The 55,227-nt window shown below is 68.3% G+C and carries 56 protein-coding genes and 1 tRNA gene (1 of these 57 running past the window's edge); 25 read left to right on the top strand and 32 right to left on the bottom strand.

The features are described 5' to 3' along the window. The 3 genes in view from ACFP3H_RS05620 to ACFP3H_RS05610 are tightly spaced (at most 45 nt apart) and all read left to right on the top strand, a layout consistent with a single transcriptional unit that may run on beyond the window. Positions 1-194 carry the end of a fatty acid desaturase gene (locus ACFP3H_RS05620; RefSeq protein WP_378600550.1) on the top strand. 1,273 nt of this gene lie to the left of the window's left edge, so 194 of the gene's 1,467 nt are visible here — the last part of the coding sequence; its start codon lies beyond the left edge, outside the window; it ends in the stop codon at positions 192-194. 45 nt (positions 195-239) lie between these two features. Next, complete coding sequence (locus ACFP3H_RS05615) at positions 240-1,409, top strand: type III polyketide synthase (RefSeq protein WP_378600548.1); 1,170 nt, start codon at positions 240-242, stop codon at positions 1,407-1,409. A 12-nt stretch (positions 1,410-1,421) separates the two neighbouring features. After that, the gene (locus tag ACFP3H_RS05610; protein ID WP_378600546.1) at positions 1,422-3,260 is read left to right on the top strand and encodes an ATP-binding cassette domain-containing protein; all 1,839 of its coding nucleotides are present in this window, start codon (positions 1,422-1,424) and stop codon (positions 3,258-3,260) included. A 35-nt stretch (positions 3,261-3,295) separates the two neighbouring features. Here ACFP3H_RS05610 and ACFP3H_RS05605 read toward each other — a convergent pair whose 3' ends face one another. Next, the gene (locus tag ACFP3H_RS05605; protein WP_378600544.1) at positions 3,296-4,144 is read right to left on the bottom strand and encodes a glucosyl-3-phosphoglycerate synthase; all 849 of its coding nucleotides are present in this window, start codon (positions 4,142-4,144) and stop codon (positions 3,296-3,298) included. A gap of 186 nt (positions 4,145-4,330) precedes the next feature. Between ACFP3H_RS05605 and ACFP3H_RS05600 the strand changes: the two genes are divergently transcribed. Next, positions 4,331-5,635, top strand: a complete 1,305-nt coding sequence (locus ACFP3H_RS05600; protein WP_378600542.1) for a TerD family protein — start codon at positions 4,331-4,333, stop codon at positions 5,633-5,635. Between the two features lie 4 nt (positions 5,636-5,639). Here ACFP3H_RS05600 and ACFP3H_RS05595 read toward each other — a convergent pair whose 3' ends face one another. Further along, entirely contained in the window at positions 5,640-6,011 is a 372-nt protein-coding gene (locus tag ACFP3H_RS05595; protein WP_378600540.1) for a VOC family protein, read from the bottom strand. A 210-nt stretch (positions 6,012-6,221) separates the two neighbouring features. On the opposite strand from ACFP3H_RS05595, the gene ACFP3H_RS05590 reads away from it, so the two are divergent. Together ACFP3H_RS05590 and ACFP3H_RS05585 are read left to right on the top strand one after the other, a co-directional pair. Next, positions 6,222-7,019 (top strand): alpha/beta fold hydrolase, encoded by a 798-nt coding sequence (locus ACFP3H_RS05590; RefSeq protein ID WP_378600538.1) that lies wholly within the window; start codon positions 6,222-6,224, stop codon positions 7,017-7,019. A gap of 141 nt (positions 7,020-7,160) precedes the next feature. Next, positions 7,161-8,951 (top strand): TerD family protein, encoded by a 1,791-nt coding sequence (locus tag ACFP3H_RS05585; RefSeq protein WP_378600536.1) that lies wholly within the window; start codon positions 7,161-7,163, stop codon positions 8,949-8,951. Between the two features lie 178 nt (positions 8,952-9,129). On the opposite strand, the gene ACFP3H_RS05580 is transcribed toward ACFP3H_RS05585, so the two are convergent. The 6 genes from ACFP3H_RS05580 to cysD all read right to left on the bottom strand — a co-directional run bounded on the left by ACFP3H_RS05580 (position 9,130) and on the right by cysD (position 15,634). Beyond that, complete coding sequence (locus tag ACFP3H_RS05580) at positions 9,130-9,714, bottom strand: Uma2 family endonuclease (protein ID WP_378600533.1); 585 nt, start codon at positions 9,712-9,714, stop codon at positions 9,130-9,132. A gap of 64 nt (positions 9,715-9,778) precedes the next feature. Further along, the gene (locus ACFP3H_RS05575; protein ID WP_378600530.1) at positions 9,779-10,912 is read right to left on the bottom strand and encodes a sulfotransferase family protein; all 1,134 of its coding nucleotides are present in this window, start codon (positions 10,910-10,912) and stop codon (positions 9,779-9,781) included. A 15-nt stretch (positions 10,913-10,927) separates the two neighbouring features. Beyond that, the gene (locus ACFP3H_RS05570; RefSeq protein WP_378600527.1) at positions 10,928-11,707 is read right to left on the bottom strand and encodes an SDR family oxidoreductase; all 780 of its coding nucleotides are present in this window, start codon (positions 11,705-11,707) and stop codon (positions 10,928-10,930) included. After that, entirely contained in the window at positions 11,704-12,894 is a 1,191-nt protein-coding gene (locus ACFP3H_RS05565; protein WP_378600525.1) for a hypothetical protein, read from the bottom strand. Before ACFP3H_RS05565 ends, ACFP3H_RS05570 begins: the two co-directional genes overlap by 4 nt. Beyond that, a complete protein-coding gene (gene cysC, locus ACFP3H_RS05560; RefSeq protein ID WP_378600522.1) occupies positions 12,891-14,729 on the bottom strand; it encodes an adenylyl-sulfate kinase in 1,839 nt (612 codons plus the stop codon). Before cysC ends, ACFP3H_RS05565 begins: the two co-directional genes overlap by 4 nt. Next, complete coding sequence (cysD, locus tag ACFP3H_RS05555) at positions 14,729-15,634, bottom strand: sulfate adenylyltransferase subunit CysD (protein WP_378600519.1); 906 nt, start codon at positions 15,632-15,634, stop codon at positions 14,729-14,731. Before cysD ends, cysC begins: the two co-directional genes overlap by 1 nt. An 85-nt stretch (positions 15,635-15,719) precedes the next feature. On the opposite strand from cysD, the gene ACFP3H_RS05550 reads away from it, so the two are divergent. Next, positions 15,720-16,628, top strand: coding sequence for an IclR family transcriptional regulator (locus tag ACFP3H_RS05550; RefSeq protein WP_378600516.1), 909 nt, complete (start codon positions 15,720-15,722; stop codon positions 16,626-16,628). 295 nt (positions 16,629-16,923) lie between these two features. On the opposite strand, the gene ACFP3H_RS05545 is transcribed toward ACFP3H_RS05550, so the two are convergent. After that, positions 16,924-17,316 (bottom strand): hypothetical protein, encoded by a 393-nt coding sequence (locus tag ACFP3H_RS05545; protein ID WP_378600513.1) that lies wholly within the window; start codon positions 17,314-17,316, stop codon positions 16,924-16,926. 144 nt (positions 17,317-17,460) lie between these two features. Between ACFP3H_RS05545 and ACFP3H_RS05540 the strand changes: the two genes are divergently transcribed. Genes ACFP3H_RS05540 through ACFP3H_RS05530 form a run of 3 tightly spaced genes read left to right on the top strand, consistent with a single transcriptional unit; the run spans position 17,461 to position 21,063 of the window. Continuing rightward, complete coding sequence (locus ACFP3H_RS05540; protein ID WP_378600510.1) at positions 17,461-18,573, top strand: polyprenyl synthetase family protein; 1,113 nt, start codon at positions 17,461-17,463, stop codon at positions 18,571-18,573. Between the two features lie 16 nt (positions 18,574-18,589). Next, positions 18,590-20,107 (top strand): phytoene desaturase family protein, encoded by a 1,518-nt coding sequence (crtI, locus tag ACFP3H_RS05535; protein WP_378600507.1) that lies wholly within the window; start codon positions 18,590-18,592, stop codon positions 20,105-20,107. After that, on the top strand, positions 20,104-21,063 hold the full coding sequence (locus ACFP3H_RS05530) for a phytoene/squalene synthase family protein (RefSeq protein ID WP_378600504.1): 960 nt from the start codon (positions 20,104-20,106) through the stop codon (positions 21,061-21,063). Before crtI ends, ACFP3H_RS05530 begins: the two co-directional genes overlap by 4 nt. Here the strand turns inward: ACFP3H_RS05530 and ACFP3H_RS05525 are convergent. Beyond that, on the bottom strand, positions 21,060-22,922 hold the full coding sequence (locus ACFP3H_RS05525) for a glycoside hydrolase family 15 protein (RefSeq protein ID WP_378600501.1): 1,863 nt from the start codon (positions 22,920-22,922) through the stop codon (positions 21,060-21,062). The genes ACFP3H_RS05530 and ACFP3H_RS05525 overlap by 4 nt on opposite strands. Before the next feature lie 173 nt (positions 22,923-23,095). Between ACFP3H_RS05525 and fdxA the strand changes: the two genes are divergently transcribed. Further along, positions 23,096-23,431: a ferredoxin gene (fdxA, locus tag ACFP3H_RS05520; RefSeq protein WP_378600499.1), complete on the top strand. Its 336-nt coding sequence runs from the start codon at positions 23,096-23,098 to the stop codon at positions 23,429-23,431. A gap of 61 nt (positions 23,432-23,492) precedes the next feature. Here the strand turns inward: fdxA and ACFP3H_RS05515 are convergent, their stop codons facing one another. The 3 genes from ACFP3H_RS05515 to ACFP3H_RS05505 form a co-directional block, all read right to left on the bottom strand. Further along, positions 23,493-23,840, bottom strand: coding sequence for a hypothetical protein (locus ACFP3H_RS05515; RefSeq protein ID WP_378600496.1), 348 nt, complete (start codon positions 23,838-23,840; stop codon positions 23,493-23,495). A 12-nt stretch (positions 23,841-23,852) separates the two neighbouring features. After that, positions 23,853-24,812, bottom strand: a complete 960-nt coding sequence (locus tag ACFP3H_RS05510; RefSeq protein ID WP_378600494.1) for a YihY/virulence factor BrkB family protein — start codon at positions 24,810-24,812, stop codon at positions 23,853-23,855. Positions 24,813-24,984: 172 nt separating this feature from the next. Further along, a complete protein-coding gene (locus ACFP3H_RS05505) occupies positions 24,985-25,272 on the bottom strand; it encodes a three-helix bundle dimerization domain-containing protein (RefSeq protein WP_378600491.1) in 288 nt (95 codons plus the stop codon). A gap of 641 nt (positions 25,273-25,913) precedes the next feature. Between ACFP3H_RS05505 and ACFP3H_RS05500 the strand changes: the two genes are divergently transcribed. The 3 genes from ACFP3H_RS05500 to ACFP3H_RS05490 all read left to right on the top strand — a co-directional run bounded on the left by ACFP3H_RS05500 (position 25,914) and on the right by ACFP3H_RS05490 (position 28,479). Beyond that, the gene (locus tag ACFP3H_RS05500) at positions 25,914-26,624 is read left to right on the top strand and encodes a hypothetical protein (RefSeq protein WP_378600489.1); all 711 of its coding nucleotides are present in this window, start codon (positions 25,914-25,916) and stop codon (positions 26,622-26,624) included. A 173-nt stretch (positions 26,625-26,797) separates the two neighbouring features. Continuing rightward, positions 26,798-27,196 (top strand): hypothetical protein, encoded by a 399-nt coding sequence (locus tag ACFP3H_RS05495; RefSeq protein WP_378600486.1) that lies wholly within the window; start codon positions 26,798-26,800, stop codon positions 27,194-27,196. A gap of 98 nt (positions 27,197-27,294) precedes the next feature. After that, positions 27,295-28,479, top strand: a complete 1,185-nt coding sequence (locus ACFP3H_RS05490) for a hypothetical protein (protein ID WP_378600484.1) — start codon at positions 27,295-27,297, stop codon at positions 28,477-28,479. A 33-nt stretch (positions 28,480-28,512) separates the two neighbouring features. On the opposite strand, the gene ACFP3H_RS05485 is transcribed toward ACFP3H_RS05490, so the two are convergent. The 4 genes from ACFP3H_RS05485 to ACFP3H_RS05470 form a co-directional block, all read right to left on the bottom strand. Beyond that, entirely contained in the window at positions 28,513-29,589 is a 1,077-nt protein-coding gene (locus ACFP3H_RS05485) for an alkaline phosphatase family protein (RefSeq protein ID WP_378600481.1), read from the bottom strand. A gap of 93 nt (positions 29,590-29,682) precedes the next feature. Then, the gene (locus ACFP3H_RS05480) at positions 29,683-31,602 is read right to left on the bottom strand and encodes a serine/threonine-protein kinase (protein ID WP_378600479.1); all 1,920 of its coding nucleotides are present in this window, start codon (positions 31,600-31,602) and stop codon (positions 29,683-29,685) included. After that, on the bottom strand, positions 31,599-33,452 hold the full coding sequence (locus ACFP3H_RS05475) for a serine/threonine-protein kinase (protein WP_378600476.1): 1,854 nt from the start codon (positions 33,450-33,452) through the stop codon (positions 31,599-31,601). The genes ACFP3H_RS05480 and ACFP3H_RS05475 overlap by 4 nt, the downstream gene beginning before the upstream one ends. 74 nt (positions 33,453-33,526) lie before the next feature. Further along, a complete protein-coding gene (locus tag ACFP3H_RS05470; RefSeq protein WP_378600474.1) occupies positions 33,527-35,293 on the bottom strand; it encodes a GNAT family N-acetyltransferase in 1,767 nt (588 codons plus the stop codon). A gap of 55 nt (positions 35,294-35,348) precedes the next feature. Between ACFP3H_RS05470 and ACFP3H_RS05465 the strand changes: the two genes are divergently transcribed. Then, complete coding sequence (locus ACFP3H_RS05465; protein ID WP_378600471.1) at positions 35,349-36,128, top strand: alpha/beta fold hydrolase; 780 nt, start codon at positions 35,349-35,351, stop codon at positions 36,126-36,128. 39 nt (positions 36,129-36,167) lie between these two features. Here ACFP3H_RS05465 and ACFP3H_RS05460 read toward each other — a convergent pair whose 3' ends face one another. Further along, positions 36,168-36,539, bottom strand: a complete 372-nt coding sequence (locus tag ACFP3H_RS05460; RefSeq protein WP_378600469.1) for a DoxX family protein — start codon at positions 36,537-36,539, stop codon at positions 36,168-36,170. Between the two features lie 33 nt (positions 36,540-36,572). Then, positions 36,573-37,178 (bottom strand): LUD domain-containing protein, encoded by a 606-nt coding sequence (locus ACFP3H_RS05455; protein WP_378600466.1) that lies wholly within the window; start codon positions 37,176-37,178, stop codon positions 36,573-36,575. Between the two features lie 106 nt (positions 37,179-37,284). Here ACFP3H_RS05455 and ACFP3H_RS05450 point away from each other — a divergent pair, with 106 nt between their 5' ends. Next, a complete protein-coding gene (locus ACFP3H_RS05450) occupies positions 37,285-37,869 on the top strand; it encodes a TetR/AcrR family transcriptional regulator (protein WP_378600464.1) in 585 nt (194 codons plus the stop codon). Here the strand turns inward: ACFP3H_RS05450 and ACFP3H_RS05445 are convergent. Together ACFP3H_RS05445 and ACFP3H_RS05440 are read right to left on the bottom strand one after the other, a co-directional pair. Next, a complete protein-coding gene (locus tag ACFP3H_RS05445; protein ID WP_378600461.1) occupies positions 37,847-38,221 on the bottom strand; it encodes an HNH endonuclease in 375 nt (124 codons plus the stop codon). The genes ACFP3H_RS05450 and ACFP3H_RS05445 overlap by 23 nt on opposite strands. A gap of 52 nt (positions 38,222-38,273) precedes the next feature. Further along, a complete protein-coding gene (locus ACFP3H_RS05440; protein WP_378600459.1) occupies positions 38,274-38,981 on the bottom strand; it encodes a hypothetical protein in 708 nt (235 codons plus the stop codon). Positions 38,982-39,176: 195 nt separating this feature from the next. Between ACFP3H_RS05440 and ACFP3H_RS05435 the strand changes: the two genes are divergently transcribed. After that, positions 39,177-39,461 carry a hypothetical protein gene (locus tag ACFP3H_RS05435; RefSeq protein WP_378600457.1) on the top strand — a complete coding sequence of 95 codons (285 nt, stop codon included), beginning with the start codon at positions 39,177-39,179 and terminating at the stop codon, positions 39,459-39,461. Continuing rightward, positions 39,458-39,913, top strand: a complete 456-nt coding sequence (locus tag ACFP3H_RS05430; RefSeq protein WP_378600454.1) for a MerR family transcriptional regulator — start codon at positions 39,458-39,460, stop codon at positions 39,911-39,913. The genes ACFP3H_RS05435 and ACFP3H_RS05430 overlap by 4 nt, the downstream gene beginning before the upstream one ends. 320 nt (positions 39,914-40,233) lie before the next feature. Here the strand turns inward: ACFP3H_RS05430 and ACFP3H_RS05425 are convergent, their stop codons facing one another. Beyond that, the gene (locus ACFP3H_RS05425) at positions 40,234-40,590 is read right to left on the bottom strand and encodes a GNAT family N-acetyltransferase (RefSeq protein WP_378600451.1); all 357 of its coding nucleotides are present in this window, start codon (positions 40,588-40,590) and stop codon (positions 40,234-40,236) included. Between the two features lie 217 nt (positions 40,591-40,807). On the opposite strand from ACFP3H_RS05425, the gene ACFP3H_RS05420 reads away from it, so the two are divergent. Beyond that, positions 40,808-41,515 (top strand): hypothetical protein, encoded by a 708-nt coding sequence (locus tag ACFP3H_RS05420; RefSeq protein ID WP_378600449.1) that lies wholly within the window; start codon positions 40,808-40,810, stop codon positions 41,513-41,515. A 62-nt stretch (positions 41,516-41,577) separates the two neighbouring features. On the opposite strand, the gene ACFP3H_RS05415 is transcribed toward ACFP3H_RS05420, so the two are convergent. Then, entirely contained in the window at positions 41,578-42,507 is a 930-nt protein-coding gene (locus ACFP3H_RS05415; RefSeq protein ID WP_378600446.1) for an oxidoreductase, read from the bottom strand. A gap of 101 nt (positions 42,508-42,608) precedes the next feature. On the opposite strand from ACFP3H_RS05415, the gene ACFP3H_RS05410 reads away from it, so the two are divergent. Next, positions 42,609-43,523: a helix-turn-helix transcriptional regulator gene (locus ACFP3H_RS05410; RefSeq protein ID WP_378600444.1), complete on the top strand. Its 915-nt coding sequence runs from the start codon at positions 42,609-42,611 to the stop codon at positions 43,521-43,523. A gap of 78 nt (positions 43,524-43,601) precedes the next feature. Here ACFP3H_RS05410 and ACFP3H_RS05405 read toward each other — a convergent pair whose 3' ends face one another. The 3 genes from ACFP3H_RS05405 to ACFP3H_RS05395 form a co-directional block, all read right to left on the bottom strand. Beyond that, positions 43,602-44,495 (bottom strand): aldo/keto reductase, encoded by an 894-nt coding sequence (locus ACFP3H_RS05405; RefSeq protein WP_378601603.1) that lies wholly within the window; start codon positions 44,493-44,495, stop codon positions 43,602-43,604. A gap of 119 nt (positions 44,496-44,614) precedes the next feature. Beyond that, on the bottom strand, positions 44,615-44,962 hold the full coding sequence (locus ACFP3H_RS05400) for a DoxX family protein (protein ID WP_378600441.1): 348 nt from the start codon (positions 44,960-44,962) through the stop codon (positions 44,615-44,617). Positions 44,963-45,147: 185 nt separating this feature from the next. Beyond that, positions 45,148-46,230, bottom strand: a complete 1,083-nt coding sequence (locus ACFP3H_RS05395; protein WP_378601600.1) for an LLM class flavin-dependent oxidoreductase — start codon at positions 46,228-46,230, stop codon at positions 45,148-45,150. Positions 46,231-46,415: 185 nt separating this feature from the next. Between ACFP3H_RS05395 and ACFP3H_RS05390 the strand changes: the two genes are divergently transcribed. Continuing rightward, positions 46,416-46,769 carry a hypothetical protein gene (locus tag ACFP3H_RS05390; protein ID WP_378600439.1) on the top strand — a complete coding sequence of 118 codons (354 nt, stop codon included), beginning with the start codon at positions 46,416-46,418 and terminating at the stop codon, positions 46,767-46,769. A 781-nt stretch (positions 46,770-47,550) separates the two neighbouring features. On the opposite strand, the gene ACFP3H_RS05385 is transcribed toward ACFP3H_RS05390, so the two are convergent. Further along, the gene (locus ACFP3H_RS05385; protein WP_378600436.1) at positions 47,551-47,907 is read right to left on the bottom strand and encodes a hypothetical protein; all 357 of its coding nucleotides are present in this window, start codon (positions 47,905-47,907) and stop codon (positions 47,551-47,553) included. Positions 47,908-48,086: 179 nt separating this feature from the next. Here ACFP3H_RS05385 and ACFP3H_RS05380 point away from each other — a divergent pair. Together ACFP3H_RS05380 and ACFP3H_RS05375 are read left to right on the top strand one after the other, a co-directional pair. Continuing rightward, positions 48,087-48,171: transfer RNA gene (locus ACFP3H_RS05380), tRNA-Leu, on the top strand. 408 nt (positions 48,172-48,579) lie between these two features. Continuing rightward, positions 48,580-48,753, top strand: a complete 174-nt coding sequence (locus ACFP3H_RS05375; protein ID WP_378600434.1) for a hypothetical protein — start codon at positions 48,580-48,582, stop codon at positions 48,751-48,753. Positions 48,754-48,762: 9 nt separating this feature from the next. On the opposite strand, the gene ACFP3H_RS05370 is transcribed toward ACFP3H_RS05375, so the two are convergent. The 4 genes from ACFP3H_RS05370 to ACFP3H_RS05355 all read right to left on the bottom strand — a co-directional run bounded on the left by ACFP3H_RS05370 (position 48,763) and on the right by ACFP3H_RS05355 (position 53,272). Beyond that, complete coding sequence (locus tag ACFP3H_RS05370) at positions 48,763-49,965, bottom strand: diguanylate cyclase domain-containing protein (RefSeq protein ID WP_378600431.1); 1,203 nt, start codon at positions 49,963-49,965, stop codon at positions 48,763-48,765. Between the two features lie 136 nt (positions 49,966-50,101). Continuing rightward, the gene (locus ACFP3H_RS05365; protein ID WP_378600429.1) at positions 50,102-50,872 is read right to left on the bottom strand and encodes an ABC transporter ATP-binding protein; all 771 of its coding nucleotides are present in this window, start codon (positions 50,870-50,872) and stop codon (positions 50,102-50,104) included. Between the two features lie 32 nt (positions 50,873-50,904). After that, positions 50,905-51,753 (bottom strand): ABC transporter permease, encoded by an 849-nt coding sequence (locus tag ACFP3H_RS05360; protein WP_378601597.1) that lies wholly within the window; start codon positions 51,751-51,753, stop codon positions 50,905-50,907. Between the two features lie 67 nt (positions 51,754-51,820). Continuing rightward, positions 51,821-53,272, bottom strand: a complete 1,452-nt coding sequence (locus ACFP3H_RS05355) for an ABC transporter substrate-binding protein (RefSeq protein ID WP_378600426.1) — start codon at positions 53,270-53,272, stop codon at positions 51,821-51,823. Positions 53,273-53,538: 266 nt separating this feature from the next. On the opposite strand from ACFP3H_RS05355, the gene ACFP3H_RS05350 reads away from it, so the two are divergent. Both ACFP3H_RS05350 and ACFP3H_RS05345 read left to right on the top strand, forming a co-directional pair. Continuing rightward, positions 53,539-53,880 (top strand): YidH family protein, encoded by a 342-nt coding sequence (locus ACFP3H_RS05350; RefSeq protein WP_378601594.1) that lies wholly within the window; start codon positions 53,539-53,541, stop codon positions 53,878-53,880. After that, positions 53,877-54,209: a DUF202 domain-containing protein gene (locus ACFP3H_RS05345; protein ID WP_378600423.1), complete on the top strand. Its 333-nt coding sequence runs from the start codon at positions 53,877-53,879 to the stop codon at positions 54,207-54,209. The genes ACFP3H_RS05350 and ACFP3H_RS05345 overlap by 4 nt, the downstream gene beginning before the upstream one ends. A 51-nt stretch (positions 54,210-54,260) precedes the next feature. Here ACFP3H_RS05345 and ACFP3H_RS05340 read toward each other — a convergent pair. Beyond that, the coding region (locus ACFP3H_RS05340; protein ID WP_378600421.1) for a SulP family inorganic anion transporter at positions 54,261-55,227 on the bottom strand (967 nt) is incomplete at its 5' end.

Here is a 55,227-nt window from a genome sequence, read left to right as displayed (position 1 = left end):
GCGTGGAGTGGTTGCCCGCCAAGAGCTTCTTCGGAGATCGTTTCCCCAAGCTGATCCGGACCTACCTGCTCGCGCCCTCGCGCGATGCCGAGGAGAACCGGTGGGGATTCGTGCGCGAACATTGCGCACCCTCAGCGCTGAAGACCTGTGTCACCTACACCGCGCAGGGCTTCTCCGGCATCGGGACCGTCTGAACCACCCCCGCTGCCCTCTCCCTCCGTTCGAAAGGAACTGTGCCCGTGTCTCTCGATTTCGACCTGCTCCGCACGCCCGAGCACGAGCGTGGACGCGACCTGCTACCCCCCACGCCGCCGTCGACGGTCGGTGTGATCGAAGCGGTCGCCACCGGCTCGCCCGCGCTGGTCGTCGATCAGGCGATCAACGCCGGACGCGTCGCCGAGATGTTCTCCGATCCCGTTCAGCGCCAGCGCATTCCGCGCATCTACGCCAAGACCCGCATCGCTACCCGCCACCTCGCGATCGACCCGCTCGATCCCGAGTTCCTCGAGTTCAGCCGCAAGCCCGGCACCATCCGGGACCGGATGAACCTGTTTCTCGAGCACGCGGCCCCGCTGGCGGTCGACGTGGCGCGGCGCGCGGTCGCCGGCTTGGACAACCCCGCCGAGGACATCGGCCAGCTGATCTTCGTGACCAGCACCGGTTTCATCGCCCCCGGTGTCGATGTCGCGGTCGTCAAGCAGCTGGGTCTGTCGCCGACCGTCGGCCGGATGGTCATCAACTTCATGGGCTGCGCCGCGGCCATGAACGGCATCCGCGCCGCCGTGGACTACGTGCGGGCCCACCCGGACAAGAAGGCCATGGTGCTGTGCATCGAATTGTCTTCGGTGAACGCGGTGTTCGACGACGACGTCAACGACGTGATCACCCACAGCCTCTTCGGTGACGGCTGCGGCGCGGTCGTGATCGGCGCCAACCAGGTGCACCAGCCGCTGGCCCCGGGCAGCGTCGTGATCCGCGACAGCTTCAGCTACCTGTTCGACGAGGCCGAGGACGGCATCGTGCTCGGGGTGAAGGACGCGGGCATCACCTGCGAGCTGGCCACCAGCCTGCCCGACTACATCTACCGCGGCGTCGACCCGGTGGTGTCGGAGGTGTTGGCGCGCAACGGACTCGGCAAGTCCGACGTCGAGCTGTGGGCGATCCACCCCGGTGGTCCGCGCATCATCGAGGAGTCCGCCCGTTCGCTCGGCATCACCGAGGACGCGGCCGCGCCGAGCTGGGAGGTGCTCGCCGAGCACGGCAACATGCTCAGCGTCTCGCTGATCTTCGTGCTGGAGCGGATGATCCGCGACGCTCGGTCCACGGCCGAGATCTCGACCGGTGTGGCGTTCTCGTTCGCACCCGGTGTCACCCTCGAGGGCATCGTGTTCGATGTCATCCGCAGCTGAAAGCCGCACGTCATGCATTTGCTCCGTTTTCTCGCGGCGTTGTCGCCGAGCAGGATCGCGGCCGTCGTCGCCGCGGGTCTGATCTGCGGCGCCGCCAACACCTACCTGGTGACGCTGATCAACGCGGTCGTCTCACCGCGTCCGCAGCCCGACCACCTGCTGCTCCGGTTCGGGGCGGCCGGCCTGGTGATCCTGATCAGCGGTGTCGTGTCACAGGTGCTGCTGATCCGGTTGTCACAGGACGCGATCTACCGGTTGCGCAGTGACCTGAGCTCCGGAATCGTCTCCGCCCCACTGGAACACCTCGAACGGCTCGGGATGCACCGCCTGATGGCGACGCTCACCGAGGACGTGCGCTCGCTGTCGCAGGCGGTCACCGCCATCCCGTCGATCTGCGTGGATGTGGCGACCATCGTCGGCTGCTTCGTGTTCCTGGCCGTGGTGTCGGGACCGATCTTCGCGGTCACCGTCGCGGGCACGCTGGTCGGCATCGCGTGTGTCGAACTGGTGCTCAAGCGGGTGCGCGCGATCTATCGCGAGGCCAGGGAGAACGAGGACGCGCTGCTGCGATCGTTCCAGGCCGTCACCCTCGGCATCAAGGAACTGAAGCTGCACCGTGGCCGTCGCCGCGACTTCATGGACCGGCACCTGCTCGGTTCGGCGGGCACGCTGCGCGATCAGAACACCGACGCGGGCTCGAAGTTCTCCTACGCGCAGGGCTTCGGTCAGGCGTTGCAGCTGGCCACGATGGCGTTGATCCTGTTCGTCATCGCCGCGGCGCTGAACCTGCCGCGCGAGACCATGGTCGGCTACGTGCTGGTCACCACCTTCCTGGCGATGCCGATGCAGAATTTCATGCACCGCATCCCCGACCTGCTGCGTGGTGACGTGGCGCTGGCCAAGATTCGCGCGATGAACCTGTCGATGGCCACACTGCACGACGAGGATTCACTGCCCTACACCGAACGTCCAGCGGCAGGGGAGGCCAAGCTGGAACTGACCGATGTCAGCTACGTGTATCGCAGTGAGGCGCCCTCGTCGGTGCCGCCGCCGCCCGGCTCGCATCCGGGTCCCGGTGGTCCGCCGCCGCGTCCGGGACGGCCGCCGCGCAACGGCAAAGCCGGTCCGGGGCATCCGCATCCGGCGCATCCGGGCGCGCATCCCGGTGGTGTCCAGGTCGATGTGAACGGCAAGAACTGGGTCGATCACGGTGGCGTGGACGTGCGTCCGATGGCTCCGCCGCCCGGACTCGACGCGTCCGAGGACGCCGGTTTCCGGCTCGGTCCGATCAACCTGGTCTTCGAACCGGGCCAGATCACGTTCATCGTCGGTGGCAACGGCAGCGGCAAGTCGACGCTGGCCAAGCTGATCACCGGTCTGTATGTGCCCCGCTCGGGGTCGTTGTCGCTCAACGGGGAGAGGATCGACCACGACAACATCGAGTGGTACCGGCAGAATTCGTCGGCGGTGTTCACCGATTTCCATCTGTTCGAGGACTATCTGGGCTTCGACCGCCCGGGGATCGACGAGCAGGTGCGCCGCTATCTCGACGAGTTGCAGATCTCGCACAAGGTGACCGTGCGCGACGGCCGCCTGTCGACGGTGGATCTGTCGCAGGGGCAGCGCAAGCGCTTGGCCCTGCTCACCGCCCTGCTCGAGGACCGACAGATCTACGTCTTCGACGAGTGGGCCGCCGATCAGGAGCCGCGCTTCCGTGACGTGTTCTATCACGAGATCCTCACCGAGCTGAAGCGTCGCGGCAAGACCGTCATCGTGATCACCCACGACGACCGGTATTTCGGGTGCGCGGATCAGTTGGTGAAGCTCGACTTCGGGCTGGTCGCGGCCTAGCCGAGCCGACGCCGGTCCCCACCCGGGGGCCGGCGTCACGCGAGGGCGAGGTGGTGGCGCATCGGCGGGCGGTCGGCGAGGCTGACCTCCGACGGTGTTCGCCGCCAGCCGGTGTCGTCGGCGAAGAACTGGACGAGGCCGATGCCGGAGTCGCGGATGCCGAGCCGGTCGAGCAGGGTGGCCACGACCTGACGGCTCATCACCGCCGGCTCGTGGGTGGGCCCGGCGCGTCGGGTCCGGGTGCCGAGGTCGACCTGCGCGATGGCCGACAGTCCCCGCCGCTGCCAGCAATCGAGCAGAATCCCGATCTCCGCGCCGTACCCACTGGCGATGGAGACCTGTTCGACGAACCCACGCGTGGTGGCACATTCACCGCTCAGCGGTGCGATGATCTCCGCCAGCGCCGGCGCCAACGCGGTGAGCAGTGGCCGCGCGAGCAGTTGGGTCACCCGAGCACCGTCGTCGTCGGCCGGTTCCCGGTAGTAGCCCTTCACCAGGGCGATGCTCGCGTCGTCGAGCAGCGGTGCGAGCAGCGCGGGCACGATCATCGGGTCGGGGTCGACCAGGTCGGCGTCGAGGAACACGATCACCTCACCGGTGCACACCGCCAGCGATCGCCACAGCACCTCGCCCTTGCCCGGCCTCGGCGCCACCCCCGGCAGCGCCTCCTCCCGGGTATAGACCGTGGCTCCGGCACCGCGGGCGCGCTCGATGGTGCGATCGCTGGACCCGGCGTCGAGCACGATCACTTCGTCGACCAGCCCGCCCAGCAGCGGGCGAACCGCGCCGACCACACCGGCGACGGTGTCCTCGGCGTCGAGGGCGGGCACCACCACCGAGACCCGTCGACCGAGCTTGCGGTCGGTCAGTGCGCGGACGTTCATCCGGCCAGTCAACGACACCGTCCGCACCGCCGCCACCGGTGCGCGCGATCTGTGTGAACGTGTCCAATCGAACCCGGTTTCGCGCTGGTCGAACCCACAGCGTCCGAGCCCGCGCCCTCGGCCCTCACCGGCGGTGATGTGCGGGGTAGCCTGGGTTTTCAGGCGAACCGGCGGAGGGCGGAGTTCATGAGCGGGAATGCGGCAACGACGGTCGAGGTGGGCAAGGGCTCCAAGACCGATCTCGTCGACGGGCGCTACACGGTGCGCCTGGACCTGGACAGCCCGGCCGGTGCGGTGGATGTGGCCGCGGTGCTGTTGAACGCCGACGGCATCGTGCGCTCCGACGCCGACTTCGTGTTCTTCAACAACCCGGCGGGTCCGGGCGTGCGACTCGAGTCCGATGCCGTTGTCTCGGTGGATCTCTCGGCGTTGCCCGCCGACATCCACCGGGTGCTGATCACCGGAAGTACCGAGGCGCAGGGGATTCGGTTCGGTGCCGTCGCGGGCTTGCGGGTCTCGGTGCTCGGCGCGAGCCAGACGCTGAGTTTCGTGCCGCCCGGCCTCGACTCCGAGACCGTGCTGCAAGCGGTCGCGCTGTATCGGCGCGGCAGCGGGTGGCGCCTGGACGCGATCGGCCAGGGATACAGCGCCGGGCTGGCCGCCTTCGCCACCGATCACGGCATCGTCGTCGACGCCGAGGAGGCCGTCGCGGAAGTGCCCGCGCCCCCACCGGTTACGCCCGCGCCGTCGGTCGACCTGCGCAAGGTCGACGTCGTCCTGACCAAGGATTCCCCCGACCGCCGCGCCACCATCGACCTGCGCAAGGGCGACCCCGGCTATGTGCTGACTGTGGGCCTGGAATGGGACGGTCGCGGCGCGAAATACGACCAGCTCGGCCGCTGCACCGAATTCGGCACCGGCGACCTGGACGTCTACTTCTTCTGCCGCAACGAGATCACCGGCGACTACGTGGTGCTCAGCGGCGAGAAAGGCCACCAGGGCGACCTCGCCACCTGGCCCTTCATCCACCACCAGGGCGACTCCCGCGGCCCCGGCGCGAACAACCGGCCCGCCACCGAACAGGTCGTCGTGCGCCCCACCGAGAACGGCGACCTGCTGCTCAACGTCTACCAATCCGTGGACAACGGCGCGGGCGCCATCGACACCTTCGGCCGCCCCCGCGTCCGCGTTCGCTACGGCCGCCCCGGCCCCGACGGCCTGCCGGACAAGGACGCCGACCAGATCACCGTCCTCATCGGCAACGGCAAGAGCTCCTTCTGGGCCACCGTCGCCCACATCGACGTCCAGGGCGGCATCCTCACCGTCGACGGCACCATCCACTACAGCCGCGCCTTCAGCGAACGCATGCCCGTCCTCGACACCGAGGGCACCTGGGTCCGCTCGGCCAAGAACGGCCCGGTCGGCCGCAGCAAGAAGGCCAACGGATTGGGCCTGAGCCGCTACGAAGGACAGTGCCCGACCCCGCGCTGAGCCCTCAGCCGTGGGCGGAGACGACGCAGAACTCGTTGCCGTGCGGGTCCGCCAGCACCGTCCAATCCAGTCCCGGCACCTGGTGCTCGGCCACCGTCGTCGCCCCGAGCGCGATCAGGCGCGCGACTTCGGTTGCGCGCGTGGTGGTTTGGAAGTCCAGGTGTACCCGGTTCTTGACCACCTTGGCCTCGGGCACCAGCTGGAACGCGAGGTAGCGCCCCTGCCCGAAGCCGACCCCCGGCGGCACGATCATGATGAACGTTCCGTCGGTATTGACCAATTCGTCATAGCCCAACGCGGACTTCCAGAACTCGGCGAGTTCGGTGGGATCGTTGCTGTCGATGGTGACGCCACCGAGCGTGATGGTTTCAGACACGCGCGTCACCGTAGAGCAGCCCACCGACACGTTTCGCGCGCGCGTAGCTCGACACGCGATCCCGAACCGGCCCGCTGCCGCGCCTTCGCGCCCCGGCGAATCTAGTGTTGCGGACGTGACCGCCGCGGTGTTCGACCACCCGCGTGGTCGGTCCACCCTCACCGCCCCCGGTCCGCACGGGCGCGGTTCGCGCGAATCGAGAGGAACACGATGATCAGGATCCGATCGAGTGTGGCGGCGGCAGTGGCCCTCGGGCTCGGGCTCGGGCTGGCGTCCGCCCCCGCGACGGCCGCCGACACCCCCACGATCGTGCTGGTGCACGGCGCCTTCGCCGACACCACCAGTTGGGACGGCGTCGCCGCGGCCCTGCGCGCCGACGGCTATCGCGTTGTGGTGCCGGACAATCCGCTGCGCGGGCCCGCCAACGACGCCGCCGCCGTCGAACGGGCCATCGCCGACATCGACGGCCCGATCGTGCTGGTCGGCCACTCCTACGGCGGCGCCGTGATCACCAATGTCGACGACCCCGACGTGACCGCCCTGGTCTACATCGCCGCCTTCGCCCCCGTGCCGGGCGAACCCGCACAGCTGCTGCTCGACCCCCTCCGCTTCCCCGGCAGCCGCCTGCTACCTCCCGTCCTGCGACTGGCCGTGGTCGACGACACCCACGGCATCGCGGGCAAGAACGTCGACGGCTACGTCGACCCCGCCGCCTTCCACGAGGTCTTCGCCCCCGACGTCAGCGCCGCCACCGCCGCCGACATGATCGCCCACCAGCGCTCCATCGCCCTGGCCGCCAACCTCGAACCCTCCGGCCCCGCCGCCTGGACCCACCTGCCCAGCTGGTACCTCGTCTCCGGCGCCGACCAGGTCATTCCCCCCGCCTCCCAACGATTCATGGCCGACCGCATCGGCGCCACCACCTCGGAGATCCCCGCCTCCCACGCCTCCCTGGTCTCCCGACCCGACGCCGTCGCCACCGTGATCGAGGCCGCCGCGACCCACTGACCACTCTCGCTCGCGAAGACGACACCTGCAATCGGCACCACCTGAACCAGCGCCGCGTGGTGGCGGGCTCGGTCCGGCACCCGATGGATGAGAATCGACATCGCCTGCAACACTGTGGATGTCGACTACGATTCGATCTTCATGCGAGGGATGACGGAGGTCGAGGAGCAGCAGCGGGCGGCCGAGTTCGCGACGTTCACCGTGGTGGATGTGGAGACGTCGGGGTTGCGGCCGCACCAGCATCGGGTGTTGTCGGTCGCGGCGGTGACGTTGGACGGTGCCGGGCGGGTGGCGGGGGAGTTCCACACGCTGGTCGATCCCGGGTGTGACCCGGGGCCCGTGCACATCCATGGGCTCACCGCCGAGGTGTTGCGTGGGTCGCCGGGGTTCGAGCAGGTTCGCGAACCACTGTCGGCCATGTTGGACGGGCGGGTGATGGTGGCGCACAACGCACTGTTCGACTACGGGTTCCTGCGGCAGGAGTTCGCGCGGACCGGTGGGGTGCTGCCGGTGCGGCACCGCCTGTGCACATTGGCTCTCGCGCGCCGCATCGCCCTGCCCACCCCCGACTACAAACTGGGCACGCTGGCGTCGTATTACGGTGTGCCGCAGTACAAGGCGCACGACGCGCTCGACGATACCCGCGTGCTCGCGAAGGTGCTGTTGTCGCTGGTGGCCGACGCGGCCCACCTGGGGATCGCGCCGCCGCTGCTGGACTGCTCGGGCGAATCGGCGCGGCCGAAGCAGTCGTCGTGGGCGGTCGACCGTCGTGGCCCCAAGCAGCCGTGCGCCTTCGCCTACCCGGGCAGGCTGGCGGTGCACGGGCGCCTGCGGCAGGGGATGAAGGTCGCGGTGACCGGCGCGACGCGCGTCGAACGCGAAGAGCTCGTCGCCCGTGCCGAAGCGGCGGGACTCGACGTCACGAGCGCGGTGAGCCGCCGGACCAGTGTGCTGGTGGCCAACAGTCCCGACGCGGGAACGAGCAAGGCGCGCAAGGCCGTCGAGTGCGGCACGCCCGTGATCGACGAGGCCCGGTTCCTGGACCTGCTCGAGAAGGTGGAACCGGGACAACCGAAAGCGACAGCGGGACTGCGGGTTCCGCCGCACCAACCGGAACCCGCGCGGGAGCCGTCGGGCCCGTTGACCGGTCGGCGAATCCTGGTACTGGGCGGCACCTACGGGCAAGCCGCAGCAGCTCGAGCGAGGATCGCCCAACTCGGCGGTTCCGCGGCGGTCAACCTCTCGGCGACCGTGACCGACCTGCTCGTTCTCGCCGGCGGTGAATCCGACCGGCGGACAAGGAAAGCCGAAGAGCTCGCACTTCCCGTCCACGGGCCGGAGCTACTCGAACACGGCCCGTCCAGCCCCGTCGCGAGCGACCTGCCCGACCGGCCGACGAGTCACCCCACGGTGCTCGCCCGGGGCCAGGTGATCGACCTACCGATCGCGCAGGGCGGCACCACCTGGATCCTGCGCGCGACCTGGAACCAACTCGGCACCCCCACGGTCGATCTCGTCGCGTTTTTCGTCGACCACGAGGAAAAGGTCGCCGACTCCGACGATTTCGTCTTCTACAACCAGCCCGAAGCCCCCGGCGCGAAACTGTCCGAGGACGGCCCGAACGAACAATCCGTCACCGTGGTCCTCGACGACCTCCCCGAGCACTGCACCCGTATCGTCCTCGCCGCCGCACTCGACGGCGAGAATCTCACGTTCGGCGATGTCGGCGCGATCGAACTCGACATCGCCTCCGGCACGGAATCCCACACCACCGTGCGCGCCACCCTCGACGCCGCAACCGTGGAACGCACCCTGATCCTGGCCGAACTGTATGTGCGCGGATCCGTCTGGCGCCTGCGCTCCGTCGGCCAGGGCTACGAAAGCGACCTCACCGCGCTGGTCGAAAGATTCGGTGTCGAGGTCGACGGGTAGTCCGGCAGCGGCCCGTTCACCGAGCCGAGAGACGAGAAGGCGGGCCGGTTCGGGGGAGTGAATGGGTACCGTGTAGTAGGAGTACCACTCCGGCCCGCCTACCACTCATTCGTCGTCCTCGCCGGTATGGATCGGTCCGCGTCACCAGAAATCTGTCGACGATCTCGACCGGTGTTCCTCAACCGCCGGTGGTGCGCCTGCCCGCCAGCGCGACCAGATCGATGGTCAGCGGAAACGGCTCGACGAGCGATACCGTGCCGGTGGCCCGTGGCGTGATCCGATACCCGTCGGTGTCATCGAGGGTGTAGATCGTGAGGCCGACCGATTCGACGTCGATGAGGTCGATCACCCAGTAGTGAGCGATGCGGTTGGCGGCGTACTCGCCGGCCTTGATCGAGTAATCGCGCACGGCGGATTCACCGGACGAGGCGACTTCGACGGCAAGGGCGATCTGATCAGCGCGTATGCGGGATTGTTGGTCGATGTCGACCGGTCCGACCACCACGTCGGGTACGCGCCGAGGGGATCGGCCACCGAGTTCGGCTTCGATTTCGGCGAATGCCTCCCAGCCGTCCGGAAGTTGAGCGTTCACTTGGGCGAGCAATCGCTGGATCGCACGGCTGTGCGGCGGCGCCGGGCGAGCGGTTCGGAGCAGGAGTCCGTTCTCGATCTCCCAGCGATAGTTCGTGTCGGTCGGCAGAGCGTCGAACTCCGCGACGGTGATCGGTCGCCCGGACGGGCTCAGCACCATCTCGACTGCCATCCTCGGCCTCCGCCTGATCGTCCACTGTGCTCCTGTCCCATCGTCGCACGTCACACCGGGTAGGTCAGCCGCGGAAGCGTTCGGTGACCATGTCCTCGGTCAGGCCGTAGTCGGTGAGGGAGTAGTGGTGGGTGGGTTTGCGTGGGCCGGTGCGGGATTCGTGGTCGAGGGCGGTGATGGCGGTGCGGGCGGTGGGGGACAGGGGGGTAGTGGTGTGGGTGTAGATGTGGTCGACGACGGCGAGGGGGTCGGTGCGGAGGTCGTCGAAGTCCACGTCGATGAAGGTGGCCTCGGGGTGGCGGGCGCGGGCCGCGGTGAATTCGGTCAGGCCGCGCGCCCACAGGTCGAGTTGGGTGCGGCCGATGGTGGGGCCGGTGAAGACGGTGGACCAGCCGCGGGTGGCGTGTTCGGCCAGGCTGCACATCGACCCGATGATGGTGGCGGGGTCGCGGTGGGTGTGGATGACGATGGCGTCGGGGTAGGTGGCGAGCAGCGCGTCGAGGCAGAACAGGTGGCTGGGGTTCTTCAGGACCCACCGGCGCGGGTCGTTCATACCGATGAGCTGGAGGTTTCGCCGGTGGCGGGCGAAGGCGGGGGTCCAGTCCCGCCCGGCCAGCCACTGCGCGTAGCCCGGAATGTGGGCGAGGCATTCGTAGGAGTGCGACATCAGCGATTGGCGCAGTAGCTGCCAACATTCCTCGACATCGGCGGCCGACATGTAGTGCAGGCCCATGAATTCGGGATTCTGGACCTGATGCTGCCGCAATCCCGCGTCGATCTGCTGATACGCGGGATTGTCGGCCCAGCCCTCGCGCGGCGGCCGGGGCTGCGGAAAGTCGGTCAACCACATCTCGAGCCCCTGATTGGCCGGGTCGGCGGCCAACAAACGGTGCAGCGCGGTGGTGCCGGTGCGTGGCAGCCCGGTGACGAAAATCGGTTGGGTGACCGGTGTTTCGACGTATTCGGGATTGGCCGCCCACGCCGCCTGGCTCAAGGCGCGAGCGATCAGCGTCCCACGCAGAAAGAACCGCGACATCTTGGACCCGAGTTCGGTGAGACCCGCTTCCTCCCGATAGGAGTCGAGCAGAATCCGCAACGCCTCGGTGTAGTCGTCGGCCCCGAAATCGGTGAGCCCGGTGAGTTTGGTGGCGGAGGCGTGCAGGTCGGCGACGGTGCCGACATCGGTGCGCACGGACATGAGGGAACTCCTGGCTCAGTTGTGGTATTCGCCGCAGTTGACATCGAGGGTCTGACCGGTGATCGCGCTCGCCCACGGCGACGCGAGAAACACTGCCGCCCTGGCGATCTCGTCGGGCTCGGGCAGTCGCTTCAGATCGGATTTCGCGGCGGTCTGCTCGTAGACCTGCGCCACGGTGATCCCGTACTTCTCGGCGATCTGCCCGAAATACCACTTCAACTGATCGGTCCAGATATAGCCGGGCAGCACACTGTTGACCCGCACCCCCTTGCCGCCGAGTTCGGTGGCCAGGGTCTGCGACATGGCCAGCAGCGCGGCCTTGGTGAGTTTGTAACTGCCGTACCGCGGTTCGGAATGGCGAACGACCATCGAATTGATCATCACCACAGCACCTTTCGACTCCGCGAGCGCCGGCGTGAAAGCCTGCGTCATCCGCAACCCACCCAGCACCGTCATATCGAAACTCGTGCGCATGTGGTCGAAGTCGGTGCGGTCGAGCGGTTTCATCGACGGCACCGCGAACGCGTTGTTCACCAGCGCGTCGACCCGCCCGAACGTCTCGACCGTGCGCGCCGCGAGCTGGGCCACCGCGGTCTGGTCGGTGATATCGGTGGGCACGCACAATGTCGTCCCGCCCGCGTCCTCGATCTCGGCCGCCACCTCGAGCAACCGCGACCCGGTGCGCGCCGCGAGCACCACCGTCGCCCCCGCCGCCGCGGCTTCGAGGCAGATCGACCGCCCCAACCCCGGCCCGACCCCGGAGATCACCACGACCTTGTCCTCCAACAGCCTCATCCCAGCATCCTTTCGGCGAAAGCCCGCTGCCGGGCACTGATCCGTGCCCGCCACCCGGTGGCATCGATCCGGTTGTCCTCGAAATACGGAAGGTGGTGCGCCACAGCGTCGATCGACACCACCGCCACGGTGGGCCCGTCGGCCTCGGTCATCGGCCGATCGGTGCGCTGCCACCGGAATTGCAGAATCCCCCGCGACCGACCCGTGGTCTCGATCCAGTTCGCGATGCCCGGATTCCGCGCGCTCACCACCATCCGGATCATGCCGTCCGAATCCACCTGCGCCTGAGCGTGATTGAGGCTCGTCTGGTGGTGGACGTAGTCGAGGGAGATGTACCAGAGGCTGCCCAGCTGAAAACCCTGATACGGCGCATCCGATTTCGGCACGGTGATCACCAACGCCTGATCCTCGGCGAGCTCGAAATGCCCGACCGAGGAATACTGGGTGCTCAACCCGCCGGGGGTGAGTCGCGGCGCGGTGAGGGTGTTGACCGGCAGATCCAGATAGAACCACTTCGGGAAGTTGAACCACGTGTGCACGCGCGTGAGCAGCATCTTCGCGGCTGCCCGGTAGCGTTTGCGCAGGCGCGCCAGGTCCGGTTCGACCGGCGCGGTGCCCACCGAGTCGACGCGTTCGATCCGAATCGAGCCCTTGCGATCGGACCAGTCGCCGTAGACCTCCCGCACCGCCAGCATCGACGCACCGTCCCCGAGCGGGAAATAGTCCGCCCCCATGTCGGGTTTCGCCGGTCCGAAACGAATCGAGAAACTGCCGTCGGCGGCGATCGGAATGCGCCGGTCGTCGAACGCGTCAGCCCCGCCGGGCACGTCGGTCGCGGTGTAATCGCCCTTGAGCACTTGGAAACTCAGGTCGACCGTGGTGCCGCGCACCCCGCTCACCACATACTCGGCGGTCGGCTCGATCGTGGCGTGATAGTAGAGCGTGTCCGGATTGTCCAAGCCCATTTTCGCGTACGGTCCCGTCGAGGACACGAAGTACGGGTGCGAGGTGCCGTGCGCGCCCGAAAGGCGAAGGCACGCGGCAGTACTCGCCGCGAGATAGTCGTACCCTTCGGCCAGGTCCTGGTCGGTGCGCACGAAATCCGCGCCGGCGATGAGTGATTCGGCCTCGGCCACAGCGGCGAGAAACGGCGCCGTCAACGGCTCCGGCCCAGCGGGTTGTCTCACAGGATCCCTAGCTCTCGAAGGATGTGGGCGGCCACCTCGGCGGGCGAGCCCAGTTCGGGGGTAATGACCAGCTCGGCCCGCTCGGGCCGCTCATAGGGCGAGTCGATCCCGGTGAAACCGGGCAGCTGCCCGGCCCGCGCCCTGGCGTAGAGCCCCTTGGCGTCGCGGCGCTCGCATTCGGCCAGCGGGGTGTCGACGAAGACCTCGTGGAACGGAAGATCACGGTGGGTGGCGCGCGCGGCCGCGCGCTGGGCGGCGAACGGGCTGATCACCGACACGATCGCCACCGCCCCCGAATCGGCGAACAGCGCGGCGACCTCGGCGACCCGGCGCACGTTCTCGTCCCGATCGGCGGGGGAGAAGCCCAGGCCCGCGTTGAGCCCGTGCCGCAGATTGTCGCCGTCGAGCAGGTAGGCGGGGCGCCCCGCCGCGACCAACTGCCGCTCCAACTCGACCGCCACCGTCGACTTCCCCGACCCCGACAGCCCCGTCAACCAGACCGTGCGACCCGCGTGCCCGCGCTCGGTGCGCGAGACCGCCGACCGATGCCACACCACCGCGTTCGCCACGGTCGGGCGCCCACGATCGGACTCCCGGCCTGTCACCATCCCGGCCGCCACCGTCTGATCGGTCACCGGATCGATCAGGATGAAACTGCCCGTGCGCCGATTCTCCCGGTACGGATCCGACAGCAGCGGCTGCCGACTGCGCAGACGAATCCGCGCGATGTCGTTGAGCCCCAAGGACCGCACGTCCGTGACCCGGTGCAGGGTGTTCACATCCAGCCGGTAGTCGATGGCGCTGACCTGCGCGGGCGAGGTCTGCGCGGCGGTGCGCACCAGATACTGTGCCCCCTCGCGCAAGTGGCTCGTCTCGGCGAACCAGCACACCATCGCGTCCACCTCGGTGCCGATCTGCGGCCGGTTGCCGGGGCGGGCGAGCAGGTCACCGCGACCCACATCGAGGTCGTCGTCGAGGGTCAGCGAGATCGCCATGCCGGTGAACGCCTCGTCGACCTTCGTGCCGCCGGGACCCCAGATCTGACTCACCCGGGCGGACCGACCGGCGGGCAGCACCACCACCTCGTCCCCGGGTTTGAAGATCCCGCCCGCCACGGTCCCCGCGTAACCGCGGTGGTCGTGCGCGCGGATCACGTACTGGATCGGCAGCCGGGCGTCGATGAGATTGCGGTCCGAGGCGATGTGCACGTCCTCGAGATGGCGCAGCAGCGGCGGCCCCGGATACCAGTCCAGGTGCGGCGAACTCTCGACGACATTGTCGCCCAGCAGCGCCGACACCGGCACGAAGCTCAGATCCCCGACGGTCAATTTCGCGGCGAAACCGGCGAATTCGGCGCGGATCTGCTCGAACCGCTCCTGCGACCAGTCGACCAGATCCATCTTGTTCACGCACACCACCAGGTGCGGCACGCCCAGCAGCGTCGCCAGGAACGCGTGCCTGCGGGTCTGTTCGGACACCCCGGTGCGCGCGTCGACGAGGATCAGCGCGAGGTCCGCCGTGGACGCGCCGGTCACCATATTGCGCGTGTACTGCACGTGCCCGGGGGTGTCGGCGATGACGAACTTGCGGCGCGGGGTCGTCACATACCGGTAGGCGACGTCGATGGTGATGCCCTGCTCGCGTTCGGCCCGCAGGCCGTCGGTCACCAGCGCGAGATCGGCCGCGGCACCGCCCCGTTCGGTGCTGACCCGCTCGATGGCCGCGAGCTGATCGTCGAACAGGGACTTGGAGTCGTAGAGCAGCCGGCCGATGAGGGTCGACTTGCCGTCGTCGACGCTGCCCGCGGTCGCCAGCCGTAACAGGTTGCGGCGCATCAGAAATAGCCCTCTCGCTTGCGATCTTCCATGCCGGTCTCGGAGATCCGGTCGTCGGCGCGGGTGGCGCCGCGCTCGGTGAACCTGGTCGCGGCGGTCTCGGCGATCACCGCCGTCGCGGTGTCGGCGGTACTCGCGACGCAACCGGTGCAGGTGGCGTCGCCGACCGTGCGGAAGCGGACGGTGGCCTCGAAGACGGGTTCGTCCGGCGCGGCGGTGACGAATCGGGTTGCCGGAAGCAGCATTCCGTCCCGCTCGAGCACCCGACGGTGGTGCGCGTAGTACAGCGACGGCAGTTCGACCGACTCGCGGTCGATGTACTCCCAGACATCGAGTTCGGTCCAGTTCGACAGCGGGAACACCCGGATGTGCTCGCCCGGCTGATGACGCCCGTTGTAGAGGTTCCACACCTCGGGACGCTGTGCGCGCGGATCCCACTCGCCGAAACCGTTGCAGAAACTGAACACTCGCTCCTTGGCGCGCGCCTTCTCCTCGTCGCGGCGCGCCCCGCCGAACGCCGCGTCGAAGCGGTGCTCGCCGATCGCCCGCAGCAAGGTGGTGGTCTGCAACGGATTACGGGTGCCGCCGGGGCGCTCCACGGACCGGCCCGCGTCGATGTCGTCCTGCACGCGCGCCACCACCAGTCGCGCGCCGGTCCGTTCGACCGTGCGGTCGCGGAACTCGATCACCTCGTCGAAATTGTGGCCGGTGTCCACGTGCAGCAGCGGAAACGGCAGCGGCGCGGGCCAGAACGCGCGGCGCGCCAGGTGCAGCAGCACGGCGGAATCCTTGCCGCCGGAGAACAACAGGGCGGGTCGGGCGAGCGTGGCCGCGACCTCGCGGAAGATGTGCACCGACTCGGCCTCCAACGCCGCCAGGTGCGATAACTCGTAATCGGCCTGCACTGTGCACCCACTTCGGTCCCGCGTCCCGGCGGAAAACTCGCCGCCGAGTTGCACTGTCGAATATTCGACGCTATCGTTCGATATTGTGACACCGACCATAGGCTCGGCCGAGCGCGCCGGTCAAGAGGCAGATTCCGCGCAGGAGTCCGGCGCGCCCTCACCGCCCACCCTGCGGGTGGTGAAGGTGCTGGAATTGCTCTCCCGGCATGCCGGCGAACGGCTCTCGCTGGCGCGCATCGTGCGCGAGGCGGGCTTGTCGCGCGCCACCGCGCACGCTGTGCTGGCCCAGCTCACCGCCGAGGGCTGGGCGGTGCGCGACGCGGAGGGCAACTACGGCATCGGCCTACGCCTACTGACGGTGGCCCGCCGAGCCGAAGCGGCGTTTCCCCTGCGCCACCTCGCGAGTGCGCACCTGCGCGCACTCTCCGACGAGGTCGGCGTTCCGGTCTTCCTCGCCGAACGCGCGGGCGAGAACATCGTGGTCACCGAGGTGATCGGCCACCCGTCGGCGAGCTGGATCCGCCCCGGCCGACGCCTGCCGCTCGCCCCACCGGTCTGCCGCGAATTCATCGCCTGGGCACCGGATTCCGCGCGCGCGGCCTGGCTCGCGACCGCCGACCCGGCCCACCGCGATCGCCTCACCCGCGTCCTCGCCGAGATCCGCACGCGCGGCTACTCCGTCGAACGTCTCGTCGACGACTCCACCCCCATGCTGGAAGTCCTGGCGGGCCTGCGTGATTCCCCCATCACCGCCGCCCTGCGCGCCCAACTCGGCTCCGTCATCACCGAATTGATCACCATCGACTATCTTCCCGACGAACTGGGCCCCGACAACGCGGTCGTCACCCTCGCCGCCCCCGTCCGCGACCACCACGGCACCGTCATCGCCGCCGTCGTCGCCTGCCCCGACAACCACCTGTCTGCCCACGCACTCGCCGCCCTCGGCGCGAAAACCGTCGCGACCGCGGACCGCATCACCGCCGCATCGCACTGACCCCGAAGCGAACAGGCTCGCCCGCAGTCCTGGAAGGGCGGTCCATTCCACGGGCGAGTCCGTACGCGGTGTTCACCACCGGCCCCCTCCATGAGGCGGCACCCACCACCATAGGAACTGAAACACGTTCGCGGACACCACCGGCCCGCACGTTGCGAGTGTTCACAGGAACTTCGACACCGCTTTGGTCCGCGTCGAAGGGTCGCGCGCTGTCGGGCCGCGTGCGGTAGCTCGCGCGCCGATGCGAACGTGGCGTCGGCTCTTCGTGACCAGCTCGTCGCCGACGGTCAGCGTTTCAGGGTGTGTCCAGGACTGTCGCGGGGACTCCGTAGGGGAGGAAGCGGACGCGGCGGCGGGTGTCGGTGTTGTCGCGGTGGGCGCGTAGGGCCTCGAGTTCGTTCGGGAAGACCTGGTCGACGGTGGCCTGGCCGGTGTCGTCGACGGTGTAGATCGCCCAGACGCCGTTGCCGGTCTCGCCGGTGGTTTCGCCTTCGGGGGTGGGTGGGCGTTTCGGTTGGGGTTGGACGAACTGGCCGAGCAGGGAGGTGACCGCGCCGAAGCCGCCCTGGTCGATGCGGTCGAGGGAGATGCCCGCCTTGCGGAGCATGTCGAGAAGTTCGGCTCCCGTCCCCCGGAGCGCGCGTTCGAAATCTTCTGGGTCGACGCCGAAAGGCCCGTTGTCTGCCATCGAATGTCCTCCTCGGACGAATGGGTGCTGACCCCAGTCTCCTCGCGAACCGGCGGCGCCGCCATGACCTCTTCGCGCGCACCACCCGCCCACAAACGATGCACAAACGATGCAATTTCGGCCGAACGGTGTCACAATCGACGGGTGGATGCAGAACGAACGGCCGTCGCGGTCCGGCCCGTCGAGGAATTACCCGGTGCGGACGGCTTCGCGCAGTGGCTCGCCCGCACGCAGGACTCGGTGCGCGAGCACGTCGACGCGTTCGTTCGCGCCCGCTGCGCGGCGGAACTGGACCCGGCCGGCTTCGCGCTGCCCGGCCGCCTGATGGTCGAGTTCGCCGCGGGCGGCAAGTGCGTTCGGTCGGTGTTCGTCTACCTCGGCTGGTTGGCCGGTGGCGGCGGCGAATCCGAACCCGCGCTGCGCGCCGCGGCCGGCGCCGAACTGCTGCATGCCTTCGCCCTCGTCCAAGACGATGTGATGGACCAGTCCCCGGTCCGCCGCGGACAGCCATCCGCCCACTTGCGCCTCACAAACTGGCACCGTGACCAGGGCTTATCGGGCTCATCCACCAGATTCGGCGAATCCGCGGCGATCCTGCTCGCCGACCTCTACCTGGTCTGGGCCGAACGCATGCTGCGCGAGAGCGGCCTGCCCGCGCCCGCCCTGGATCGCGTGTGGCCACGCTACGACGCGATGCGCAGCGAACTGGCGGTAGGCCAGCTCGCGGACCTGACCAACGACGCGAACCGGCAGCCCACCGTGGGCACGGTCCTCGACATCGCCCGCCGCAAATCCGGCAACTACACCGTGCGCCGCCCCCTCGAACTGGGCGCGGCCATGGCCGGCTGCGACGAGCACGTGCTGCGCGTGCTGGGCGACTACGGCGACGTGATCGGTGAAGCGTTCCAGCTGCGCGACGACCTGCTCGGCATCTTCGGCGACCCCGCGGCGACCGGGAAACCCGCGGGCGACGACATCCGGGAACGCAAGGCCACCACCGTGCTCGCCCTCGCCGACCAACTCGCCACACCGCCCGACCGCGCCCGCCTCCGAGAACTCTGGCGCGCGGACTCCATCGACGAGCACGGCGTAGCGCTGGCCCAGTCCGTGATCACCGACAGCGGCGCGCGCCGCCGAGCCGAGCAGATGATCGACGACCGCGTCGAACACGCCCGCCGCCTCGTCGCCGACCTCGAACCCTCGGTCGGCGACGCCCTGTACCGCATGGCGCTGCTCTGCACCCAGCGCGCCCACTGACTCTGAAAGGTAGGAAATGCGAACGATTTCGGGAAGAACCGACGAGGTGGTCGTCGTCGGCGCCGGTCTGGCCGGTCTGGCCGCGGCCCTGCACCTGGCCGGACGCGGTCGCAGCGTCACGGTGGTGGAACGCGACACCGTCCCCGGCGGTCGCGCCGGACGCCGCGACATCGACGGCTACCAGCTCGACACCGGTCCGTCGGTGCTCACCATGCCCGACATCGTCGCCGACACTCTCGCCGCGGTCGGCGACAGCCTCGAGTCCCGACTGGACCTGCTGCCGGTCACGCCCGCCTATCGCGCGCACTTCGCCGACGGCAGCGCGCTCGACATCCACAGCGACGCCGCGGCCATGGAGGAATCGGTGCGGGCCTTCGCCGGTGCGAAGGAGGTCGACGGATACCGCCGACTGCGCACCTGGTTGAGCGAGCTCTACCAGGTCGAATTCGATCGATTCATCGCCTCGAACACCGATTCCCCGCTGTCGCTGCTCACCCCGGCGTTCGCCCGCCTGATCGCGCTCGGCGGTTTCCGCAGCCTCGACCGGGCGGTCGGCTCGTTCCTCGACGACGAGCGGCTGCGCCGGGTCTTCACCTTCCAATCGCTCTACGCGGGCGTCTCGCCCCAGCGCGCGCTGGCGCTGTACGCGGTGATCTCCTACATGGACACCGTGGGCGGGGTCTACTTCCCGCGCGGCGGCATGCGCGCGCTCCCGGACGCCCTGGCCGCCGCGGCCGTCGACGCCGGGGTGAACTTCCGCTACGGCGAAACCGTCGACGAGCTGGAACGCAACGGTTCGCGAGTCACCGCGGTGCACACCGATCGAGGCGACCGAATCCGTTGTGACGCAGTGGTTCTGGCGACCGAACTGCCCACCGCCTACGAGCTGCTCGACCGCGCCCCGCGCCGCCCGATCAGCTGGCGCCCCGCACCGTCCGCGGTCGTCGTGCACCTCGGTCTGCGGCACTCGGTGCCGACCGCGCACCACAACCTCGTCTTCGGCGACGCGTGGGAGCGGACCTTCGACGAACTGATCGGCGCGGGCACCCTGATGACGGATCCGTCGCTGCTGGTGACCCGCCCCAGCGCCACCGACCCCGCCCTGGCCCCGCCCGGCGACGACGTGTTCACCGTGCTGGCCCCCGTGCCCAACCTCGAGCGCGGTGGTGCGCTGGATTGGGATCGCCGCGCCGAGTCCTACGCCGAGGAGCTCACCGCGATCGTCGAGGACCGCCTGGTGCCCGGCTTCGTCCGCGACGCCCGCGTCGTGCACATCGACACTCCCGCCGACTGGCAACGCCAGGGCCTGCTGGCCGGAACCCCGTTCTCGCTCGCGCACACCTTCGCCCAAACCGGCCCGTTCCGTCCCGCGAACCTGCCGCGCGGGGTGTCCAACGCGGTGCTGGCGGGCTGCGGCACCGTCCCCGGCGTCGGCGTCCCCACGGCGCTGCTGTCGGGCCGACTCGCCGCCGACCGCGTCACCGGCACGGTGTCGACTACCCGGACTTCGACCCTGGCCGGTGGCGGCCGATGACGATCCGCACCGAACTCGACGCCGCGGGCATCCACGATCCCGCCCTGCGCGCGGCCTACCAGCGCTGCCGGGAACTCAACGCCCGCCACGGCCGCACGTTCTACCTCGCCACCCGACTGCTCGCCCCCGCCCAGCGCCCCGCGATCCACGCCCTCTACGGTTTCGCCCGCTGGGCCGACGACATCGTCGACGAACCCCGCGCCGACGACCCCGTCGCCACCCCCGCGACCCGACTCGACGCGCTCACCGAGACCCTGCGCGAAGCCCTGACCGGTGCCCCGGCTGCGGACCCGATCTTCGCCGCGCTCGCCGACACCGCCACCCGCTACGAGATCGACCACGTCCTGTTCGACGAATTCCTCGACTCGATGCGCATGGATCTGACCGTCACCGACTACCCCGACCGCGCCGCCCTCGACCGCTACGTGCACGGTTCGGCCGACGTGATCGGCCTCCAGGTCCTGCCCGTGCTCGGCACCGTCGGCGAGCGCGCCGACGCCGCCCCGTACGCGGCGGCATTGGGAAAAGCCTTCCAGCTCACCAACTTCCTGCGCGACATCGCCGAGGACCTCGACCGCGGCCGGGTATACCTGCCCGCCGACGAGCTGGCCGCCTTCGACGTGGACCGCGCCAGATTGCAGTGGTGCCACGCGCATCGGCGCACCGACACCAAGGTCCGCGCCGCGCTCGCCGCCCAACACGCGATCGCCCGACACTGGTATCGCTACGCCCACAACGGAATCGAGCGACTGCACCCCATCTCGCGACCCTGTGTGTCCACCGCCGCGGTGCTGTATTCCGAGATCCTCGACCGCATCGAACACAGCGACTTCGCCGTGTTCACCGCCCGCGCCACCGTCGGCAACGCGCGCCGCACCCGGGTGGCGGGCTCGGCGCTGGCGCGGGCACTGTGGGCCCGGCGCGGTCACCTCACGCCGGTCCCGACCCGCACCTAATCGATGCGCGAAGGATGCACCGAGGGCGTCGGCGGCGCGGCCTCGACCCGGTCGAGTTCCTCGTCGAGCGACAGGGCGGCGGCGATCAGGGCCAGGTGGGTGAAGGCCTGCGGGAAGTTGCCCAACTGCTCACCGGAGGCGCCGATCTCCTCGGCGAACAGCCCCACATGGTTGGCGTAGGTCAGCATCTTGTCGAAGGCGTAGCGGGCCTGCTGCACGCGACCGGTCCGCGCCAGCGCCTCGACATAGAGAAAACTGCACAGATTGAACGTGCCCTCGGTGCCTTCCAACCCGTCGGGGGAGACCTCCGGGTCGTAGCGATAGACCAGGCTGTCGCTGACCAGTTCCCGGTCCATCGCGTCGAGCGTGCTCAACCACATCGGATCGGTCGGTGACAGGAAACCCATCCGGGGCATCAGCAGCAGCGAGGCGTCCAGGACATCGGACCCGTAGTGCTGGACGAAGGACTGGCGTTTCTCGCTCCAGCCCCGGTCCACGATCTGCTGGAAGACCGCGTCGCGTTCGGTGGTCCAGCGGGCGATGTCGGCGGGCCGGGCGTGCTCGTTCGCCAGTCGGATACTGCGATCGAAGGCCACCCAGGTCATCAGCCTGCTGTAGGTGAAATCCTTCTGCCCGCCGCGGGTTTCCCAGATGCCCTCGTCGGGACGATCCCAGTGGTCGGCCAGCCAGTCGACCAGGCCGCTGAAGGTCCGCCAACCGGTGATGGCGGCCTTGTTCGAACCCTGCGACAGCGCGTCGGCGGCCTCGCCGTAGATATCGAGCTGGATCTGATCGGCGGCCCCGTTGCCCAGCCGCACCGGCGCCGAACCCTGATATCCCTCCAGGTGGGGCAGGATCTCCTCGGTCAGGTGCGGGTCACCGTCGACCCGGTACATGATCTGCAAGGGTTCGCCCGAACCGGTGTCGCCCGCCTCGACCCGCGCGCGCAACCAGCGACGGAAGTCGAACGCCTCCTCGGTGAAACCCAGATCCGACAGCGCCCGCACCGACAGCGACGCGTCCCGGATCCAGGTGTAGCGGTAGTCCCAATTGCGTTCGCCGCCAATCTGTTCGGGCAGACCCATGGTGGCGGCGGCGATCGGCGCGCCCGTCGGGGCGTAGGTGAGCAACTTGAGGGTGATCGCCGAGCGGTTGACCATATTGCGCCAGCGCCCACGGTAGGTCGACGCGCGCAACCAGTTCTGCCAGAAGCGCCGACACCGGTCGAACTCCCCGAAGACCGACGCCCAGTCCGGCGCCGCGGAGACCTCCGCGCCCGGGGGAGCGGTGGTCAGCACGATCGCGGCCCGCTCACCGGCCGAGAGCGTGAACCGGGCGGTGACGTCGGTGCCGTCGGCATCGAGGGTGATCGGGGCGGTGGCCTGCAGGTGCAGATCGGCCACCGGCGAGGCGAACACGGCGGTCCGCTCGTCGGGCAGCTCGAGGGTGTGGGTGGCGCGCGCGTAATCGAACCGGGGCCGGCAGGCGATCGCGAAGGACAGCTTCCCGCGCACCACCCGCACGACCCGCACCAACCGGTGGCGTGCGGCGGGCTCGGTGCCCAGGATCGGTTCCATTAAATCGGCCACCTCGCCCACCCCGTCGGGCCCGGAGAACCGGGTCAACAGGATGGCCGTATCGGGCAGATACAGCTGCCGCACCGTGATCGCACCCACCGCCGGTTCGACCACGATCGAGCATTCCCCGCCCTTCTCGCTGTCGAGCAGCGAGGCGAACACGCTCGGCGAGTCGAACCGCGGCGCACACCACCAGTCGATCGTGCCCGCACTCGACACCAGCGCCGCGGTCTGCAGATCACCGACGATCCCGTGCTCGCCGATCGGCGGGTACGCGTTCACGAGTGCTCCTCCCGTCGGACCACCCGCCCCGGGCAGCCACCGGGATCAAGCACACCAGCGAAGCATGCCCACGGACTCACCCGGAACGGGTGAATCGGCAAGCGCGCGAGGGTGGCTACGGGCATGCTGTTCACAGCACCGACTCTCGCGAGTCCGACGAAGGGGGAACCGAAATGGCCAATGTCGTGGGTGAAGCCTGTATCGATGTCCTGGACCGGGCATGCATGAACGAATGCCCGGTCGACTGCATCTACATCGGCGACCGCATGGCCTACATCCATCCCACGGAGTGCATCGACTGCGGCGGGTGCGAACTGGCCTGCCCCGCCGAGGCGATCTACTACGAGGACGACGTCCCCGCCGAGCAGCAGCGATTCGTCGTCGAGAACGCCCGCTTCTTCAGCGAGCCGCTGCCGGGACGCACGGAACCACTGGGTCTACCGGGCGGGGCGACGGCCCTGGGTCCGGTGGGCGTCGACCCGGACTTCGTGCGGGAGTACCGCCGCTGAGTCAGGTGTCGCGCGAATTCGGCGGTGTCGAGGTGGTGGGTCGGCTACGGCGGCCCGACCCTCACCGCCGTCGTCGCACCAGTCGGTAGACCAGGGCCGCGGCCGAGATCGCGGCGGCGACAACCGGCATGAGGCGAATCGCCTGCTTGCCGTGGTCGGCTACCGGCTCGGGGACCGAGGACTCGATCTTGTCGGCCGCCTGTCGGGTCTGTTCCTCGGTGGCGGCTCGCACCTGGTCCGCCGTGTCGCGCACCTGGTCACCGGCCGCCAGTAGCCCGTACTTCGCGTCGGTGACCTTGTCCTCGTAGTCCTTGGCGACGTGGGGTTCGTCGGTCAGGTCGGCGACGATCTCCTCGAATTCCTGCCGGTCACGGCTCGATTCTTCGGGGCCGTCGGGTGTGTCGGTCATGGCATTTCCTCCTCATTCGGGTGCGTCTCGCGGGGGGAGCACGGGTTCGTGGTCGGGGGATTGGCCGTGTTCGATGCGGCGGGCGCGCGCCAGTTCGGCGTCGAATTCGGCGCCGAGCAGGACCGCGACATTGCTGAGCCACAGCCACACCAGGAAGGCGACGGCGCCGGCCAGCGAGCCGTACACCTTGTTGTAGGAACCGAAATCGGCCGCGTAGACGGTGAATCCGACCGAGGCGAGGATCCACAACACCACCGCGAGCACGCTGCCGGGCGACAACCACCGGAACCCCGGCTGTCGCGCGTTGGGCGCGGCCCAATACAGCAGAGCGATCCCGAGACTGACGAGCACGGCCAGCACCGGCCACTTGACGACATCCCAGATCAGCACCCCGACCGAGCCGACGCCGAGCCACCCACCCGCCGCCTCGGCGAATCTGCCGGTGAACAGCACCCCGACCACACACAGCGCGATCAGCACGACCATGACCGCGGTCAGCCCGACCCGCAGCGGCAGCGTCTTCCAGACCGGGCGACCCTCTTCGGTGTCATAGATCGTGTTGGCGGCCCGGATGAAGGCCCCGATATAGCCGGACGCCGTCCACAGCGCCGTCAGCACACCGACGACCGCCAGCGGACCGGCCAGTGCGCGCGAACCCTGCAGCTCCCGGATGGCGTCGATGAGCAGGTCGGTGCCGGGGCCGGGGCCCAGTTGCTCGATGGTCAGGATGAGCGAGTCGGTCGCCGAGGCGTCGAGCAGGCCGAGTATCGCGGTGAGCACGATGATGCCGGGGAACAGCGACAGCACGCTGTAATAGGTGAGCGCGGCGGCCCAATCGGTCACCCCGTCCTCGAGGAACTCGTCCACGGTTCGACGCAGCACGCCCCACCACGACCGCCCTGTCAGCGTCGACGGCCCATCCTGCCAGTCCTGTGGTGCCGACTCCCGTTCGGCTACCTTCTCGGCCGTCATCCACCTCTCCTCCTGCTCGACGGCCGACTACCCGGTATCGGAAGCACCAAACGGGTGCCGCACCCGCTCCGGGGCGATGGCAGGCGGGAATGTCGGTCGGTGTGCAGGATGAAAAATGTTCTGGGACTGGGGTTCTTGCCGTCCAGCTACGGCTCGGGTATGCCGGACTACTTCACGCCGTAGAGGTCAGCGACGGAGCGGGTCGGTGCTCGACGGCGTCGACCGGCGCGACGATGGGCTGGGGGGCAGGTTCGACCAGCGCGGGGTGCGGGGCGGTGGCGAGAGCTCGCGTTGCGCGGCGTTCGACCAGGAGCGGGATGAAGTCGCGCACCCGGGCGTCATCGAACGTGCCGTAGGCGAGGTAGACCGCGTCCTCGACATCCTCGAAAGGGATGCTGGGATATCGCTGGGCGAGGCGCTGGACAACTGCTTCGATCTGCTGCGCTTCGTCGGTGGCCATAATTCATGGTGCTGGCCGGTTGCTGGAAGATCAATGAGCGTGTGACCTTTGTTGTTCGATGGTGGCATACCGAGACCGTCGTGACATTAATCCGTGCTGACCCGTGGCCCGAAGAACTCCGTTCGGGCGGCGTCGATGCGCGCCTGCGCTTGGGCGGCGCTCTGGAAACTGACCGCGGCCGATCCACCACCGGCGAGTCCGAGGGCGAGAAGGCCGCCGATCACCGAGACGAGGTCCGGTTCGGGGAGGGTGCCCAGGTCGCTGGTCGGTCGGACGTCGTGGGTCGGGGCTGCCGCGCTGTCGCCAGGGGAGGAAGGGGCTGCTCCGTCGGAGGCTGGTGGACCGGGGGCTTCCGCGGGGTCGCCGGGAGACGATTCCGCGGGTGGGGTGGAGTCGTCGCCGGGGGTGTCGCGGCCCGGTGCGCCGCCCGATCCGTCGCTGGGTTCGGGGGTGTCGGGTTGGGCAGGCGCTGGCTCGGGTGGTGCGGATGGTGCGGGCGGTTCGCCAGGGGTCGGGGCTTCGGGGGCCGGAGCTGGTGCTGGAATGTGAGGTGCCGGGGGTTCGGGAGCGGGGGCCTCGGGCTCGGGTGCCGGGGCGGGTGCGGGGCCGGGGTTCGGATTGCCGGGGTTCGGATTGTTGCCTTGGTTTCCGCCACCGTTCCCTTGGTTGCCATTTCCGTTGCCGGGGTTTTGGTTTCCGTTGTTTCCTTGGTTGCCGCCGCCGTTGCCTTGGTTGCCGTTACCGTTGCCGGGGTTTTGGTTTCCGTTGTTTCCTTGGTTTCCGCCGCCGTTGCCTTGGTTGCCATTTCCGTTGCCGGGGTTTTGGTTTCCGTTGTTCCCCTGGTTGCCGCCACCATTCCCCTGGTTGCCGTTACCGTTGCCGCCACCATTCCCCTGGTTGCCGTTACCGTTGCCGCCACCATTGCCATGGTTGCCGTTACCGTTACCGTTGCCGCCACCATTGCCATGGTTACCGTTGCCGTTGCCGTTGCCGCCACCATTGCCATGGTTGCCGTTACCGTTACCGTTGCCGCCACCATTGCCATGGTTGCCGTTACCGTTACCGTTGCCGCCACCGTTACCCGAGTTCCCGTTGCCGGAGTTCCCGTTGTTTCCTCCATTACCGTGGTTTCCCGGACCCGCCACGAACCCGGCAGCGGCGCTGTCACTAGGAACACCGGTGGAGCGAACCCCACCCACCACGGCGATCTCGTCGCCGGGCGCGCTCGGCTGCGCCCCCGCGAACCCGCTGTAACCGAGGATCCCGAAGACGCCCGCGGCCCCCACCATCACCGCTGTTCGCCTCATCCGATCGGCTCTCACGCGCCCAAAATCCCGTCCTCGATAGCCTGACCCACACCAGTGCGGTCGGATCCGGCCTCCCGGACGTTACGCGAGCACCGGTCCCGCGCGCCCGTTTCCCACCCGACGGCAGCGGCCGATCGCGCTACCGTCCGTCAAACCGCCCCGCGGACTTCGGCGTGCCGACAACCGATACCGCATCCGGCAGACAAAGATCGCACAGCATGACGACATTCGAGATCGACATCGAGGAACGTCGGAGTGATCCCCATGTTTTCGAGGTACTCGGACGGGTTGTCGGCGTGCTGTGCGACGTTCCCGGCCCGCTCGCGAACGCACTCGCATTCCGTCTGTGGCCGCTGCTTTCGGGCAACGGATTCGCCCTGTCCTGGCACGGCGCGACCCCGACCGCCGACAATGTCGTCAGCTTCCTCCTCGATACCGCCTCGAACGACCGGCCTTTCGGCGCCGTCGAACTCGTCGAGCGCACCGAATTCATCACCGTCACGATCGGGGGCGTGCAATTCCAACTCCGCCCGGAACCCATGCTCGATGCCGACGATTTCGCCGTGCTCACCGAATACTGGCGAACGGGAACGGTGTCGAGCGGGTCAGCCGGGTAGGTCGTCGACGCCACGCTCGGCTCGCCACCCACGGAGGTATCGGATCCGACCCCTTGGGTGGGCAGAGCTGATCGTGGCGACCTGTCACGATCGAGGTCATGAATGAGACGCGTAGCCGTTCCGTGCCCGCCGACGTCCGGTCGGTCTTCCTCGCGGCCCTGGCCGATGTCTCGGTGCACGGATCGGCCCTCGCGGACCCCTTGCTCACCGGTCGCGTCCACCACCCCCGCACTCCCGACGCGCCGAGCCGTGAACTCTTCAGCGTTCGCGCCGATCACGACGAGAACGGCTGGCTGCTCGACTTCTACCGGGATGGCAACGACGACCACGACTTCACCCGCTGGCACGGCCGCATCCGCGCCGACGGCACCCGAACCGCCCTGGAGAACTTCGAAGGCGACTTCGGTCGACGCGTCTTCGACGACCCACTCGCGACCGCCCGCGAACGACACCGCGTCCGCGTCCACAACGCGCGGGTCGCGGAAACATTGCGCACCAAGGGATTACAACCACCCCTGCGCGACGAGCACGGTCTCCGCCACGCCATCCTGGACGACCCCGACGCCGAAGGCCCGCGCCGCGACCTCGCCGGCTACCTGCGGCGACGAGCCCACCCCCAGGGCGAGTTCATCGACCTACAACTCGACCTCGCCGCCACCGCGGCATCGGGCCACCACGACGGCCCGCTGATCCGACGCGAACGAGAACTCCTCCGCGCGCACGGCGCCGAATGGGCCGCCCCGATCGCCGACCTCGTCGACGACTACCGATTCCACCGCGGCGCGGTCGGCGAGATCACCCTGCCGCTCGACCGCTTCCTCGCCGAAGGCGCCCACCTCCGCCGCCTGGCCCCGATCCAACACGTCAACCTCACCGGCACGGCCGACCGGCTCGCCGAACTGCTCGTCTCCCCACACCTGGCCGGCCTCGTCTCCCTCGAACTGGTCGGCCTCGGCCTCACCGACGACCACGCCACCCAGCTCGCCACCGCCCCCGGACTCGACCACCTGCACTGGCTCGGCCTGTCCCACAACAGAATCGGCGAACCCGGCGTCCGCGCACTCGCAGCCTCCCCCCACCTACACGCCCTCCCCGTCCTCGACCTCACCCGCAACCCCTGCGACCCCGTCCCACGCCCCGGCGGCAACGACCTCGACGGCCGAGTAACCGCGATCGACCGCACCCCCCTGACCGACGAACTGTTCCACCATCACGGCCCCCACTGGCTGGCGAACCCCGAAAACCCCGACACCTGGCCACTCCCTCGCGACTCCTACCGCTGAGCTGTCAAAAGTAGTGGCCCACAAGACGTGATCTCACCGCTCGGACGAACCGCCCGCCGACCCGGTTCCCAAGACGCACAGTGGATTCGCCACCATCGCCGCCTGTGCCGAACCGGCGGAGGAACCGGTGAGTCCGGCGTCGACCGGGGGAGTGTTGGGGACCGGTGCCGAGGGGTTGCCCGAGCCGCCCGACAGCATCGATTCGCCGTCGAGGTTCGTCGGGGGCGAGATGTCGAGGAGGTCAAGCACGGTGGGGGTGATGTCGGCGAGGGTGTATCCGTTGTGCTGGGTTCCCGCCGCGAAACCCGGGCCGCGGGCGATGACGAAACTGGCTGTCTCGTAAGGACTCTGGCCGCCGTGGCCGCCCTCGGGCTGGTGGCCGTGGTCGGTGGTGACCAGGATCGTCCAGCGCTCGTCGGGGTGCGCGGCTGCGCGGGCGTCGACGGCGGCGGTGATCTTGCCGACCAGGCCGTCCACGCGGCTGATGGCGTCGCGGTAGGCCTGCGGCCAGATTCCGCGCAGGGTGTGTCCGACGATATCCACCTGGTCGAGGTGGGTGAAGAGCAGGTCGGTGCCCTCGGCGACGGCCGAGACGACCTGCGCGGTGGCGGCGGTGTCGGCGGTGGATTCGCACAGGCCCGCGCCGGTGGGGTCGATCTGGGTGACGGTCACCCGGTCGGCCCGGGGATTGCCCGTGCGCGCGATCATGCCGATCGTGTCCCAGGTTCCGATGGCGGCCGTCGACAATGCCGGACGCTCGCGCTCCACCTGCGTGAATACCGTCGGAAACTGCGCGAAAGGTGCTGCGTTGCAGGTGGATCCGTTGTCCTGGATCCCGTGCTTGGTGTCCCACACCCCGGTCAACGCCGTCGCCCACGACACGCACGACATGGTGGTGTGCGGCGCGATGGAGGTGCGGGCGAGCGTGCCCTGGGCGGCCAGCCGGTCGAGGTTGGGCGCGTCGGCCGCGGACACCTCACTCCACAGCGTGCCGTCGATACCGATGACCACGACCTTGTGCACGACCGGAGCCGCCGGAGCGGGCGCCGCCGTGACGAAGGGGACGGCGGCCATGGCTGCGGCCGCGACGATGCGGTGAGTACGAGACATGCGGGGCACCGTAGTTGCCGCGCGCCGACACCACCCACCGAATTGGACAATTGACCGACACTGTCTCGCTCAGTGGGAACCCGCGCAGCGCGGCTACCCGCGCCCCGCGAGCACGACCACCACCCCGCGCTCCGAGTCGGCCACATACACCGTCCGGGTGCGTGGATCCACGGCGATGCCCTGCGGTATGCCGCCGATATCGACGGTCGCGACCACCGTGTTGAACACGGTGTCGATCATCGAGACCGTGCGATCGTCACGGTTGGCGACGTAGACCGTGTTCGACGCGGGATCGAGGGTCAGCAGTGCCGAGTCACGACCGACCTTCACGGTGGACAGCACTGTGCCGGAACGTATGTCGACCGCGTGCACGCTGCCGGCGTCGCGGTTGGCGACGTAGGCGATGTGGCGGGCGGCGTCGAGGACGATGCCGTGCGGGCGGGGACCGGTGGGGATGCGGCCGGTCACCGACATCGTCGCGGTGTCGAGCATGACGATGTCGTTCGTGCACGTCACGAGCGCGATCCCGAGTTCGGTGTCGACCGCCAGCCCGAACGGGAAGCTTCGCCCGCAGTCGAAGGTCGTCGATGTTCGGACCTCGTCGGTCGCGGTGTCGACGGCGAAGAGCGTGTCGGCGCTGCCGTGGGTTGTCGAGTACACGGTCCTCGCCGCCGGGTCGACGACCGCTGTCAAGGCGATGACGTCGAGTTCGATGGTCGCGCGCAGGGTTCGGGTTCCGGTGTCGATGACCGACAGCGTGCCGCTGCGCGCGTTCGCGACATAGACCGACTTCGCCGCGGTGTCGACCGCGAGCGCGATCGGTCCCGCTTCGACATTCGTCGTCGTCAGCAGGACCCGCTCGGTCGTGTCGAGCACGGCTACCGAGCCGTCGGTTCCGTTCGACACGTACGCGTAGCCGTCGGGGTCGATCGCGACGGCGTTCGTGCCCGCCCCGGTCGCGATGGTGGCCAGGATCGAGCCGGGCGGATCCGGCGGCGCGGTCGCCTCCGTGGACGACTGCGGGTCCTGTGGCGTCTCGCCGTCCATGGCGGCGACGCCGATCGCCGCCACCGCGAGCACTGCCACCGACACCGCGCCGAGGGCCGCCCGGCGCGTGTTCCGGCGCGGACCGGTCGCGACCTGCGGTGTCGTCGCGGCCAGTCGCGGCGCGGCCACCTCGGTGACGGCCAGACGCGCGGGCATGTCCAACGCGGCCCGCGCGGCGGCGGCCAGCGCACCGGCGCTCTCGTGACGATCGCCCGGCCGCTTCGCCATTCCTCGGGCGATGACCTCGTCGAGGGCGGCGGGCACCGCCGGATTCACGGCCCCGGCTCGGGGCGGGTCGTGGAACATGTGCGCGACCAATTGCTGCGCGGGCTCCGGGTTCACGAAAGGTTTACTGCCGGTGAGGCATTCGTACAGCACGCAGGCCAGCGAATAGACGTCGACCTGCGCGGAGAGCTCGCCCTCGAAGCGCTCGGGAGCCATATAGGCCCAGGTGCCGACGGCCGCGCCCTGCTCGGTCAGGGTCGGCTGATCCTGGCGCCACGCGATACCGAAATCGATCAGATACACGAAGCCGGTCGCGTGCGTGACGATGTTGGACGGCTTCACATCGCGATGAACGAGACCGATCGCGTGGGCGGCGTCGAGCGCGGCCGCGGTCTGTTCGACGACGCTGATCGCCTCGGCCGGTGTCATCGGCCCGGATCGCCGCAGCACGGTGCCGACGTCGTCACCGACGATCAACGCCATGTCGATGAAGAGTCGGCCCTCGATCTCACCGAAGTCGTGGATGGGAACCACATGCGGTTCCTGCAAACTGGCCGTTGCCTGCGCTTCCCGCAGGAACCGCGTCCGGTACTCGTCATCGCGCGCGAAGTCCGCGGGCAGCACTTTGACGGCCACCCGGCGCCGGGTCTGGGTGTCGAACGCCGACCACACCTGCCCCATGCCGCCCTCCCCGAGCAGATGCTCGAGGGTGTAGCGGCCGAACGAAACCCGGTGTGTCATCGCGGATTCGCCGAGATCAGCGTCACGGTGTCGTCGTCCTCATTGGTGACCAGGACCTCGTGGGTGGACGCGTCGACCGCGATCCCGGGCCCCGAGGTCGAGGTGCCGACCGGCACGGAGGCGACGCGGGTGTTGTCGAACGCGTCGATGACGGTCACCGTGGTGTACTGGGCGACATAGACCAGGCCGCGCGCCGCGTCGACCGCCACCGCCTGCGGGGCGTAGCCGACCTTGACGGTGGCGGTGACGGTATTGGTCGTCGTGTCGATCACCGACACCGATTCCGACGAGTAGTTGACCACGTAGACAACACCTTTCGACTCGTCGACGGCGATCGCGATCGGTTCGGCGCCGACCGGGATCGTCGCGGTGATCGCGTCCGTGCGGGTATCGATCACCGACACCGTGCGGTGCGATTGATTGGTCACATACAGGGTGTTGCCGGAGGGATAGGCCGCGATTCCGACCGGGGACCGGATGCCGTGGATGGTGCCCGACAGGGTGTTCGTGGTGGAGTCGATCACGCCGACGGTGTCGTCGCCGAGGTCGGTGACGTAGGCCCGCCGCGCCACCGGATCCGCCGCGACGCCGACCGAATAGCCGCCGGTGGCAACGGTTCCGAGCACGGTGTCGGTGCGGGTGTCCACGATGTGGACGCCGCCGTCGATGTCGCCGACGAACACCTTTCCGGCCGCGGCGTCGACCGTCACGTCGCGTGGACGCCCGCTCAGCGGGATCGTTCGCGCGAGTGTCCGACGGGCGTCGAGGACGGCGAGCGAATCGCTGCCGACGATGTAGGTCGAACCGGTCACCGAGTCGACGGCGATCCCGCGCGGTGCGCTGTTCACCGGGATCGTCGCTGTCGCAGCGAATTTCGCGGCCGGCTTCGGCACGGTGGTCTCGGGCTGCGATCGGGTCGGCGCGGCGTCCGGGTGGGTGGATCCTTCGGCGGGCCGCAGGGTGTGCGCTGTCGCCAGGCCCGCCACGAGAACGAGCACGGCGGCGCCGACGAGCAACCCGGTGCGAACGGCTCGCGGGCGGGTCGCGTCCTGCGCGGCGCGGGCCAACGCGCCCGCACTGTGCGGGCGTCCGCTCGGGTCCTTCGCCATGCCGTCGGCGATCACCGCGTCGAGTGCGCGGGGGACCGTGCGAACGACCTGCCGTGCGCGCGGGGGCGGCGCCGTCAACTGGGCGTGCATCTGCCGCGCGGGGTCGGCGTCGCCGAAAGGTCTTCGGGCGGTGAGGCATTCGTAGAGCACACAGGCGAGCGAGTACACGTCCGACAGTCGGGACACGGTGCCGGAGAACCGTTCCGGCGCCATATAGGCCCAGGTCCCCACCGTCGCGCCGGTCGCGGTCAGGCTGGTCTGATCCTCGCGCCACGCGATGCCGAAATCGATCAGACGCGCGACTCCGTCGGCATCGATCATGATGTTGGACGGCTTGACGTCGCGATGCACCAACCCGGCGTCGTGGACCGCGTCGAGAGCGTCCGCGATCTGGGCGACGATCCCGACAGCCTGGGCAACCGGCAAGGGACCCTGCGTCAACCGGGTCGCCAGATCCGTCCCATCGATCGGATCCATGGCGATGTAGAGCCGTCCCTCGATCGCGCCGTGGGCGAGGATGGCGACCACATGGGGATGGTGAACGCTCGCGGCCGCCGTCGCTTCGCGGTCGAACCTGGTGCGGTACACGGGATCTCGTGACAGCGTCGCGGGCAGCACCTTCAGCGCGACCGCGCGGTCGTTGGCTGTGTCGAACGCGAGCCAGACCTCACCCATGGCGCCCGCGCCGAGGCGGCGATCGAGCCGATAGTCCCCGAAGCGATCGGTGAGGGGTCCGGACAACGAAGAACCCTCCACTCAGCGCGCTGACCTCGGCCGGAGCGTAGCACGGTGGGCGCAATCCGGCAGTGCGGCAATCACAGTGAGCGTTTGAGTCCGATGTGGTCGTTGGCGTAGCCAAGGCGCGCGTAGAAGGTGTGGGCGCGGCCGCGGAGGCGGTCGGTGGTGATCTGGGCGAGGGTCGCGCCGCGGTGGCGGCCGTGGATGTGCGCCCATTCGAGCATCGCGGTGCCGATTCCGAGGCTGCGGTGGGCGGCGGCCACGCGCACGCCTTCGATCTGGAGTCGGGTGGTGCCGCCGCGGGAGAGGCCCGGGATGATGGTGAGCTGCATGGTGCCGACGATGCGGTCGGTGTCGTCGCGGACCACCGCCAGGTAGTGGGTCTGGTCCCGGGTGACCGCGTCGAACGCCTCCTCGTAGCGGGCGAGCTCGGCGATTTCGCGGGTGCGACTGATCTCGTCGTCGGCGAGCAGCGTGACCAGGTCGGGCACGTCGGTGCGTTCGGCCCGCTGCACGCGGTAGATCCGGTCGCCGACGCGCAGGCGGGCGCCGATCGACGCGCGGGCTTTGGCTCGCAGTCGGGCGATCAGGGCGTCGAGCCAACTGCCGACGTGGTGTCGGGCTTCCGGGGTGTCGGGGTAGCGGCAGCGCAGGTGCAGTCCGGTTTCGTCGAGGATGAACCAGAGCATCACGCCGTCGGTGCGGATCGTCGCGCCGACGTATTCCGCGGCCAATCCGGTCGCGTCGACGCGCACCGGCAGGCGGCGCAGGTCGAGCCAGGAGATCGCGAACATGCCTGGCGCTTCGGGCATTCCGCCCCACGGCTCCAAGATGTCGGCCAGTGGCCACGACCCGAGTCGAACGGCTTCCTTGACCGCATCGGCGCACGCGCGCGGATCGGCGTCGCCGGATTCGAGCACCGAGTTGGTGATGAACCAGCCGACCGAGTCGTGCCAGGTCTTGTCGAAGCGACTGTGCACGGGGAACACCGCGCGCAACGCGGTGCCTGCCAGTTCCTCGGTGATCTCGGTCATCGCCCCGACCACCAACGCCAGGGTCGAGACCCCGTCGTCGCGGGCCTGGGCGGAGAACGCGGCGCTGTCGTCCACGTCGAGGACATCGCGCACTTCGACCCGTTCGCGGTGCAGCGACGTCGTGCCCAGCGGGAGCGGGAAGCGGGGCATCAGCCCGCCGCTGTCGGCGAGCACCTGCGCCCACCGGCGGTGCACCTCGGCCGGGGCCGGGGGGAGCTCGCGCAGTGCCTCGGTGTGTTGGGCGAACGCGGGTGCGGGTGGGAGCGACGGCAGCTCGCCCCGGCGCACCGTGTCCAGGGCGGTGAGCAGATCGCGCACGATCACCAGCATCGACCACATGTCGACGTGGGAGTGGTCGGCGGCGATCACGACCGTCGGCCCGTCGGCGGTCTCGAGCACACACAGTCGATGCGAGGGCCGGTTATACGGCGAGCACGCCCGGTCGAGCACCTCGCGCAGGGCGTCGTTCACCGCCTGCCCGGCGCCGATCTCGTGCTCGACCCAGCCGCCGGGACCGACCTCGACCGAATGGAGTTCGGGACCGTCCTGGTCGCCCGGCACGAACACCGAGCGCAGGGTGCCGTGGCGGGCGATCACCGCCAACCACGCGGTCGCCAGATCCTCGACCGAGATCACGCCGGAGAGCTTGAACGACAACGCCATCCACGAACCGGGCCGATCACCGGCGCCCACGTGACGGTGCTGATCGAAGGACACCGGAAGCGAGCGGCCGAGCGGACCGACGGTGACGTCGTAGCCGAGAAGCCGACCGAACGGGAGGCGTAAGTGCGCCACGTTTGTCAGCCGCATAGCAGGTATCCTAGGCACCTTCCCGAGCGTCTCACCACTCATCCTGGAGTCACCTGTGCCGACTTTCCATGTTCCCGGCGCTGATCTCGACGTGGAATTGAGCGACGAAGGGGGCCACCCCGTCGTTCAACTGCACGGTCTCACCTCGAGTCGCCACCGCGACCGCCTGATGGATCTGGACCTCGGTCGAGGTCTGAGCGGAACCCGGTTGCTGCGCTACGACGCGCGCGGTCACGGCCGCTCGACCGGGCGCGCCGTCGACACCGACTACCAGTGGACCGTGCTCGCCGACGACCTGCTCCGGCTGCTCGATCACTGGTTCCCCGGGGAGAAGGTCCACGGCGTCGGCCCCTCGATGGGCACCGGAACCCTGCTGCACGCGGCGGTCCGCGAGCCCGATCGCTTCGCCGGTCTGACGCTGTTGGTCCCGGCGACCGCGTGGGCGACCCGCGCCGCGAAGGCCGAGATCTACCGCGCCAACGCCCGCCTGATCGAGGAGCGTGGCCTGGACGCTTTCCTCAGCGCCGACCTCAGCGCGCCCCGTCCGCCGGCGACCGCGGGCACTCCGGACACCGTCCCCGATGTGGCCGCGGATCTGCTCCCGTCGTTGCTGCGCGGTGCGGCGCTGAGTGACCTGCCTGCACCCGAGGCCATCGCCGCGCTCGACGTGCCGACGACCATCCTGGCGTGGATCGACGACCCGGGTCATCCGGTCTCGACGGCGCAGGCGCTGGTCGACCTGCTGCCCAAAGCCTCGCTGTCGGTCGCGGAGACCCCGGCCGACCTCGCCGAGTGGCCAGCCATCCTGTGCGATGACGTAGCTCGCCACGGTTAGGGGCTGTCCACCGTGAGTCCGGTGGCCGCGACTCGTGTTTCAGAGCGCCACCGTGCGGGCGATGGCGACGAACAGTGCTGCCGCGACCAGTGCGAACACGAAGGGCAGACCGGAGTATTCACGACGCCGGATATGGACGACAGCGACTCCGATCATCATCGCGGCCAGGCCGTACCCGGCGAGGGGCGTGAGGACCGGCACGATATCCAGCGCCCACGGCAACACCAGTCCCAGCGCGCCTGCGACCTCGGCGACGCCGATCAGTCTGATACCCGATTCACTGAAATCGTTGGCCCAGCCCATATTCGGATTCTCGAGAATCTTGTCCTTGGATTGAACGAGTTTGCTCACTCCGGCGCCGCCGAGAACGAGCGCGACGATTCCCGTGACGATCCATACAGCGATATTCATCGGTCTTTCCTTTTTCTGTGGTGAAGGGGTAGCTCAGTAGCCGATCGCCTGGCGGATCAGGACCAGGTGAGTCCGGCCGGGCATCTCGCCGGAGATCTCGAGTGTTTTGTTGAGGTGACTGTCCTGCCCGTATGCGGCCTGTGCCCGCACGTTCTCCAGGGGCAGGCTGTGCTCGCGCACGCGGCGGCGCGCGGTGTCCAGATCCGGTACCACCTTCTGCAGACCGGCCACCAGCACGACCTTGTCCGCACCCCAGGCGATGGTCGCGAACTGGCTGCCCGACGCGGAGCCGATGAGCAGCTCGCCGTCGCGGGTGATCGCGTGCACGCTCCCGAGCGCGTAGTCCGGGGCGGCCGCGATCTCCTTCATCTCCCGACTGGCGAAGTTCTGCGCCGTCATCTGCAGGCGGACCGACTCGTACGGGCCGTCGGGGTTGTCGACCTCGGCGGAGATGCCGGTCTCGTCGAGCGTGACCGAAGTGTTCTTCCAGACCCTCGCGCCGTGCGGGATGCGGGCCAGCGTCGCGTCCTTGGCGGCCGCCAGATCGTCGACGACCTCGACGGTGAAGCCGTGGGATTCCAGCGCTGCCACGGTCTCGGCGACGGTTCGCTCGTCGGGCAGCACATCGAACTCGGACATGGTCACGCTCCTTCTTCTCGACTAAACGGACTTTACCCCGTTTTCTAAATGGAACGTTACCCCGGTTATGCTCGAGAGGCAAGGACGGACGGTGAAGGGAGGCCGCATGGGCACCGAGCGGGCAGACGCCGCCAGGAACCGGGCGATCTTGATCGCGACGGCGCGCGAGATGCTGACCGATGTCGGCATCGAACGGATCACCATGGACGCGCTCGCCGAGCGATCCGGGCTGGGTAAGGGCACGGTGTTCCGACGGTTCGGAACGCGATCGGGCATCTTCATGGCCCTGCTCGACGACGGGGAACGAGACTTCCAGGAACGCGTGCTGTTCGGCCCGCCGCCGCTGGGACCCGGCGCGGACCCGTTGGCACGACTCATCGCCTTCGGTCGCGCGCGGTTGCGATTCTTGGGACAGAACCGCGAAGTCGCGCGTGCGGCACTGGACGGGCGCACCCCCGTCCCCTTCGGTCCGCCCGCGATGACATCCCGGATCCACATTCGAATGCTGTTGCAGCAGATGGGAATCGGTGCCGAGGACGTGGACATCCTCGCCATGCAACTCACCGCGGCCCTGGACGTGCCGCTACTGCTCTACCCGGCGCCCGAAGACGGCGAGCACCCCGAGGACGGATTCGAGCAGCGCCTCGCCCGTGGCTGGGAGGACCTCGTCACTCGGTTGGCGCGGACGTGACCGAGGCGAATTCGGCCGCGAGCTCGGTCGAGATCTCGACATGGCGGACGAGGAAGGATCGCTCGTCGAGCTTCTTGCGGCGCAGCCAGAGGGTTACCTCGGCATTGCACTTGCTGGCATTACACGACGCGCACGCGGGTACGACATTGCGCAGGGTGTAGCGGCCGCCGCGCGAAATGGCCTGTACGCAGTCCTTTTGCAGGGGCGTAGCGGGAGTGCCGCAGTAGGCACAGCCGCCCCAGGAGGCTTTGAGCGCGTCCCACTGCGCATCGGTGAGGTCATGGGAGACGCTCGCCATCCGCTTCTTGCGCTTGCGTGCGGCGCGAACCTGTTTGCTACCGCCAGTGGGCACGAGGGTGAGAATACGCCGACCCGCTGGCCGACCGCGCCGGGGCGCGCGTCCGTCACCGCTGTCCGCGGCGCCCCGCACTCCAGATCGCATGATCGACTTCCCACGGTGAGACATCGCGACCGAGCCGGTCGGTCAGTGCTTCCGACACCTCGCGCAGGAGCGATCGCGCACCCGCCACATCGACGGGGAATCCGGTTCGGGCCAGCCATCGAAGCACCATCCGATCGGGCTTGACGGTCGCATGGTCGCCGACGAGCATCCACAGATACCCGCGCCTGACACCCGCGACGCCGTCGCCCGGAACCGTGCGCAATGCGTGATCGACCTGTTCCCATCGACGCTCGTCGGTCAGCGCGGCACGCGCGTCCGTCACCGTGTCGACACCACGATCATGCAGGATCGCCGCATAGCGCAGGACCGCGTCAGCCTTGCGGATTCCGCCTCGCGTGGACGTGTTCTGCCGATTGTCCGTCACCGAGATCAGCGCATCGGAGTTCGGATACCGACCGAGTAGCGCACCGAGCGGCGCGGGATCCGCGATCAGCGTCGCTACCGCCGGATCCGTCGCCGGGTTCTCGACTCCGAACTCAGCTGCCACGCGTCGAACGACCGGTACTACGTGGTGGTCGTAGTTCGCGCCGATGCTGTACACGGCGTCGAGGACACAGAACGTCAGACTCACCCACTGCCGGTCACGCGGTCGTGGATCCAGCGCTGCGACCGCGTCGACCAGCGGGGTGATCGAACCGTGTGGCTTCATACGGTCGGAATGTAGTCTCCGGCACCGACATCTGAGACAGGTCTCACCTCTCCGGCGGGGCAGCGGTATTCCACGGTGGCCGTCGAGTGGGTGTCGGCACTTGCATCCTGTACCCAGGTACAGGCTTACCGTGGATTCATGATGATTTCAGCAGCTCACGGCGACTGGGTGCCGGACGCGTGCACCCTACCGACCGTGGACCGACCGATCCGCGTTGCCGAATTCGACCGGTTCTTCGCCGAATCGGTGCACGGCACCGACCGCCCCACGCCGACGCGGCTCGACCTGCGCATCGCACCCGAGGCCGAAGCCGACGCTCGCGACCTCGCGGCTCGGGAATCGAGCTGCTGCTCGTTCTTCACCTTCGACTTCGACAACGCCGACGGCTTGGTGATGCGTGTCGGAGTGCCCGCCGCCTACGGGCCCGTGCTCGACGCGTTCGCCGCCCGCGTGGAAGCCGCGCTCGGAGCCCGGCGGTGACTGTCGGACTGCGGACCGGCGAGCTCGCCGCGGCCGCGGGGGTCAACGCGCAGACGCTGCGCTACTACGAACGCCGGGGGCTGCTGGCCGAACCGGACCGCTCGCTGGGCGGGCATCGCCTCTATGACGAGCAGGCTCTGACGGTGTTGCGGGTGATCAAGGCCGCGCAGCGTCTCGGGTTCACCCTCGACGAGGTCGCCGAGCTCCTGGCAGCCGGCCGCGTCGGCACCCGACGCCGGCGCGCCGATGCCGGACTGCAAGCTCGCGCGGCAGCGAAGCTTGCCGAGGTCGACGCGAAGCTCGCCGAGCTGACCGTGGTACGTGACACGCTGCGCGCGGCACTGATGGCGGGGTGCGACGATCTGCTCGCGTGCAGCGAACAACCCACGTGCCCAGTTCCTTTCGACAACGGCACCCACAGTCCGAGCGCTGGAGGCGGCTGTGGCTGCTGACACGAAGACGCGGCGCTGGTGGGCACCGATCGGCGCCGGCGCTCTGCTGTGCCTGGGCTGCTGCCTGGCGCCGATCTTGATCGCGGCCGGAATCCTCAGCGGCGGAACACTATTGGTGAGCCTGTCATGGCTAGAACCCCTCGGCTTCGCACTGGTAGGCATCGGCGTTGCCGGGCTGATCTGGTCGCGAACACGCGCCCGGCGCAGCGGATGCGCCACCCCGACCACCGGTGCTGTCGGTTCATCGTGCGCGGCCTTGTCGTGCGGGTGCTCCACCACGGCCTCCTGACCGGACTTCCCAACCCTTTGTCATACAAAGATCAGAGCCCGCGCCAGGCAGGCATCGTCCAGTAGGCGAGTTCGGTGACACCCTCGGTGAGATCAGATCGTCGAAGACCGATCCGCCCGGCGACTTCGCCGCCGCTGATGACGGCCCACTGGCCGTTGCCGGCGTGCCAGGCCGATCGCCAGGTACGGATCCACGGGCGAACCTCGTTGAGCGAGTCGGCTTTCCGCACATGCCAACGGCGGATCGCGGCGTCTTGAAAGGCTGCGAACACAACGGGCGCGTCGGCATCTGTCCACGGCCGCAGTGTCAGCCCGTCGGTACCGACGAGAGTGGGCTGTTCAGTGGCGAACACCCCGGAATCGACTGCGGGCGAATTGAATTCGGGCATGACAGCAGTGTGCGCTCGTGAAGGAATCGGTGTCGGCGGTTCGGACGGTCAGTTTGCCACCGAATCATGACTGCTTGTTGGGCGAGACCATCAGAACCCGGGTGGTGTTCTTCTTCCGGGTGGTGCGGTGGCGGGTCGCTCCGGCGAATCGCGAGCGAGCCCCGACGACTCCACTGAACTGGCAACACCCGAGGCTTCCTATGAGAATAATCGTGGGATGAAGTGGCGAGAGGGAGACATCCATGAGACCGGCCTGTCGCAGCTGGAATGGGTCTCGGAGGGGATGCGACGGCGCTTCCCGGCCCAGGTCGACAGCTTGTTGCCTGGGATATTCCCGGCCTACGCCCGGTTATTACATCCTCTCGAATGTGCTGATTCCGCAGGTCGAGAAGTATGGCTTCGCTGGTCGGACGCTGCGGACGCACTCGGCGCGACAGTGCATCGTCAGATGCAACTCGGCGCGATCCTGTCGAATGAGTCGAATGTGGATTTGAGAAACCATCCGCCCACGCAACGACACCCGACGATTTCCTGGGACGACCAGCTGCCCGAGCTCGTGTCCATCCTGCGTCGGCACACGACAACGCCGGACAGTTGTTACTTTGCCTTCTGGGAGGGGAATACCGCATTCGACGGCATCCCCCCGGAAGTGCCGAAATTGACTATTCAAGATATGCGCTACTTTATTTTCAAGGGTCCAATTTCCAGGGCAATAGACCACTTTCACGGACTACCGCCGACGATCTGGTGGACCCAAGACAGGAAGTGGCTGGTCTCCTCGCCGGACGACTTTCCGAGTACTTATGTCGGAGGCGAAGTCGGGTGCATCTCCGAAATATTGGAGTCACGCGAGATAGAAGCCTATATCGCTCTCGGTACGGACCCGGTGTCGGTTGACAGCGATACGCTGAACTGGCGTTACTGACTTCCGATCCGCAGCTGGATATCAGGCACCGTGCACTCGGACGCTGCGCGATCATCGCGGGTTCACTCGTCGAGGTAGTCGACGTGAGTCAGTTGCTCGGATACCTCCCAAAGTTTCTTCCCCACAGCGGGATCACGGGCCTCGGCCGACGCGTGTACCTCGGTGACGTCTCCTCGCTGCTCGTTCTTTCCGGCCGGACCGAAGAACTGACCACCTCGGACATCTTTCGCGGTGGCGGCATAGAGCTGGGGGAGTGCGCCCTGCTCGGTCGGCTGGGTATTCAGGGCGGCGTAGGCGGAGGCGATGATCTTCCCGACCACGCCCCGGCTCTCCCATGCCCGCGGCGTGAGGTTGGACCGGGACACTCCCGGATGGGCGAGGGTGCTGATGACCGGTGAACCCGCGGCGCGCAGGCGGCGGTCCAATTCGATGCCGAACACGGTGTTGGCGAGTTTGGACGCGCCGTAGGCCTTGGAGGCGTCCCAGGTGTTCTCGAACATGAGGTCGTCGAAGTTCAGGTGGGCGTCCTTGTGGGAGATCGAACTGAGCGACACCACCCGGGGCGACTGCCCGCGCTCGAGCAGCGGGAGCAGCCGGCCCGTGAGCGCGAAGTGGCCGAGGTGGTTGGTGCCGAAGTGCAGCTCGAAACCGTCGGTGGTCGTCTGCCGATCGCCGAGGATGACGAGGCCGGCGTTGTTGATCAGCAGGTCGACCCGCTCGAGCTCGTCCGACGCCCGTTCGGCGAACGCACGGACCGAGTCGAGCGAGGCCAGGTCGAGCTGCCGGATCGAAACCCCGACGTCCGGGGCTTGGGCCCGGATCGTCGCCGCTGCCTCCTCGCCCGCCGTGGTGTTGCGCACGGCGAGGATGACGTCGGCTCCGTGCCGTGCCAGTTCGGTCGCCGTGACGAGGCCGAGGCCGGAGTTCGCGCCGGTGATGATCGCGGTGCGCCCGGTTTGATCAGGGATGTCGGATGCGGTCCATGAAGTCATAGGCATCACCCTAGGAGCCGTTCGCCCCAGCTCCGGCGTCCTCGGTAGCCTCGGTCTGTTAGACCCACCCAGGCGTCCCCGCACCGGAGGACAATGGTCGAATGAGCACTTCGTCGGCGGCCGCACGAGAGCTCGGAGCGTTCCTGCGGTCGCGTCGCGAACGAACTCGACCCGAAGATCTCGGCCTGGAGCCGGGACCGCGCCGCCGGGTGGAGGGCCTGCGACGCGAGGAGGTCGCGGTTCTGGCGGGCCTGAGCACCGACTACTACCAGCGCCTGGAACAGGGCAGGGGCGCGAAGCCCTCGGACGCCCTGCTCGACTCGATCTCCGACGCGCTGCGCCTGGACGCGGCCGAGCACCGCCACCTGATGACCCTGGCCCGCGCGGTCCGCCAACCGGAAACCCCGAAACGCCGCAAGCAGGACCGCGTCCCCCACAATGCCGAGCGCATGCTCGAGTCGATGAGTTTGCCGGCGTTCGTGCTCAGCCGCCACCTCGATCTGCTCGCCTGGAACGACGCCGCGGCGGACCTGCTCGGCGATCCCCTCGAACTGCCCCGAGACCGCCGCAACATGCTGCACGTGCTCTTCCACGACGACGACTCGAGACTGCGCTGCAAGGGTTGGGAGGCGATGACCCTCGACTACATCGGCCTGTTCCGTGCCGCGACCGGCCACGACCTGAGTGACCCGCGCGCTATCGAGGTCGTCGGCGAACTGAGCCTGCGCAGCGGCGAGTTTCGGCGCCTCTGGGCTCGCAACGAGGTGCGCGACAACGTCCACGGCGCCAAGACCATCCGTCACCCCCGGATCGGCGACATCGACGTCGAGTGGGACGCCTATCCGCTGCGCGGCGTGCCCGGACCGACGATGATCGTGTTCGTGCCCGCACCCGGCCACGAGGACCGGCTGAGTCTGCTCGGCACGATCATGGCCGATGAGCGTGCGCGGAAAGCCGATCCGCTCGAGTCGCGAGCGGATAAAAATTACGATCAGGCGCGGCGCCTACCGCGATGAACCGGATCCGCACCGGGTCTGCTTCTCGTGTCCGGCGACGAGGTGGGTGACGGCGAGCGCTTTGCGAGTGAACCGCCGTTACGCGCTGGCCGGTGGGCCGTCGAGCCGCGACAGGTCGTCGTCATCGAGCACGATGTCCAACGCGGCGATGTTCTCATCGAGATGGTCCGCGCGCGTCGTGCCGGGAATCGGCACCACCGTGACGTTCCAGACCCGAGCCCGCTGGTGCAGCCAGGCCAGCGCGATCTGACCCGGTGTCGCGTCGTACTTGCGGGCGAGCGAGCCCAGCCCAGCGGAAAACGCCGCCCGCTCGGTCGGCAGCTGTGCGCCGGTGCCGTCCACTGCAACGCGCTTCATCGTGCCGCGCGGGGCGAAGGGAACGACACCGACGCCGAGCTCCGCGCACACCGGAACCACCTTCTCGATTCCCCGACTGAACAGCGACCACTGCGATTGCACAGCGGTGATCGGATGCACCGCGTGCGCGGCCCGCAACTCGTCGCCGGTCACCTCGGACAGACCGAGATAGCGAACCTTTCCCGCAGCGACGAGATCAGCCATCGCCCCGACCGATTCTTCGATCGGAACCCGCGGATCCCGCCGGTGCAGGTAGTAGAGGTCGATGACATCGACGTCGAGGCGCTCCAGATTCGCATCGCACGATTGCCGCACGAACGCGGCGTCACCGCGCGCGGTCCAGGTGCCATCGGGATGAACGATCACGCCGAATTTCGTGCACAGTTGCACCTCGTCCCGGCGACCGCGAACGGCCCTGCCGACAAGCGACTCGTTGTAGCCGTCTCCATACATCTGCGCGGTGTCAAGAAACGTGACGCCGCGATCGAGCGCGTGACCGATGACGTCGGCGGCGTCGGCGAAGTCGGTTGGCTTGCGCGCCAACCCCATTCGCATACATCCGAGCCCTTGCGCGGACACCTCCCACTGCTCCGGACCCAACGCCGCTCTACGCATAGTCATCCTTCACTCGTCGGCCCCGAAACGATGATCACGTGCGCGGCCACGGATGTCGAACCGCTCGGCGATCTCACCGATCGCGTAGTCCTCCCGCCGGCACGACGAAAGCCCCTGGCTCAGGCCGCGACGGTGAGGCCCAGCGCGACCGCGACCGGAATCAGATACAGCATCGGAAAGGCCACTGTCCTGTAGGAGCGGGCCCGCAGCACGGTGATCACGGCACCGGCGAAGTACAGGATGAGGCCGATCGCGGCGGCGACTCCGACGGCGGGCACGGCCAGGCCGACGAGCAGTCCGATCGCGCCCGCGGCTTTGGCCACACCCAGTGGCGCCCACCATGATTCGGGCACGCCGTACTCGACCAGCGGTTCGACCACGAACGCGGCACGGCGCAGCAACGAGACGGCCGAGAAGCCGACCCACAGGGCAGCGACGACGGTGATGACAAGGGAGGCAGTGTGCATTGGGGGTCTCCTTCTGAACGGGTTCGTAGAGGAGACGACAGTGCTGCCTCGAGTGTGACATCTGGGTCAACGCTCGTCGATGGATCCGCCGACCGCCCGGTCGAACTGGCCGGGCGCGCTGCTCCAGCTCTGCTACGCAGTCAGCGAGAAGGGGATTCGGGTCAGAGCGGTGCCCGAGCCCGCGTTCACCGGCGGTTGATCAGCGGCAGGACCCCTTCACCGAACCAGTACGCCTCCTCGATATGCGGCTGACCGGACAGGACGAAATGGTCGACCCCCACCGCGCGGTACTGCTCGATGAGGTCGGCGACCTCGGTATGACTACCGACCAGCGCCGTTCCCGCGCCGGGGCGCACCAGGCCGTACCCCGCCCACAACCCGGGATACACCTCGAGATTGTCCCGGTCGGCATTGAGTTCCAGCTGCCGTCGCTGCCCCTCCGATTCCCCCTGCGCCAGGCGAGCTCGCGCCAGCTCGATGATCGCCGGATCCATGCGGGACAACAGGTTCCGTGCCTCGGCCCAGGCCTGCTCGTGCGTGTCCCGGGTGATCACGTGCGCCCGGATGCCGAAAGTCAGCTTCCGGTCGTACTTCTCGGCCCGAATACACAGATCATCGATCAATTCGCCCACCGCGGCGGGCGGTTCGGTCCAGGTGAGATAGGTGTCGACGTTCTTGGCGGCGACCTCACGCGCCGCGTCGCTGGCCCCGCCGAAGAAAACCTCCGGAACCGGCGACGGCGCGGGCAACACCATCGCACCGGTCACGTCGTAATACTCGCCCGAGAAATCACTCGGCTGCCCGGTCCACGCCTTCCGAATCACCTGGAGAAACTCGTCGGTCCTGGCATATCTCTCGGTCTTGGAGAGCCGGTCACCGAACCGAGCCTGCTCTTCCGCGTCCCCACCGGTCACCACGTTCAAAGCCACTCGCCCACCGGACAATTGAGCGAAAGTAGCCGCCTGCTGCGCGGCCAGCGTCGGCGTGATCAGCCCCGGCCGAAACGCCACGAGAAACTTCAGACGCGAAGTCTGCGGAATCAACGCCGCCGTGGTGATCCACGCATCCGCGCACCAGGTCCCCGTCGGCGTCAGCACGGCTTCGAACCCCAACTGCTCGGCCGTCTTCGCCACCAGCGTCAAATAGTCCAAACTCGGCGCCCGATGCGCCGACGCGGTGCCGACAACGCCCGACGACTGCAACGCACCGATCACTTCCCGTCCATCACCCGAGGTCGGGAGGTACCAGTGGAAGTGCGGCTCACCCATACAAAAAACTCCTTCGTCATCAGCCGCCAGCCCTCTCGCGGCCACGGCCCACCTACAGTTCCACGCTCCGTCCGCACGTCAGAGGTTTATCTCTGGGCTGATCCGAATTGACGGGCGATCACCTCGGCCAGCCTTTGCATGCTCATTCGCAGACGAAAAGTGCAGTGGCCCAATATCATTGAGTCATGTCGAAAGCTGTCGCGATCAGCAAGCATGACCTCAACACCGCCCTTGTGCGAGCGGGCTATGAACCGGTCGGCGATGCCGTTTACCGTAGCGGCGTCGCAAAAGTCAATGCCGGTGTGAAAAGCAAGGTCGAGTTGGCGATGTTCTTGACGCAGGTTCTGTGGGAATCGGGGGGACTCAAACGTCGAATCGGCGCAGATGACGAGCCGCAGGCTTTCGGTGAGGGCTCAGAGGCGAAGTTCGCGGTAATCGAGCCTGGATTGGGCGGCCCTCGCGCGCCGTGGCACGGCATCTATCTGGAATTGGTCAGTGTGGTGGGCGTTGATGCGCCCAAGCTGGGGTGGCAGCAGTAGCTTCGATTGGGTGCAACCCGTTCCAGGTGCTGAAGCCGCGTAACCTGCACGATGTTGGGATGCCCGTGCTCGACGCATGTTCTGTACTCGTTGATTTCGAGGTTGAGCGTGAGCGGCTCCTCGGTGCCGGGCATGTGCAGCGCGGGGATCGTCGCGGCGGCGGCCCAACGCGGGCCGGTTCGAGTTGGTGATCCGTCAGGAACCTGCGCGCAACTGGGGGAACCGCTGCTCCCACAACGCACGGACGTGACGTGCCGGACGAATCTGCGGCCAAGTAGCGGCAAGTAGCCGTCCACTGATCAATTCGTGCATGTGGTGGTGGGTGCCTTCTTCCAACACGATCTTGTACACCGCGGTGCGGTCGTAGGAGTCGTCGAGGTCGAAGTCGTTCGCGGCGCGATCTATTACCGTTGCCGGGCCCCGACGCTCGCCTGGCAGCTCAGCCCTCGAGGCACATCCGAGGACCGTGAACTTGCGCGAGGATCATCTGGTCGCGCCGATCGACAGCTGGTTGGCGACATTGTTCGGTCGGGCCCATATCGACGCGACGATCGCGACGTTGGTTGCGGCTGACAACGATGACAGCGCGGACGCGCGTCGTCACGCATTATGGCAACGCATCCAGAAGGCGCAAGTGACGATCGGTCGACACCTCGCCGCGATCGAAGCGGAGGTCGATCGCCAACGCGGCGACCTTCACCCCGGACGGGCCGGTCCTCGCCTCCGGCGGCCCGCGACAACACGGTACGAATCTGGCGCGTATGACCTCGCCCGACTCCCGCTATTCCTGCATGCCAGACCCGATCGCCAGATAGACCGTCATCAGGATGAAGAGGAACCAACCCGCCCCCTGCCAGGTCACCCACGGCTTCCCGTCCCGATACTCACGGTAGGTCTGCACGAACGCGCCGAGCCCACCCAGCAGCAGCACCAGCGAGGGCCCGATCACGACCGCGGCCTTCGCCGGCGTATCGCACAGATGCGTACTCGCCTCGGCACACCCATCCCGACCCGCCGCCCACACATTCACCACGGCGAAGACGAGAGCGGCCACCCCCACCACGACCACCCCGTACAGCGCAGCCCGCCGATAAGCCCCTTCCGCGTCCGATCCCCGCCCAGGTGTGATCTTCGCCATCTCGCCACCTCTTCCACTAGCCGTCCCTACCGCCGTACCCGCCCCCGCACGTCCGAAACAACGCCCGACGCTCGCTGGAGACAACACTCCGATGCGGCGAAGCTCCCCGAAAAGCAGCAGGTCAGCTAGGCGATTTGGTTTACGACAGCGGGTCGGATAATCTTTTGGCACACCAGCAAGTCCGGGTGGCGGAATGGCAGACGCGCTAGCTTGAGGTGCTAGTGCCCGTATTAGGGCGTGGGGGTTCAAGTCCCCCTCCGGACACGCAAAAAAGGCCCCGATCATCTGATCGGGGCCTTTTTCGTTTCTCATACGTACGGCGTGCGGCCACGCTGGGGTGCCATTTGTGGGTCACCCGCAGTGCCGCCACCCACGAACTACTTCTGCCCCGTGCCCCCGCAGGAGCCGCAGTTGACCCAGTTGCCCATGTCGCTGTGTCCGCCGGAGCCGTTGCAGCGGGGGCAGGTGGCGCGCAGGGTGGCCAGAATTCGTTTCATCGCAGCCTCTTTCGTGAGTGGGGGTGTTGTGCTCGTGCGGTTCGAGCGTAGGGGGAAAGGGCTGGTCAGGGTGTCCGTCGAAGGGAGGACAGGTTGCCGTGTCGGGGATGTCGGTGGGGATGGCTATGCTCGGCGTTATCGTCAGTTCAGCGCCGAAATTCAGGGGGAACCCCATATGACCGACCTACCGACAGTCACGTCCGAGCCGGTGCCGGAGGTGGGTGACGAGTCGTCGAACGCGGTCCCGCTGTTCAGTGCGCCGCATCGGGTCGAGGTGGCCGATGCCGCGCCGAATACGCTCGCCCGCAATCAGTTTCCGACTTTTCTGGCGCCGGGGCAGCCTGAATAGGCGGGTCGATCAGGGTCGTGAATTGCGGCCCGCGCCTTCGCCTTTCGCGGCGTAGAGGGCGCGGTCGGCCGTGTCGAGGATCGTGTCGGCGGTCGCGCCGGACAGCGGTGCCAGGATCGCGCCGATGCTGACGGCTACCTCGATGCGGGCCTCGCCGTCGGTGAAGGGGGTGGTGAGGGCGGCGCGTAGGTCCGCGACCAGGGAGTCGAGCAGGGCGCGGTCGGTGGGGGCGGCGGTCAGGACGATGAATTCGTCGCCGCCGGTGCGGGCCAGCAGGGCGCCGCGTTCGGTGGCGGCGATCTCGAGGCGCGCGGAGACCTCGGCGAGGAGTCGGTCGCCGGTGATGTGGCCGAAGGTGTCGTTGACGACTTTGAAATTGTCGAGGTCGAGGGCGCACACCCCGGCGACCGCGTCGGGCGCGGCCTCGGTGATGGCGGTGTTGAGCTGGTCGAGCAGGTAGCGGCGGTTGGGTAGGGCGGTGAGGGGGTCGTGCAGGGCCTGCCATTGCAGTTGCTCGGTGGCGGTGCGGCGTTCGGTGATGTCGTCGCCGAAACCGAGCAGGTAGCGGCGCTGTCCGCAGGTGGAGGCGCAGCGCACGACCGTCCAGGCGGTCCAGCGCATCGAACCGTCGACGTGGGGGAAGCGGCCCTCGATGTGGATGGTGCCCGCGGGGGAGGCGTCGAGGGCGGCGCCGATGCGGGCCTGGATCTCGGCTTGGCGTTCGGCGGGGAAGAGCATGAAGCCGCTGGTGGTGCGCAGCTCGTCGAGGTCGCGGCCGGACAGACGCGCGAAGGCGGCGTTGGCGTCGAGGATGTGGCCGTGTTCGTCGCCGATCGAGATGCCGGTGCCGGAATGGCGGAAGGCCAGCTCGTAGCCCTCGGCGTTCGCCGAGACCGCGCGCAGGCCGCGGGCGAAGCCGGCGCAGAAGGCGCCGATCACGAGGTCGCCGGTGGCGGTGTCGTGGGGGTGGGTGATCGCGCGCAGGATCGGCACCGAGATCGGTAGGGCGCCGGGATCGGTGATCCCGTGGTCGACGAGCGCGGCGCCGAGGCGTTCGGCGACAGCCGGGTCGAGTGCGGGTCGGCCAAGGGCGGCGTGGATGTCGGTGAGGCCGCGAGCCAGGAGGGGGGCGAGGACCTCGGGCGGCGCCGTCGACGTGCCGAGCGCGGCCAGCGCGGCGACCCACTGGGCTACGCGGTCATCGAGGGGCATGTCGGTGTCGTCTCCCGGGTCGGTGGCGCTCGGTGCGAGTTCGCTAGAACCTAACAGGCGTACCAGTCAGCGCCTGTCCCGAACAGCGAAAAGGACGGGCCCGAAACGGGTTCCCGTCAGTTTCGCCAAGCCCCGGTCAGCGGTGACCGGTGTGACCGAGGAATTCGAGGATCGCGCGGCGGCGGTGCTGGTAGTCCTCGCTGAACTGCGCCTGCGGATCGCGGGGCCGGTCGATGGTGATGACCTCGGCGACCGTGGCCGGGCGGTGGGTGAGCAGCACCACCCGATCGGCCAGCAGCAGCGCCTCGTCGACATCGTGGGTGACGAACAGGATGGTCATCTTCGTCTGCTCCCATACCGAGATCAGCAGCTGCTGCATCTCGAGGCGGGTCTGGGCGTCGAGCGCGCCGAACGGCTCGTCCATCAGCATGACCTTGGGGTCACAGGCCAGGGTGCGGGCCAGTTGCACGCGCTGGCGCATGCCGCCGGACAGGTGGCTGGGCAGGTGGTCGAGGTAGGCGCTCAGGCCGACGCGCTCGAGGTAGCCGGCGGCGGCGGTGCGGGCCGCGCGTCCCCGCAGACCACGCAACTGGAGCGGGAACTGCACGTTCTTGACCGCGCTGCGCCACGGGAACAGCGCGTCCTCCTGGAACACCATCGCGCAGCGGGCCGCGTTGCCCGACACCGAGGCGCCGTCGACGGTGGCGGTGCCGTCCATCGGGGTGAGCAGCCCGGCCAGGGCGCGCAGGATGGTCGACTTGCCGCAGCCGGAGGGGCCGAGGAAGACGACGACCTCGCCGGGGGCGATATCGAGGGTGATGTCGGCGGCGACGGTGCCGTGGAAGCCGAGCTGGAGGTGGTCCAGTGCCACCGCGGCGCCGGATCGGGGGAGTACGGAGGTGGTCATGGTGGGGTTCCTCGTCGTGGAAGGTGCGGAGGTCACTGGGCGCGGGGCAGCCAGCGGTTGACGCGCTTGCCGGTCAGTTCGACCACCCAGGCGGTGATCAGACCGAGCGCGCCGATCGAGAGCATCCCGACCACGACACCGGCGTAGTCGAGCAATCCGTAGGCCTGCCAGGTGTAGTAGCCGATGCCGAACTGGCCGGAGATCATCTCGGCGCTGACCACGCAGATCCAGGCCACGCCCATCGACACCGACAGCCCGGAGAAGATGCCGGGCATCGCACCGGGCAGGACCACCCGGCGCAGGATCGTCCACCGGCTCGCGCCCATGGTGCGCGCGGCCTCGTCCCAGACCTTGGGCAGCGAGTCCATGGCGTGGATGGTGCTGACCACCACGGGGAAGAACGCGGCGAAGAAGGTGATGAACACGATGCCCTGCTCGCTGGAGGGGAACAGCAGGATCGTCAGCGGCACGATCGCGATCGCGGGGATGGGGCGCACGATCTCGAGGAAGGGCCGCAGGGTCTTGCGGGCGATGCGGGAGCGGCCGATGAGCACGCCGAGTCCGATGCCGACGATCGCGGCGAGGGTGAAGCCCAACAGGATTCGTTGGACGCTGGCGAACAGGTCGTCGTAGTAGGCGCCCGAGCCCAGTCGCGCGCTGAACTTGTCCAGCACGCTGCCCGGGGTCGGCATCCGGTTGAACCGCAGCCACGCGACGACCTGGTTGGCGGTGAGCAGGTGCCAGACCACGATGAAGCCGGTGATCGGGATCAGCGGCAGCACGATCGAGGCGGCGAGGCCGCCGAGGCGGCGTCCGGTGAACTTGGGTGCGCGCTCGCGCAGCGAGGCCAGGGCGACGCGCGGATCGAAGGCGGGCGGCATCGTGGGTTTGTCATCGGTGGGCAGTGCTGTGATCGCCATGGCGCGATCTCCTTTCGGGGACGGGATGTCAGGACGTGGGCAGCGAGTGGGTCAGGGCGGCGTCGTAGCTCACCGCTCGCGTGCCGGGGTGGTCGGTGATGTAGGTCGTGGCCGCGGCGGTCGTGGCGAAGGGGAGGTAGCGCGCGGTGGCGGGGGCGTCGGGGTCGATGACCCAGCTCGCCTTGTCGGCGAAGAGCTTGGTCGCGGTGATCGTGTCGGGGACGTAGCCGGCGCGGACCCGGCCGACGGCGGGGGCGATGCGGCGCAGCAGGCAGCTGGGGGTGGCCGCGGCGGTGGTCGTGGTCTGGCCGGTGAACCAGACCTCCGAGGCGGTCGCGGGATCGCTGACGGGCAGCCGGCAGAGTTCGTCGACGCCGGTGAGCGTGCTCGGGTTGGTCACGTCGCTCGCGCGGGTGTCGTAGTCGGGGCCGAGCAGGTCGCGCAGGTAGCTGTCGTTGAGGAAGCCGCCGATGTCGAAGCCCGCGGTGACCGAGCCGCGCCGGACCAGGAACTCCTTGGCCTTGGCCAGCGAGTCGGCGAACTGCGGCTTGAGGGTGGGGTCGAAGGAGACCAGGCCGTTGGGGCCGTTGTAGAGGTAGGCGACTTCGGGTTCGATGCCGGTCAGCGCGCTGATCCGCAGCGCGGCTTGCAGGGGTTCGGTGGTGATGTAGTCGCTGGTGGCCCGCATCGCGCGCAGGAAGGCGGTGGTCACCTCGGGGTGTTCGCTGGTGAACTGCTTGCGCACGACCACGCCGTGGAAGGTGGGGGTGTTGTTGTCGCCGCCGTCGTAGAGCAGTCGACCCTGGTCGCGGAAGACGACCAGCTGCGGCCACGGCACGAACTGGGCCAGCGCGTCGACCTGGCCGCCTTGGATGGCGGCCGCGCCGATGGAAGGGTCCTGGTTGGCGATGGCGACCTCGTCGACGGCGACGCCCGCGCGTTGCAGCGCCGAGGACAGCATCCCGTCGCCCGCCGAACCGAGGCTGGTCGAGACGTGTTTGCCGCGCAGGTCGGTCAGCGTGGTCGCGGTCGAATCATTGGGCACCACAACCTGATTGAGCGAGCCGCGCATGTTGTAGCCGGTGACGGCGACGAGCTCGGTGGCGGCGTCGGCGTACTTGGCGGTCTTGGAACCGTTGGCCAGCAGCGGGTAGTCGCCCATCGAGCCGATGTCGACGTGGGTGGCGATCATCGCGGCGGTCAGCGGGGCGCCGGAGGAGAAGTCCTGCCAGACGACGCGGTACTTGGTGCCGGTCTGCTTGCCGGCTTCGCGCAGCGCGTGTTCGAACTCGCCGCGGTCGCGCATGAGGGTGCCGACGTTGATGGTGTTGATGGTCTTGGACTGGTAGCCGACCTTGACGACGACGGTCGACGAGTCGAGCAGGGTGCATCCCGACACGGCCGAGGAGAGTGCCAGGATCGCGGTGGCGGCGATCGTGGCGACTCGGCCGATGCCGCGGGGTTTACTCTCGGTGAACATGTCCTAAGACTCGTCGGGCACTGTTACGCCCGAGCAACTCACGTTTTCCGAACAGTTAAGCTACTTCGCACTTATTGCGACCCCGTTCGAGTCGGGTGCGCGCGATTCATGGATTCACTTGCCGAAAATAGCCGCTGTCAAGGCATTTCCCGGTGTTCGCGACGGTTTCGTATTCGGTGTTCTCGGTGTTCGACATCGTGGCGAAACATCTGTTACGCCAAGGCGATTGGTTGGCATATCGGGGCGTGATTCGACAGGCTGGACGTATGCCCGAATCTTGCGTTTCCGAGCCGGACTATCGATTCACACTCGCCAACGAGCGAACATTCTTGGCCTGGCAGCGCACGTCGCTGGGACTGCTCGCCGCGTCTGTGGCGACCGCGCATTTCCGACCGTTTCCGACGATGCCGGTGCTGTCGGGCGGGGCCGCGGCGACGCTGGGGGTACTCGCGATCACGACGGCCGCCGGCGGTCTGCTGCGGTGGCGCTCCAACGACCGGGCCATCCGCGAGGATCAGCCGCTGCCGCGACCTCGCCTTGCCGCGGTGACGGCGCTGGCGTTGGCGGGGGTCGCGCTGGTGATCGCGATCGTGTCCGCGGTGTCGTGAACGGTCCCGAGCTCCGCGATCCCGGATTGCAACCCGAACGTACGGCGCTGTCGTGGACGCGCACCTCGTTGGCCATTCTGGGCAACGGTCTGCTCGTCGTCGGGCGTGATCTGCTGGTGGTTCCCGAGAAATGGGATACGGCAACAGGTGTCGTGTGCGCGGTGGCGCTCGCCGGAGCGCTGGTGGTGTATGTGATCGGTTGTCGACGCGGTCGCCGGCTGGTGGCGGGGCGGGGGCTCGTCCGAGCGCCGGTGGCGATCGTGTCGACCGCCTGTGCGGTGATATCTCTGTGTGTGGCACTGCTTTTCGCGACCGCGGTTCATCGATGAAACGACAAGAGCCCAGGTGATGAAACCTGGGCTCTTGTCGGTCGGCTGAATTCAGGGTTTCGGGCGCAGGCGTCGATACGCGGGCACCACCATCGCGCACCCCACGCCGACGATGACCCCGTACGCGAGATTGTGCGTTACCAGGGTCACCGCCACGGTGACCAGCATCGCGACCGACTCCACGATCGGCGCGCGTCGAAAGGTCGAGGGCCGCAGGGAATTCCAGTCCATGGTCGTGGCCGAGACCGCCACCATGACCGCGACCAGCGCGGCCATGGGAATCGCGGCGAGCACCGAGTCGAGCACCGTGACCAGACACAGCAGCACCAGTCCCGCCACGAATACCGAAATGCGGGTCCTGGCGTGACAGGTCTTCACATTCATCATCGTCTGGCCGATCATCGCGCAGCCGCCCATGCCACCGAACAATCCGGTGGCGATATTGGCCACGCCCTGTCCCCAGCTCTCGCGCCGGTGATTCGACGAGGTGCCGGTGAGGTCGTCGACGAGCTGGGCGGTGATCAGCGTTTCGATCAGCCCGACCAGGGCCACGCCCAGCGCGTAGGGGGTGATGATACCCAGTGTCTGCCAGGAGAATTCGACCATCGGCAGCCCGAGCATGGCGATGCCGGCGTCGGGGTCGCCTTCGTCGGCCACGCGGGGCACCTCGATGGCGAAGATCACCGCGATGACGGTGAGGATGATCGTCGCCACCAGCGGCGCGGGCACCGCGGTGGTGAACCTGGGCAGTGCCACCATGATCAGCAGACCGCCGGTGACCAGCACATAGACCGGCCACGGCACGTCGATCAGGTGCGGCAGTTGCGCGGAGAAGATCAACACGGCCAGCGCGTTGACGAACCCGGTCATCACCGAGCGCGGAATGAACCGCAGCAGCGACGCGACGCCGCAGCGCGCCATGACGATCTGTAATACGCCCGCGAGTAGCACGGTCGCGATCAGGTACTCGACGCCGTGGTCGCGCACCAGCGGTGCCACCACCAGCGCGACGGAACCG

This window comes from Nocardia lasii (assembly GCF_042658545.1).
In the GTDB taxonomy this organism is placed as follows: Bacteria; Actinomycetota; Actinomycetes; order Mycobacteriales; family Mycobacteriaceae; genus Nocardia; species Nocardia lasii.
The sequence above is the reverse complement of the archived record's forward strand: the minus strand, read 5'-3'. Positions and strand labels throughout refer to the sequence as shown.

Excerpts from the sequence above, each read along its gene's own strand:
- ACFP3H_RS05610 (WP_378600546.1), top strand. The coding sequence starts at position 1,422 with ATGCATTTGCTCCGTTTTCTCGCGGCGTTGTCGCCGAGCAGGATCGCG.
- ACFP3H_RS05605 (WP_378600544.1), bottom strand. The coding sequence starts at position 4,144 with ATGAACGTCCGCGCACTGACCGACCGCAAGCTCGGTCGACGGGTCTCG.
- ACFP3H_RS05600 (WP_378600542.1), top strand. The coding sequence starts at position 4,331 with ATGAGCGGGAATGCGGCAACGACGGTCGAGGTGGGCAAGGGCTCCAAG.
- ACFP3H_RS05590 (WP_378600538.1), top strand. The coding sequence starts at position 6,222 with ATGATCAGGATCCGATCGAGTGTGGCGGCGGCAGTGGCCCTCGGGCTC.
- ACFP3H_RS05585 (WP_378600536.1), top strand. The coding sequence starts at position 7,161 with ATGCGAGGGATGACGGAGGTCGAGGAGCAGCAGCGGGCGGCCGAGTTC.
- ACFP3H_RS05580 (WP_378600533.1), bottom strand. The coding sequence starts at position 9,714 with ATGGCAGTCGAGATGGTGCTGAGCCCGTCCGGGCGACCGATCACCGTC.
- ACFP3H_RS05575 (WP_378600530.1), bottom strand. The coding sequence starts at position 10,912 with ATGTCCGTGCGCACCGATGTCGGCACCGTCGCCGACCTGCACGCCTCC.
- ACFP3H_RS05570 (WP_378600527.1), bottom strand. The coding sequence starts at position 11,707 with ATGAGGCTGTTGGAGGACAAGGTCGTGGTGATCTCCGGGGTCGGGCCG.
- cysC (WP_378600522.1), bottom strand. The coding sequence starts at position 14,729 with ATGCGCCGCAACCTGTTACGGCTGGCGACCGCGGGCAGCGTCGACGAC.
- ACFP3H_RS05545 (WP_378600513.1), bottom strand. The coding sequence starts at position 17,316 with ATGGCAGACAACGGGCCTTTCGGCGTCGACCCAGAAGATTTCGAACGC.
- crtI (WP_378600507.1), top strand. The coding sequence starts at position 18,590 with ATGCGAACGATTTCGGGAAGAACCGACGAGGTGGTCGTCGTCGGCGCC.
- ACFP3H_RS05530 (WP_378600504.1), top strand. The coding sequence starts at position 20,104 with ATGACGATCCGCACCGAACTCGACGCCGCGGGCATCCACGATCCCGCC.
- fdxA (WP_378600499.1), top strand. The coding sequence starts at position 23,096 with ATGGCCAATGTCGTGGGTGAAGCCTGTATCGATGTCCTGGACCGGGCA.
- ACFP3H_RS05515 (WP_378600496.1), bottom strand. The coding sequence starts at position 23,840 with ATGACCGACACACCCGACGGCCCCGAAGAATCGAGCCGTGACCGGCAG.
- ACFP3H_RS05510 (WP_378600494.1), bottom strand. The coding sequence starts at position 24,812 with ATGACGGCCGAGAAGGTAGCCGAACGGGAGTCGGCACCACAGGACTGG.
- ACFP3H_RS05505 (WP_378600491.1), bottom strand. The coding sequence starts at position 25,272 with ATGGCCACCGACGAAGCGCAGCAGATCGAAGCAGTTGTCCAGCGCCTC.
- ACFP3H_RS05495 (WP_378600486.1), top strand. The coding sequence starts at position 26,798 with ATGACGACATTCGAGATCGACATCGAGGAACGTCGGAGTGATCCCCAT.
- ACFP3H_RS05490 (WP_378600484.1), top strand. The coding sequence starts at position 27,295 with ATGAATGAGACGCGTAGCCGTTCCGTGCCCGCCGACGTCCGGTCGGTC.
- ACFP3H_RS05485 (WP_378600481.1), bottom strand. The coding sequence starts at position 29,589 with ATGTCTCGTACTCACCGCATCGTCGCGGCCGCAGCCATGGCCGCCGTC.
- ACFP3H_RS05480 (WP_378600479.1), bottom strand. The coding sequence starts at position 31,602 with ATGACACACCGGGTTTCGTTCGGCCGCTACACCCTCGAGCATCTGCTC.
- ACFP3H_RS05470 (WP_378600474.1), bottom strand. The coding sequence starts at position 35,293 with ATGCGGCTGACAAACGTGGCGCACTTACGCCTCCCGTTCGGTCGGCTT.
- ACFP3H_RS05460 (WP_378600469.1), bottom strand. The coding sequence starts at position 36,539 with ATGAATATCGCTGTATGGATCGTCACGGGAATCGTCGCGCTCGTTCTC.
- ACFP3H_RS05455 (WP_378600466.1), bottom strand. The coding sequence starts at position 37,178 with ATGTCCGAGTTCGATGTGCTGCCCGACGAGCGAACCGTCGCCGAGACC.
- ACFP3H_RS05450 (WP_378600464.1), top strand. The coding sequence starts at position 37,285 with ATGGGCACCGAGCGGGCAGACGCCGCCAGGAACCGGGCGATCTTGATC.
- ACFP3H_RS05440 (WP_378600459.1), bottom strand. The coding sequence starts at position 38,981 with ATGAAGCCACACGGTTCGATCACCCCGCTGGTCGACGCGGTCGCAGCG.
- ACFP3H_RS05425 (WP_378600451.1), bottom strand. The coding sequence starts at position 40,590 with ATGCCCGAATTCAATTCGCCCGCAGTCGATTCCGGGGTGTTCGCCACT.
- ACFP3H_RS05420 (WP_378600449.1), top strand. The coding sequence starts at position 40,808 with ATGAAGTGGCGAGAGGGAGACATCCATGAGACCGGCCTGTCGCAGCTG.
- ACFP3H_RS05415 (WP_378600446.1), bottom strand. The coding sequence starts at position 42,507 with ATGACTTCATGGACCGCATCCGACATCCCTGATCAAACCGGGCGCACC.
- ACFP3H_RS05410 (WP_378600444.1), top strand. The coding sequence starts at position 42,609 with ATGAGCACTTCGTCGGCGGCCGCACGAGAGCTCGGAGCGTTCCTGCGG.
- ACFP3H_RS05405 (WP_378601603.1), bottom strand. The coding sequence starts at position 44,495 with ATGCGTAGAGCGGCGTTGGGTCCGGAGCAGTGGGAGGTGTCCGCGCAA.
- ACFP3H_RS05400 (WP_378600441.1), bottom strand. The coding sequence starts at position 44,962 with ATGCACACTGCCTCCCTTGTCATCACCGTCGTCGCTGCCCTGTGGGTC.
- ACFP3H_RS05395 (WP_378601600.1), bottom strand. The coding sequence starts at position 46,230 with ATGGGTGAGCCGCACTTCCACTGGTACCTCCCGACCTCGGGTGATGGA.
- ACFP3H_RS05390 (WP_378600439.1), top strand. The coding sequence starts at position 46,416 with ATGTCGAAAGCTGTCGCGATCAGCAAGCATGACCTCAACACCGCCCTT.
- ACFP3H_RS05385 (WP_378600436.1), bottom strand. The coding sequence starts at position 47,907 with ATGGCGAAGATCACACCTGGGCGGGGATCGGACGCGGAAGGGGCTTAT.
- ACFP3H_RS05375 (WP_378600434.1), top strand. The coding sequence starts at position 48,580 with ATGACCGACCTACCGACAGTCACGTCCGAGCCGGTGCCGGAGGTGGGT.
- ACFP3H_RS05370 (WP_378600431.1), bottom strand. The coding sequence starts at position 49,965 with ATGCCCCTCGATGACCGCGTAGCCCAGTGGGTCGCCGCGCTGGCCGCG.
- ACFP3H_RS05365 (WP_378600429.1), bottom strand. The coding sequence starts at position 50,872 with ATGACCACCTCCGTACTCCCCCGATCCGGCGCCGCGGTGGCACTGGAC.
- ACFP3H_RS05360 (WP_378601597.1), bottom strand. The coding sequence starts at position 51,753 with ATGCCGCCCGCCTTCGATCCGCGCGTCGCCCTGGCCTCGCTGCGCGAG.
- ACFP3H_RS05355 (WP_378600426.1), bottom strand. The coding sequence starts at position 53,272 with ATGTTCACCGAGAGTAAACCCCGCGGCATCGGCCGAGTCGCCACGATC.
- ACFP3H_RS05350 (WP_378601594.1), top strand. The coding sequence starts at position 53,539 with ATGCCCGAATCTTGCGTTTCCGAGCCGGACTATCGATTCACACTCGCC.